This window comes from Subtercola boreus, assembly GCF_003399625.1.
Taxonomy (GTDB): Bacteria; Actinomycetota; Actinomycetes; order Actinomycetales; family Microbacteriaceae; genus Subtercola; species Subtercola boreus_C.
On sequence record NZ_NBXA01000001.1, the window covers coordinates 171014 to 228684 of the forward strand.

Here is a 57671-nt window from a genome sequence, read left to right on the forward strand (position 1 = left end):
AAACAGAATCGATCGCCCTCATGTGCCTGGCGATGGTCGGCGCGATCGCGGTCGCCCTGGTGGGCATTCCGTGGATGGTGCGTTCGGAGCGGGAGCAGCGCAAGCGCACCCCGACCGCGGGCATGATCGGCATCGCCGACGAGATCTTCCACCCGGGGGCGCACCAAGCCGACCTCATCTGGGTCGCCCAGACGGAGATGCCTGCGCCGGCCCCTCTCGCCGGGGATCCCTTCCCCGACGGCAGAGTCACCCTCGAACTCGGGGAAGGGCGTTAGCCCCACCCCGCGTGCTCGCATCGGCCAACCCCGGCCGGGCAGGGTCGCGGATAGGCTGGCGACGTCGAAGTGAAAGGTGCCACCCGTGGGTCGTGTGTTCGTTGTCGGTTCGTTGAATGTCGATTCGGTCGTGCGGGTCGAACGGCATCCCGCGCCGGGCGAGACCCTGATGGGCGGTGACCTCACCACCTACTGGGGTGGCAAGGGAGCGAATCAGGCGGTTGCTGCAGCCGAGGCCGGTGCCGATGTGGTCTTCGTCGGGCGGGTGGGCGACGATGCGAAGGGCGCCGAGTACCGCACGCGCCTCGCGTCGCGATCCATCGACGTGCGACCGCTCCGGGTCACGCGCGGCGCAAGCACCGGCCACGCGATGATCGCCGTCTCAGCCAGCGGGGAGAACACGATCATCGTCTCGCCGGGAGCGAACGCGCGAGTGACGGTCGCCGACCTCGACGTTCTCCGCGGCGGTGCCGACAGCGGTGGCCTCGAGACCACCGACACCGTCTACGACTCCGAACCGTCGGGTATCACGGGCAGCGATGTGCTCCTGGTGTCGCTCGAGCTCGATTTCGATGTGGTCGCCGAAGCGGTACGTATCGCGTCCGGTGCAGGAGCGCGCGTCGTGCTGAACCTGGCCCCGTTCGCCGAGCTCTCACCCGGGGTGCTTGCGCTCGCCGACCCTGTCATCGTGAACGAACACGAGGCCGAGCAGCTCCGGGCATCCGGTGCGACTCCCGGCTCGCTACTCGTGACCCTGGGTTCGGAGGGCTCGCGCTGGGGAGCTGTCGACGTCGCGGCCACCCGAGTGGCGCATGTCGTCGACACGACAGGGGCGGGCGACTCCTACTGCGGCACGCTCGCAGCGCGTCTCGCTCGAGGAGACGACCACGCCTCCGCGATGGCGGCAGCCAGCGCTGCCGCGGCCCGCTCGGTCGGCTGGCTCGGAGCGCAGCCCGCCTGAGGCAGCCCCTCCCCATGCGCCCCCTTCCCCCGCGCCCTCCCCGCGGCTTCCCCCTGCGGCTCAGCCCGCGGGTTCGTACCGCACGGGTGGGAACGACGCCGCAACGAGCGCCCGCAGCGCCGCGAGGTCGCCCGACACGAGCCCGACGGCCCGCGCCTGCGTCAGCACGTTGCCGATCGCGGTCGCCTCGACCGGCCCCGCGAGCACGGGAAGGCCCGTTCGATCCGCTGTCAGCTGGCAGAGCAGCGCATTCTGCGACCCGCCACCGACGATGTGGATGGTGCGGATGATCTTTCCCGACAGTTCCGCCGCCGTAGCGAGCGAAGAGGAGTATGCCTCGGCGAGACTTTCGAGGATGCTCCGAACGACCTCCGCCCGAGATGTGGGCACGGGTTGATCGTGGTCTCTGCACCACGCCGCGATACGTGCCGGCATGTCGCCGGGCGCGACGAAGCGGGCATCCCCGACCTCGAACACGGCGACCGGCGCGGCGACGGCCGCAGCATCCGCCAGAAGAGAGGGCAGGTCGATGACCTCGCCGGACCGCTCCCACGTGCGAACGGACTCGGACAGCAGCCACAGCCCGGAGACGTTCTGCAGAAACCTGACCCGGCCATCCACCCCGCCCTCGTTGGTGAAGTTCGCGGCGCGGCTCTCCTCGCTGACCACCGGATGCTCGAGCTCGACACCCACGAGGGACCAGGTTCCGCTCGAGATGTACGCGAAGTCGTCGTCCACGGCGGGCACCGCCATCACGGCGGAGGCCGTGTCGTGCGAACCGATCGCCGTGACGGGCAGCGGCCTGGTGAGGTGCGCCGCGCCGATCTCCTCGGCGACCGCGGGCAGCAGCTGCCCTACGGTCTCGCCCGGCTCGATCAGGGCGGGGAAGAGCGCTCGCGGCAGTCCGAGCGCGGCGACGAGGGTGTCATCCCATTCGCGCGTCTGCACGTTGAGGAGGCCCGTCGTCGATGCATTCGTGCGTTCGGCGCGGCGTTCACCTGTCAGCCAGTAGCCGATGAGGTCGGGGATGAGCAGCAGCGCATCCGCCTGGTCCAGGATGTCCCGGGGCTCGGCCCCGAGCTGGTAGACGGTGTTGATCGTGAGGAACTGCAACCCGCTCGCTCGATACAGCTCCGCGAACGGCACGGCGTGGTGGATGGCGTCGACGCCACGCGCGGTGCGGTCGTCGCGATAGTGGAACGGGTTGCCGAGCATCCGGTCGCCTCGAAGAAGTGCATAGTCGACGGCCCAGGAGTCGACAGCGATGCTCGCGAGGGTCGGTTCGCGGCGCACCGCTTCGGCGAGGCCGGTGAGCACGTTCCGGTAGAGCTCGAGGATGTTCCAGTGCAGGCCGTCGATCGTGCGCACGGGGGTGTTCGGGAAGCGGGCGACCGGTTCGAGGCGAATCCCATCGGGGCCGACGTAGCCGAGCATGACTCGCCCGCTCGTGGCGCCGAGGTCGATGGCGGCGACGACGCCGCCTGTGAGTGCCGCGCCCCCGCCGGGTGCCGCACCGCCTGCGGCTGCGCCACCGCCTCCGCCTCCGGGTGCCGTACCGCCTCCGGGTGGGCCCGCAACCTCAGCGCTCATCGCAGGAACGCCGCGGCCACGCCCGCGTCCACCGGGATGTGCAGCCCCGTCGTGTGCGACAGGTCGTCGCCGGTCAGCACCGCGACCGCGTTGGCGACGTTCTCGGGCAGCACCTCCCGCTTCAGCAGCGTTCGCTTTGCGTAGTACGCGCCAAGGTCCTCTTCCGGCACCCCGTACACGGCCGCGCGCTTGGCGCCCCAGCCGCCGGCGAAGATGCCCGATCCGCGCACGACCCCGTCGGGGTTGATCCCGTTCACCCGTACGCCGTACTCGCCGAGCTCTGCCGCGAGCAGCCGCACCTGGTGCGCCTGGTCGGCCTTGGTCGCTGAATAGGCGATGTTGTTGGGCCCGGCGAAGACGGAGTTCTTCGACGAGATGTAGACGATGTCCCCGCCGAGTCCCTGATCGATGAGCACCCGGGCCGCGGCGCGGGAGACCATGAACGAGCCCTTCGCCATCACGTTGTGCTGCAGATCCCAGTCCGCGTCGGTCGTGTCGAGGAGCGACTTCGACAGCGAGAGTCCGGCGTTGTTCACGATGAGGTCGAGTCCTCCGAAGGCGAGCAGCGCGGCATCCACCGCCGCCTGGATCTCGACGGCGCTCGTCACGTTCGCCTGCACGCCGATGGCGACATCTGTCGACCCCAGCTCGGCCGCGGCGGCGACGGCCTTGTCGAGGTCGAGGTCGGCTATGACAACGCATGCTCCCTCGGCGGCCAGCCGGGTCGCGATGGCCTTGCCGATCCCGGATGCTGCACCGGTCACCAATGCGATGCGGGTGGCATGCGAGGCGGGCTTCGGCAGACGCTGCAGTTTCGCCTCTTCGAGGGCCCAGTATTCGATGCGGAACTTCTCGGACTCGTCGATCGGAGCATACGTCGAGAGCGCCTCGGCCCCCCGCATGACGTTGATCGCGTTGATGTAGAACTCGCCGGCGACGCGGGCGGTCTGGGCCGTGGCGCCGTACGAGAACATGCCGACGCCGGGGATCAGCACGATCGCCGGGTCTGCGCCGCGCATGCTAGGGCTGTCGGGCGTCGCGTGGCGGTCGTAGTAGGCCGCATAGTCGCTGCGGTACTGCTCGTGCAGCTCCTTCAGGCGGGCGATCTGCTCCTCCACCGTGGCCGTGGCCGGCAGGTCCAGGATGAGCGGCTTCACCTTCGTGCGGAGAAAGTGGTCGGGGCAGCTGGTGCCGAGAGCCCCGAGTCGCGGATGTTCGGCGGAAGCCAGGAAGTCGAGCACCACATCGGCATCGGTGAACGACCCGACCTGGGCGCGGTCGGTCGAAGCGAGGCCCCGGATGCTCGGGGCGAGCGCTGCCGCTCTGGCTCGTCGCTCGGCGGGCGGGAGCGACGCGTAGCCCTCGAGGGCAGGCCCGAACGGTTCGGCCGTGCCGTGCTCGTCGATGTACGCGGCGGCGGTCTCGATGATCCAGAGCGAGTTCGCCTCCGCTTCGCTGCTGGTGTCGCCCCAGGCGGTGATGCCGTGGCCGCCGAGGATCACGCCGATCGTGAGCGGATTCGCCTCCTTGATCGCGGCGATGTCGAGGCCGAGCTGGAAGCCGGGGCGACGCCAGTCGACCCACGCGACGCGGCCACCGAAGATCGTCGCGGTGAGCGCTGCGCCGTCGGCTGCCGTCGCGATGGAGATGCCGGAATCGGGGTGCAGGTGGTCGACGTGGGCCGCATCCACCAGCCCGTGCATGGCGGTGTCGATCGACGGTGTCGCCCCGCCCTTGCCGAACAAGGTGTGGTCGAAGGCGGCGACCATCTCGTCTTCGTGTTCGATTCCGCGGTAGACGCCTTTCAGCGCGCGGAGGCGGTCGAGCCGCAGCACGGCCAGACCCTGCTCCTTCAGCGTGCCGAGGTCGCCGCCCGAGCCCTTGACCCAGAGCAGTTCGACATCCTCACCGGTCACGGGGTCGCGTTCGAGTCCCTTCGCCGACGTGTTGCCGCCCGCGTAGTTCGTGTTCTTCGGGTCTGAACCGAGCCGGTTCGACCGCTCGATCAGCTCGCGGGCTGCGGGATTCGTCATGGTGCTCTTCCTGGTTCGGGGGTGCGTGGGGCGGGTGGTCAATCGAGTGGGCAGTTCCGGCCCTGGGGTGGAGTGTTTCGGGGCCCGAACTGCCCACTCGATTTGGGGAAGGGGGTGATGGGGGGGGATGGGGAGGGAGGGAGGGAGGGAGGGAGAGGGGGGTCAGGCGCCCCAGCCGGCCTGGGTGCCGCCGGCGCGGGCCGCGGCGATGGTGGCCTGGTAGCCGGAGGCGGCGTAGGCCGCCATGGGGTCGGCGGGGAGGCCGCGTGATTCGCGCCAGGCCGCGAGGTCGGAGCGCACGTCGGTGTAGAAGGCGTCCATCAGGATGCCGTTGGCCCCGAGCACGTCGCCGGCGGACTGGGCCGCATCGAGGGCGTCGCGGTCGACGAGCAGCGCACGGGCCGTCATCTCCTGCACGTTCAGCACCGAACGGATCTGCCCGGGGATCTTGTCTTCGACGTTGTGGCACTGGTCGAGCATGAACGCGACCGGCGAGGAGGGGCCGTAGCCGCCCCCGCGCACGACCTCCACGAGGATCCGGAACAGTTGGAACGGGTCGGCCGCCCCCACGATCAGGTCGTCGTCGGCGTAGAAGCGCGAGTTGAAGTCGAACGAGCCGAGCTTGCCGAGGCGGAGGAGCTGCATCACGATGAACTCGATGTTCGTGCCCGGTGCGTGGTGCCCGGTGTCGAGGCAGACCATCGCGCGATCGCCGAGCGCCGCAACCTGGGTGTACGAGGTTCCCCAGTCCGGAACATCCGTGTGATAGAAAGCCGGCTCGAAGAACTTGTATTCGAGCACGAGGCGCTGGTTCTCGCCGATGCGGTCGTAGATGGCGGCGAGGGATGTCGCGAGCCGATCCTGCCGGCCGCGAATGTCGCCCTGGCCGGGGTAGTTGGTGCCGTCGGCGAGCCAGACCTTCAGGTCCTGTGACCCGATCTCGCTCATGATGTCGATGCACTCGAAGTGGTGGTCGATGGCCTTCTGGCGGATGACCGGATCGATGTGCGTCAGGCTGCCGAACTTGTAGTCGTCGTCCTGGAAGGTGTTCGAGTTGACAGTTCCGAGCGACACTCCGAGGTCGTTCGCGTAGCGGCCGAGGGCGCCGAAGTCGTCGACCTTGTCCCACGGGATGTGGATCGCGACCTTCGGCGACAGCCCGGTGTGCGTGTTCACCTGCGCGGCGTCGGCGATCTTCTCCTCGGGCGTGCGGGGAGTGCCGGGCGTGCCGAACACCTTGAAGCGGGTCCCTGAGTTGCCGAACGCCCAAGAGGGGAGCTCAATGGCCTGGGCCTCGAGGTCTGCGGCGATGTCGCTGAACTGCACCATGGGAATTCTCCGTAATCTTGCGGGTGGAACGTGGGTTGAAACGATTCAATCACTATATCTGGCGGCGGTGGGGTCGGACGGGTCGAGCTGGTCGAGCTGGTCGTCGAGGTTGAAGATCTCGGTGAGCTGGAGGAAGCCCTGGTCGGGGCTTCCCGAGAGCCCCTCGAAGAACCCGGCCATCTCGCTCTGCCAGCGCTCGTTCACTGCCGTCTCAGCCATGTCCGCCTGGGCCGCCGCGAGGTCGGGCGTCTCGAAGTACCCGATCAGCAGTCCGTCGTCGCGGAGGAACAGCGAGTAGTTCTGCCAGCCCGTGCGCCGAAGCTCCAGCAGGAACTCGGGCCAGACGGCCGCGTGCCTTCGCCGGTACTCGTCGAGTCGCGCGGGATTCACCTGCAATTGGAAGCAGACTCGCTGCAGTCCGGCCATCAGGCCACCGCCCGCGCACCGAGACGTTCACCGAGAGTCTCGGTGAACACCGCGTACCGGTCTTCGAGCGCCGGAACCTGCGCCGGATCGGGGTCGACGAAGCGCCCGGGGGAGGCGAGCCTGTCGATCACGCCCTGGTAGGTCTCACCCGGCAGTCCTGCGGCGGCGAGCATCGCGGCGCCGAACGCGCTCGACCGGTTGCCCGGCACCACGACGGGTCGTCCGAGTACCGACGCGCGGATGGTGTTCCACACCGCGCTGCCCGAGGCGCCGCCGCCGACATGGTGGTGGCCAGTCGCGGCTGCTGCACCGCCCGCACCCGCGCCGGCCAGCGCCGACAGCCGCTCGATTCCCAGCCGCTCCACGAAGGCCACACCCTCGAGCACAGCGCGAAAGCGCACAAGAGCAGGATCTGCCCAGGCGGCAGCATCGCTGTACACAGAGGGCGCCCCGACCAGGGTGACGTCGAAACCACCGAACGCGGCATTCACCACCGGAAACCGCTCGCCGAGCCCCACCAGCGGATACGCCACCACCGGCGACACTCCCAGCGCCACCGCGGCACGGTCGGCCTCCCGCACATCGAGCCCGGCCGTGAGCCCGTGCCGCAAGACGCCCGCCCCAGTGTTCGAGGCGCCGCCGGCCCAGAAGGTTCCGTCGGGGGCGACGTGCGAGTAGATTCCGGATGCCCCGTCGGTGAGCATCGTGCGCGACGCCGCCTTGAGCACCAGCGTCGTGCCGAGCACTCCCACCGTGTCGCCGGGGCGCACGGCTCCCGTTGCGAGTTGCGCGGTGCTGCCGTCGGTCATTCCGGAGACGATGAGCACGTCGCGCGGCAGGCCGAGCGACGACGCGACCGAGCCGGAGACGACGCCGATGGCACGGGCGGGCCGGGCGAGGGTCGGGAGCGACGCGGCGGGAAGGCCCAACACGTCAAGGGCCGCCGCATCCCACGAGGCGTCGACGGCGTCGATTCCGCTCTTGAGCGCGTGTGAGGTATCGCTGGCCAGCACCGTGCCCGCGAGGGCCGCGGCGACCACGTCGGGCGTGGAGAGGTAGAGGGGCGAGGGGGTGTGGGCGTGCATCCAGGCCGCGCGTGCCAGCGCACCCGACGGCCGGACGCCGAGGCCAGCCGTGGCAAGGAGGGCAAGCTCGTCGGAGCCGCGCGGGTCGTTGTAGAGCAGCGCGTTGCCGACCGGGCGGCCCTGCAGGTCGGTCGGTACGACCGTGCCCGAGGTGCCGGTGGTCGAGAGGGCGGCGATGTCGGATGCCCGTGCTCCGAGTGCGGCGGTGACAGCCGCGATCAGCGCGAAGACGGCCTCGGCGTAGACCGCCGGCTGCTCACGGGTTCCGGCGGTGCTCACCGTCGGCAGCGCGGTCGACCGCTCGGCGAGGTGTTCCCCCGTCTCGGCGTCGACTGCCAGCACGCGGGCGTCGCCGGTGGCGAGGTCGATGCCGAGCACGACGCTCACGAGGCCACCGCCGCAGCGGGCCGGGCGGCCGGCAGCTCCGTGAAGATGCGCTCGGCGAGGCCGTCGAGCGTCCAGACCGCGATGTCCGGCTCTGCGAGCTGGGCCGCGGTCGGCGCCGAGGGCGCCTCACCGCGCAGCACCCACACCGTCGACAGCCCGAGGGCCGCCGCCGGGCGCACGTCGGTGTCGAGCCGGTTGCCGATGTGCACGGCCTCCGACGCAGCAACGTCGGCCGCCGCCAGCGCCCACGTGAAGAATTCGGGCGACGGCTTCTCGAAGCCCACTACCGCAGACACCCCCCACACGTCGATGTAGGGCGCGAGGCCGTCGCGTTCGAGCGAGCGGATCACCGTCTCCTCCTGGTTCGCCAGGATCCCGATCTTCACCCGTCCGGCAAGCGAGGCGAAGAACGGCAGCACGTCGGAGTACAGCGTGCCGACCGGATGCGACCAGTACTCCCGCGTCAGCTCGTGCAGCTCGCGCTTCCGCGACTCCGATCCGAGGAACTCCCGCGCGATGGACGCCCGGAGCGACACCCCGCCCTGCTCGGCACGCACCCTGTCGTAGATCGACCGGAACCGCCCGCGGTCGAGGGCACCGAGCCCGTCGGCTGCACGCAGTTCATCGGCGGCGCGCAGCACAGCGGCGACGAAGTTCTCGTCATCGTAGATCGGCCCGCCGACGTCGCAGAAGACGGCCCGAATGGAAGGAGCTTCAGCCATCAGTTGGTTCCGGCCAGCGCCTTCCGGCGCTCAGCCATGTCTTCGCGTTCGAAGTAGTGCGACACCGTGTCGCCGCCGAGTCCGCGCACCCCGCCGACCGACAGCGCTTCGAGCCGCACGCGCGCACCCTTGACGGCCATCAGTGTGATGGCCTCGGCTGCCTCCGCACTGCCGCCGATCGCGACCATGCCGTGGTTGCCGAGCAGCACCAGCGAGGGCAGCTCCCCATGGAGGGCGAAGTACTCGCGGAGCTTCGTCAGGTACAGCCGTCCGAGCTGGATGCCCGGTTCGGCGTAGGGCACGAAGAGAGGTTTGCCGATCACGACGGCCTCGTCCGAGTAGACCCACTCGTCGAACGCGGTCGCCGCGTGCACCGACGCGAGCAGCGAGACGATCGCCGTCGGGTGGGTGTGCGCCACGAAGGCGGTGGGCTGGATCGACTGCACCGCCGCGTGCACCAGGGTCTCGATCGAGCCGCGGCGACGGATGCCGTCGTGCACACCCGCATCCAGCATCGCGGTGAGCTCCGCCTGGGTGGTCGATTCGGCCATCATCAGCTCGACGAGGGGTGCGACATCCACGACCACGAATTGCGAGGCATCCGAGCGGGCCATGTAGGAGCCCGACGTCTTGATCGCGATGCGGCCGTCGGCCAGACGCTGGGAGACGTTGCCCTCCGCGAGGATCACCAGGTCTTTGGCCGGTTCGCCGAGCGAGCGGGTCAGCGCGACCAATTCGTCGCTGACGAGTTCGGGCAGCCAGTTCGTGGCCATTAGATTCCTCCGTATTTGCGTTTGGTGAGTCCGTTGAGCAGCGACGCGAAGACCAGCACGAGGCCGAGCGCGAGCAGCTGGAACTGCGATCCGTCGTTACCGGGCAGGGCGAGGAGGATGCCCGCATTCAGCCAGACGATGAGCAGCGTGGCGAGCACGATTCCGCTGACCCGGCCGATGCCGCCGGTGATGGCGACACCACCGAGCACGGCGATCGTGATGGCGGGCAGCGCCATGCCGTTGCCCGAGGTTCCGGCATCGGGCCGGGCCGAGGCGAACTGCGCGACCGTGACGACCGACACGAGGCCGGCGATCACACCCGAGATGGCGTAGACGGCCATCCGGTTCGGCCGCACGTTGATGCCCGACCACTCGGCCGCGACATCGTTGGTGCCGATGGCGTAGAGGCGCCGGCCGAAGGTCGTCTTGTTGAGCACGACCCAGACCACGATGACGGTCGGGATGAGGAACGTGAAGATGCCGAGCGGGATCAGGGGGATCGTGGCACCGATCACCGGGATCTCGACCGACTGCGCCGCTGAGTAGAAGTTCTGGATCGACTCCGACGAGACGGGCTTCTGGTTCGAGATCACCAGGGCGAGCGAACGGTAGGCGTAGTAGGTCGCGAGCGTCGCGATCAGCGGCGGGAAGCCGATGTACGCGATGAGCACGCCGTTGATCGCGCCGAACACGCCACCGGCGACCACGGCCAGGATCAGCGCAGGAACGAAGTCCCAACCGCCCGGGCCATAGGCGAGGCCGAACAGGATGCCCGTGAGTGAGACGATCGAGCCGACCGAGAGGTCGATGCCGCCCTTGCCCGACAGGATCACCAGCAGCTGCGCCATGCCGAGCATCGCCAGCGGAACAGCGCTGATCAGCGAGGAGGCGAGGTAGTCGGCGTTGTACGCACCGCTCAGCTGGCCGGCCGAGTCGAGGATCGTCATCACGACGAGCACGACGACGATCAGCACAGCGAGCAGCACGACGCGGTTCGTCAGCAGGGCTTCGAGGCCCCTGGAGGGCAGCGACCGACCGCCCGGCTTCTTCGGATTCTTCGGCACCTGGATGTGCGTGGTCTCGTTGACGAGTGTCATGCTTTTCTCCTTGCACGCTCACGCAGCAGGTCAGTGCCGACAGCAATGATGATGAAGATGCCCACGAACAGGTTCGCGAGCTGACTGGGCCAGCCGAGCTGCGTGACGCCGGAGGTCACGGTCTGCACCAGGATGGCGCCGAGCACGGTGCCGATGACCGAGCCGCGGCCGCCGAGGATGGATGTTCCACCGATCACCACCGCGGCGATGACCTGCAGCTCCTTGCCGGAGCCGACCGACTGGTCGAGCGTCGCGGTTCCCGAGGCGAGGATGAAGCACGCACCGAGCCCGACGAGGGCGCCGGTGAGGGCGTAGGCGACCAGCAACCGCGGCTGCACCTTGATGCCCACGAGGCGGGCGGCGTTCGCGTTGCCGCCGATCGCGAACAGGTGGCGGCCGCCCGAAGCGTGCCGGAGGTACCACCAGGCGACCGCCGCGATCACGATCATGATCGCGAAGCTGTTCGGTACACCGAGCGTGCGGCCGGCCTCGCCGCGACCGAACACTTCGAGGGTCGAGGGGATGCCGTTGACCGTCGAGGATCCGAAGACGCGGAGCGCGAGGAACTGGAAGATGTTCGCCGTACCGAACGTGATGATGATCGCGGCGACCCGGCCGTAGGCGATCAGCACGCCGTTGACCACGCCGAGCACGAGCCCGACGACGATCGCCAGCGCGACCGCACCGATCAGCGGGATGTCGACGCTGACCATGGTCTTTGCGACGATCACCGCGCAGAGCATGATCGCCCCGCCGACGGAGACGTCGATGCCGGCCGTGATGATGATGAACGTCATGCCGACGCCGATCAGGGCGATCGGGGCGACGGAGACCAACAGGGGCTGGATCGAGTTGGGCGTGAGGAACGCCGGCGTGAAGATGCCGAGCAGGATCCACAGCACGATCAGCACGCCGATCAGCACGAACTCCTGGCCGGTGACCGGTAGCGGCAGGATGCGCTTCGCCGTCGCGGTGGAGGAGCCGGCCGGCCGGCCGGACTGGGGCGCAGGCTTGGTGCGCTCGTCGAGGGTCATGAGAGTTCTTCCGTTGTCTGGTCTCCGGCCGCTGCGGCGAGGATCTCGACCTGCGTGGCTTGAGGGGTGAATTCGGCGGCGACTTCGCCGGCCCGGATGACAAGGATGCGGTCGGAGATGCGCAGCACCTCACCCAGGTCGCTCGTCACCACGAGCACGGCGGATCCGTCGTCTGCGAGGTTCGAGATGATGCGGTGGATCTCCTCCTTGGCACCCACGTCGACGCCCTGGGTGGGCTCGGCGAGCACCAGCAGCTTCGGCGTCTGCACGAGTTGCCGGGCGAGCACGACCTTCTGCGCGTTGCCGCCCGACATGGCGCTGATCGGCTGCTTCTCCGACGGGGTCTTCACGGCGAGGCGTTTGACGAAGTCGCGGGCGATGTCCCGCTGCACGCGGCCGCTCACCCAGCCCGGTACCCGGCTGAGCTTGCCGAGTTCGCCGATCACGATGTTCAGCGAGATGCTCTGGAAGCTGAAGGAGCCCTGCGCCGAACGGTTCGCCGGGAGCAACCGGATGCCGATTCTCTTGGCCTGCGAGGGCCGTTTCACGACGACCTCGCTGCCGGAGAGGCGCATCGTGCCCGAGGTGGCCTTGTCCATGCCGTAGATGACGCCCGCGATGTCGCCGGCACCCGAGCCGACGAGCCCGTAGAGCCCGACGATCTCGCCGGAGCGCACTGTGAGGCTGACGTTCTCGAATTTTCCCGTGCGCGACAGGTTCAACAGCTCGAGCACCGTCTCGCCCGAGGTGCCCGATCCCTTCGGCCGAGCCTCGGCGAGAACGCCGCCGACCATGAGTTCGGCGATCTCGCGAACCGAGAGCTCGCCGATCGGCCGAGTGGTGATGGTCTCGCCGTCGCGCATGACCGTGACCTCGTCGGCGATGACGAACAGTTCATCGAGCCGGTGCGAGATGTAGATGACGGAGACGCCGGTGGCGGTGAGGCGACGGATGACCGTGAAGAGCACCTCGATCTCGGAGTCCGTCAGGATGGCCGACGGTTCGTCGAGGATGAGCACCGACGCCTGTCCGGCCAGCGCCTTCGCGATGGAGACCTGCTGCTGCTCGGCGATCGAGAGGGTCCCGACGGGCACGGTCGCGATGCGGGCGGGCAGACCGACGGTGTCGAGGAGGCCCTGGATCTGGTCGGCCTCGGCCTTCCAGTCGACCCGGCCGCCCTTCTTCAGTTCGCGGCCGACGAAGACGTTCTCGGCGACGCTCAGCTCGGGGAACAGCTGCGGCTCCTGGTAGACCGTCTGCACGCCGAGGGCGATCGAGTCGGAGGTGGAGGAGATCGTCTTGGCGCTGCCGTCGAACGCGATCGTGCCGGCGTCGGGGATCTCGGCGCCCGCGATGATCTTGATCAGCGTCGACTTGCCGGCGCCGTTCTCGCCCACCAGCGCGTGCACGGTTCCGGGCTTCAGGGCGAAGTCGGCATGACGGATGGCGCGCACGCCCCCGTAGCTCTTGACGATGTCCTGCAACTCGAGGCGGTACGTCGCGGTGGCGACCGGAGTGTCTGCGCTCATGGGCAGCGATTTCCTTCGGGAGGTAGTGAAAGAGGGGAGGGAGGCGGTACGGGACGCCCGGTGAGGAGCATCCCGTACCGCCAGGTGGTGCCTAGTAGCTGAACGTGTCGACGTTGTCCTTGGTGATGACCAGCGGGTCACCCAAAAGGAGCACCTTCGAGGAGGAGTCGTAGGCGATACCCTTCAGGTCGGCGTTGACGTCGTTCGTCGCGGCAAGGGTCTTGCCGGTGGCGAGCTGGTCGCCGGCCCACGCTGCGAGGTAGCCGAGGTTCTGCACGTCCCAGAGGATCGAGGCGCTGGAGGAGCCGTCCTTCAGGTACGGAGCCATCGACTGCGGGGTGCCGAGGCCGTCGGTGAAGACGGTTCCGGTCTTGCCGGCATCCTTCACTGCCTGTGCCACGCCGGGAGCCGACGAGGTGCACTCGCCGACGAGACCGGTGAGGTCGGGGTTGGCGTTCATCAGGTCGGTTGCCATCGAGGTCGCAGCAGCCTGGTCTTCACCGGCGTAGACGACGTTCACGAGGGTGGCGTCCGGGTACTTCGAAGCCGTGTAGGCCTTCTGCACAGCGATCCATGCGTTCAGGTTTGCCGCGGTCTCTCCACAGGAGACGATCGCGTACTTGCCCTTGCCGCCCATGGCGGTCATCAGCTGGTCGGTCAGGGCCTCGCCGATACCTTCGACGGAGGCCTGGTTCACGAACACTTCGCGCACCGAGTCGGGTGCGTCGGTGTCAGCGGTCAGAACCTTGATGCCCTTGTCAGCGGCTTCCTTCAGGAGGGGAGCCATCGAGTCGGGGTCGTTCGGGGCCACGATGAGTGCCGAGACGTTCTGCTGGATGTACGAGCGCACGATGTCGGCCTGTGCTGCTGCATCGGCGGTGGTCGGACCCTGGTAGAGCCAGGTGATGCCGAGCTCTTCTGCCGCCTTCTTGCCACCGGCGTTCATCGCTTCGAAGTAGGGGATGCCCTGCAGCTTCGGAACGAAGGCGACGGTGATCTTCGCATCGCCGGCGCCGGCGGCGGCGGTGCTGCCGCCCGAGGATGAATCGGTGCGGCTGGTGCAGCCCGAGACGGTGAGAACGGCGGCGAGTGCGATCGCACCGACGGCGATGACTTTCTTCTTGCTGATCACTGTGTTGCCTCTCTTGTTGTGCGGGCAGACGCGACTGTGCGACCTGCCTCGTGGTGGAGTGTGAGTTCCTGGTAGGAATCCCCGAGCCCCCGACGCGCTGACTCCGCGCGTTCGAGGTTCCGAAGTCTGTGGGCCGCGTCATCCCAGCGGCTGTCGGGCTGTGGCTGGAACGAGCGCGTCTGGGTGCTCGCTGCCGCCACCTCCCAGATCTGTTCGACCGAGTCGAGTTCGCCGAGCGACCGCAGCTGCGCCGCCGCGTTGCCGAGGGCGGTGGCCTCCTTCGCCCAGCAGACGACAGGGCGGCCGGTCGCCGAGGCGGTGGCCTGCTGCAGCAGGGCGTTCAGGCCGCCCCCGCCGACGACGGCCACGGAGCTGATCGGCACGCCGGTCAGCTGCTCGATGTCCTCCAGCACGAGGCGGTAGCTGAGCGCGAGCGAGTCGAAGATGGCCCGCGCTATCTCGCCCATTCCGGCCGGCACGACGAGCGCGCGGCTGGCGCAGTACCCACGGATGCGCGCCGGCATGTCGCCTGGGGCGAGGAACTCGGTCGCGTTGAGGTCGATGACGCTCACGAGGGGGGTCGCGGCATCCGCCAGCTCGACGAGTCGCTCGTAGCTCACGTCGATGCCTTCGCGCTGCCACTGGCGGCGGCACTCCTGCAGCACCCAGAGGCCCATGACGTTTCTGAGGAACCGCACGCTGCCGTCGTAGCCGCCCTCGTTCGTGAGGTTCAGCAGCCGTGACTCGCGAGTGACGATCGGCTCGTCGAGAACGACGCCGACGAGCGACCAGGTTCCTGAGGAGATGAAGAGCGTGTCGGCTCCGGCGTTCGGGATCGAGAGCACGGCGCTCGACGTGTCGTGGGCGGAGGGGAGGATGACGCGGGTCGTCGAGAGCCCGCCCCGGGCCAGCTCGCCAACGATGCCGCCGACGTCCGTTCCGGCCGGAACGACGGTGGGGAGCACCTGCGCGGGCAGTCCGAGGTCGGCGAAGAGCCCGAGTGCCCAGCCGCCCGAGGCGAGGTCGTAGAGGCCGGTCGTCGAGGCGACGGAGAACTCGGTGACGCGGCTGCCGCTCAACTGATTGTGGAAGATGTCGGGCATCATCAGCATCAGGTCGGCCGCCTCGAGCACCTCGGGCCGCTCATGCGCGTCGGCGAGCATCCCGAACAGGGCTGTGATCTCGATGAGTTGGATGCCCGTGGCGCTGTACAGCCGGTCGCTGCCGAACTCGGCGAGCGCGCGTTCGAAAGCTTCGATGCGGTGTGAGTCGCGATAGGTGACGGGGTCGTCGAGCAGAGCGCCGCCCCGGTAGAGCCCGTAGTCGATTCCCCAGGTATCGACACCCACCGACGCGACGCTCTCGCGGTCGCCGAGCGTGCTGAGGCCCTGAGCGATGTCGTTCCAGAGGGCATCCACGTTCCAGCGCAGCCAGCCACCGGTCTCCCGGGGGGTGTTCGCGAAACGGTGCACGATCTCGAGGTCGATGCGGCTGCCGTCGAAACGGGCTGCGGCGACCCGCCCGCTCTCGGCACCGAGGTCGACGGCGGCCACGGTGAGGCCGCTCATTCGTCGACCGCCCGGAGGGTGCGGGAGGTGACGGCATCGATGGAGCGCTCGCCGTTGTCGAGCGAGGCGCCCGTGCCGGCGACGCGGGTGACCGGCGAGCCGGCCGCGGTCCAGGCGTCGACGAAGCTGTCGTCGGCGCGCTCGTCGGTGTAGAGGCGCGTGATCTCGCCCGGTGTGCCCCAGGAGTGCAGCCCGAAACCGTTGACCTTCGACGAGGGCATGGTGACGAAGATCTTGTCGCACGAGGCCATCAGGGTTCGCTTGGAGGTGGCTTCCTCGGCCACCAGCTCGAGCATGCCGAGTTCGGTCGAGGCGGCGGCGAGGCCGAAGAAGCCCTTGTCGATGCGTCCGCGGCCCTTCAGCACGTCGGAGAAGGCCCCGACGAGGGATCCGGATGCCCGCCGCAGCACGCCGCCCGGAACCACCACGGTCGCGTTCGAGTGGTCCATCAGCAGCATCGTGACGCGGAGGCCGTAGGTGATGACGATCAGGTCGCGGTGCTCGAGGAGTTCCTGCGCGAGGTAGTAGGAGGTGGTCGAGGAGTCGATGGCGATGACGTCCCCGTCGTCGACGAGTTTCGCGACCTCCTTCGCCAAGAGGCTCTTCACCGTCGAGTCGCGGCGCATCCGCTCACTGAACGCGCCCTCTTCGCCGGTCGAGGGAGCGACGGCGCCGCCGCGCACGCGTCGCAGCAGGGAGCGCTTCTCGAGGGAGTCGAGGTCTTTTCGCACCGTGACCGTCGAGACGCCGAGCGTGCGGGCGAGGTCGTTGACCATGACGCGGCCCGTCAGCGTGAGCTCGTGGAGGATGACCTCTTCACGCACGAAGTCGTAGCTTTCAGACATCGGTGCTCCGTTCGGCTGCAGTGGCGAAGAGTGGTGACGGGTCGAAAGCAGTTGGCTTTCGTCGTTGTGGTGAACCTATCCGAAAGTAAACATTGCGTCAAGATTTGAAAAGTTACGAAAGAGAAACGACTTTCGAAAGGAAGCATTGTGCTTGACAGAGGGTACTGCTGCTCATAGATTGGCCCCGGCCCCCACCCCCCCACACCCTCCACTGTCGAAGGACTGCTGTCATGACACCCACCCCGAAATCCGACCTCATCGCCAGGTCGAATCGGCTCGGCTCTGATCCGCGGGTCACCAACTATGCGGGCGGAAACACCTCGGCGAAGGGCACGGAGATCGAACCGGCGTCGGGTAAGCCGGTCGAACTCCTCTGGGTGAAGGGTTCGGGTGGAGACCTCGGCACCCTGACCGAGGACGGCCTGTCGGTGCTCCGCCTCGACCGCTTCCGCGACCTGGTGGATGTCTACCCCGGCGTCGAGCGCGAAGACGAGATGATCGAGGCGTTCCCGTACGTGCTGTTCGGCACGGGCGGAGCGGCCCCCTCGATCGACACGTCGATGCACGCGCTGGTGGATGCGGCGCACGTCGACCACCTGCACCCCGACTCCGGCATCGCCATCGCGACCTCGGCCGACGGTGAGGCCCTTACCGCGACGATCTTCGGCGACCGCGTGGCGTGGGTGAACTGGCGTCGCCCCGGCTTCCAGCTCGGCCTCGACATGGCCCGCATCAAGGCGGAGAACCCCGGCACGATCGGTGCGATCCTCGGCGGGCACGGCATCACCGCGTGGGGTGACACCAGCGACGAGGCCGAGGCGAACAGCCTCTGGATCGTCGACACGGCAGAGGCCTACATCACGTCTCACGGCAGGGCGGATCCCTTCGGCCCGGTGCTCGCGGGCTACGAAGCCCTCCCCGAAGACGAGCGGCGCACGAAGGCGGCGCTGCTGGCGCCGCACATCCGCGCCCTCGTGTCGACCGACAGGGTGCAGGTCGGCCACTTCACCGACAGCGCCGAGGTGCTCGACTTCCTCAGCTCGGCCGAGCATCCGCGGCTCGCCGACCTCGGCACCAGCTGCCCCGACCACTTTCTGCGTACGAAGATCAAGCCGCTCGTGCTCGACCTGCCGGCCTCCGCCAGCGTCGAGGAGTCGGTCGCCCGCCTCGCCGAGCTCAGCGAGCAGTACCGCGTCGACTACCAGGCGTATTACGACCGCAATGCGACGCCCGACTCGCCCGCCATCCGCGGAGCCGACCCGGCGATCGTGATGATTCCGGGTGTCGGCATGTTCAGCTGGGGCGCGAACAAGCAGACCGCCCGGGTGGCCGGTGAGTACTTCGTCAACGCGATCAACGCGATGCGCGGCGCCGAGGCTCTGTCGACGTACGCTCCGATCTCCGAGGCCGAGAAGTTCCGCATCGAGTACTGGGCGCTGGAGGAGGCGAAGCTCGCGCGGATGCCGAAGCCGAAGCCGCTCGCCACCCGCATCGCCCTCGTGACCGGTGCCGCATCCGGGATCGGCAGGGCCATCGCCCACCGGCTCGCCGCCGAGGGGGCCTGCGTCGTGATCGCCGACCTCGATCTCGCGAAGGCGCAGGCCGCCGCGGCCGAGATCGGCAACACCGATGTCGCGATCGGCGTCAAGGCCGACGTCACCAGCGAGGCCGAGGTCATCGCCTCGGTGCACGCCGCCGTGCTGGCCTTCGGCGGGCTCGACCTCGTCGTGAACAACGCCGGCCTCGTGCTGGCGCGATCGCTCCTCGAGACCAGCGAGGCGGACTGGGACATCCAGCACGACGTCATGTCGAAGGGATCGTTCTTCGTCTCGAAGGCCGCGGCGCGCGTGCTCATCGACCAGAAGCTCGGCGGCGACATCGTCTACATCTCTTCGAAGAACTCGATCTTCGCCGGCCCCGACAACATCGGCTACTCCTCCACGAAGGCCGACCAGTCCCACCAGGTGCGCCTGCTGGCCGCGGAACTCGGCGGCTACGGCGTCAAGGTCAACGGCATCAACCCCGACGGCGTCGTGCGCGGCTCGGGCATCTTCTCGGGCGGCTGGGGTGCCAAACGCGCGGCGACGTACGGTGTTCCCGAGGAGGAGCTCGGCCTCTACTACGCACAGCGCACGCTGCTGAAGCGTGAAGTGCTGCCCGAGAACGTGGCCAACGCCGTGTTCGTGCTCTGCAGCGCAGACCTCAGCCACACGACGGGCCTGCACATCCCGGTCGACGCCGGGGTCGCGGCCGCGTTCCTCCGGTAGCCGGCCCCGCCCGTTCAGCGGTCTGCGGTTCGGGTCAGGAACTGACGTAGGTGAGGTGCAGAATCGCGCCCTTGCAGGCGTCCTGGTTCGTGCCCTTCTCGCTGAAGCCGATGGATGCCCCGCTGAACCCGGCCGTCTCTTCGGGCTCGAGCGTGCGGCCGACCGGCATCGCGGCATCCCGCAGCACGTAGTCGCTCGCGTCGCACGCGCCCTCGGTCGCCCCGCTCGCCTTCGTGACGCGTTCGATCGACACCGTCACCACGCTGATGCGGGCGCTCGCCGTGCCGTGGTTCGTGATGGTGCCGACCAGTGTTGTCGGCGCGCCGCCCGGTGCGATCCCGCTGTTCACCGAGGTCTGGATGATCGTGAGGGTGTTGTCCGCGCCGCTGCCGCCGCCGCCCCTACCGCCCCCGCCGCCGCTGCCGTCGGGGCAGTCGTCGCTCGCCGGAGCGGTCGCGCCCGCAGCCGATACCACGACAGTGACCGCGGCCGCCTGCGCGGACGGCGCTCCACCGACGACTCCGAGCACGCCGCCGACGAGCAGCAGCAGCACCAGCGCTCCACCCGTGCGTGCGCGACGGTTCCGCGCACCGAGAACCACGAACACGGCAGCCCCGGCGAGCAGGCACACCAACCCCACGACGACGAACGCGGCCACGGGCAGTCCGGTGTTCGACAGCTCGCACGCAGCGGCGGGGATCATCCGGCCCGCGTTCGCTGCGGCAGCCCGCAACTGATCCCGGTCATCACAGGATCCCTGTCACGGTGAAGTCGGCGCTGGTCACCGTCAGCGCGCTGGGCGTCGCGGGAACGGTCGCGATGAAGTTGTAGGTGCCGCTCGTTCCGACACCGATGAGCGATGTGGTGATGGTGATCCCGGTGAAAGTGGCCGATCCCGTGGCATCCGTCGTGACGGCGACAGGGCTTGTCTGGGTGCCGTTCAGGAACAGCCGACCGCCGAGGGAGGTGTTCTTGCCGATCACCAGACTGACGGTGCTCGTGGCGACGACCGGGTTGAGGTAGACATCGCGCACGGTCACCTTCACGGTGGGGGAGAAGGGCTGGCCGGCAGTGATGGCCGTGGGCGGCGCCGAGAAGACGAGGTTGTTGGCGGCGCCCGGTGTGATCGTCTCTGCCTGCGTGGCCGAGGTGAGTCCGGAGAACGACACGGTGATCGTCGGCGTGCCCGCCTTCGTGTCGCCGGCGAAGAAGGTGGCGGTGCTCGCATTCGCCGCAATCGTGACCGAAATCGTCCCCGTACCCGAGGCGTTCGCCAGGGCGAAGATCGCCGTGCCCGTGGAGTTCGACGCGAGCGTCAGGGCCGTGGCCGTCGCGGCGATCACCGGGTTGCCGAACGCATCCTGGCGCTGCACGGTGATCGCGCCGCTGTTGGTCGTCGCCGAGGCCACCGCCGAGAAGGCGGCGGAGGTGAACGCGAGCTTGGCGGCGGCCGCGGGAGTGATGGTCTCCCCCTGCGTAGCGGCCGTGAGCGTTCCCTGGGTGGCGGTGATCGTCGGCGTGCCGGCCCTGTTGTCGCCGTAGTAGAACGTCGCAGTGCTCGAGGTCGCGGCGAACGCGACGGCAGAACCTCCGGCGGCGCTCGTGGGGGCGAAGATCGCCGTGCCGGTGGAGCTCGAGGCCAGGTTCAGCGTCGTGGTCGACGGCACCGGTGCCGGATTGCCGAACTGGTCCTGGCGCTGCACCGTGATCGCCGGGCTGTTCGTGGTGGCCGATGCGATGGCCGAGAAGGCCGCCGTGAGGAAGATGAGCCTGGTCGCGGAGGCGGCCGTGATGGTCTCGGTCTGAGTGGCCGCGGTGAGACCGGTGGCAGCGGCGGTGATGATCGGCGTGCCGGACTTCGCGTCGGCGTAGAAGAACGTGGCGGTGTCGGCGAGGGCCGGTATCGTCACGGTCGCCGTGGCGGTGGCCCCGGAGGTCGGAGCGAAGTACGTCGTGCCGCTGGAGTTCGACGTGAGGGTCAGCGATGTCGCGGTGCCCGAGGCCACGGCGTTGCCGAAGGTGTCCTGGCGCTGCACAGTGATCGCGCCGCTGTTCGTGCTCGCCGAAGCGCTGGCGGTGAACGGGGCCGAGGTGAAGCCGAGCCTCGACGCCGCGAGGGCAGCGATCGTCTCGGTCTGCGTGGCCGAGCTGAGCCCCGCAAGGCTGGCCGTGATGGTCGGTGTGCCGGCGCGGGTGTCGCCGTAGTAGAAGGTCGCCGTGCTCGATCCGGTGGCGAAGGCGACGGCAGATCCGGCTGCCCCGCTCGTGGGGGCGAAGATCGCGGTACCGGTGGAGCTCGAGGCGAGCGTCAGTGTCGTGGTCGAGGCGACGGCCGCCGGGTTGCCGAAGGTGTCCTGGCGCTGCACGGTGATCGCGCTGCCGGTCGTGGTGGCGGAGGCCGCCTGGCTGCTGGCCGTCGAGGTGAAGACGAGCTTCGAGGCCGCTGCAGCTGTGACGGTCTGCACCTGGCTCGCCGAGGTCAGCCCCGAGAGCGTCGCGGTGACGGTGGGCGTGCCGGCTCGCGTGTCGCCGTAGTAGAAGGTCGCGGTGCTCGCCCCGGCGGCGAAGCTGACGGGGGTGGATGCTGCACCGCTGGTCGGCGCGAACACCGCAGTGCCGGTCGAGCCCGACGCCAGACCGAGGGTGGTGACGGAGGCGACGGCGGAGGCGTTGCCGAACGCATCCTGCCGCTGCACGGTGATCGCGCTGCCGGTCGTGGTGGCCGAGGCCGTCTGGCTTCCGGCGGTCGTGGTGAAGACGAGCTTGGTCGCGGGCGCGGCCGTGATGGTCTCGATCTGCGTTGCTGAGGCGAGCCCGGCCACGGCGGCCGTGATGGTGGGAGTGCCCGCCCGGGTGTCGCCGTAGTAGAAGGTCACTGTGCTCGATCCGGCGGCGAAGCTGACGGCCGTGGATGCCGCACCACTCGTCGGTGCGAAGACGGCGGTGCCGGTCGAGGTCGAGGCCAGCCCGAGCGTGGTGACCGAGCCGAAGGGCGCCGGGTTGCCGAACGCATCCTGCCGCTGCACGGTGATCGCGCTGCCGTTCGTGCTCGCCGAGGCGATCTGGCTGCTCGGAGCGGAGGTGATGACCAGAGCGGACGCCGCCGCCGCCGTGACGGTCTCGGCCTGGGTTGCGGCGGTGAGCCCGGTGATCGTGGCCGTCAGGGTGGGATTGCCCGCTCGGGTGTCACCGTAGTAGAGGGTCGTCGTGCTCGCGCCGGCGGCGAAGGTGACCGGTGCTCCCGCGCTGCCGAAGGTCGGCGCGAAGATCGCGGTGCCGGTCGAGGTCGAGGCCAGCCCGAGTGTGGTGGCTGAGGTGAATGGCACCGGGTTGCCGAACGCATCCTGGCGCTGCACTGTGATGGCGGAGCCATTGGTCGTCGCCGATGCGGCTGACGTGAGTGGGGCCGAGGTGAACACCAGCTTCGTGGCGACCGCCGCGGTGATCGTCTCGATCTGGGTCGCCGAGGTGAGCCCGGCGAGTGCGGCGGTGATCGTCGGAGAGCCGGCGACGGTGTCGCCGTAGTAGAAGGTGGCGGAGCTGGAGCCGGCGGCGAACGTGACGGTTCCGGATGCCGAACCGCTCGTCGGGGCGAACACCGCTGTGCCCGTCGTGCTGGAAGTGAGCCCGAGAACCGTGGCGGAGGCGAATGCCACCGGGTTGCCGAAGGCATCCTGCTGCTGCACGGTGATCGCGCTGCTGTTCGTGGTCGCCGACGCGACGGCGCTGCTGCCGGCCGAGGTGAAGACGAGTTTCGACGCAGCGGCCGGGGTGACGGTCTCGCCCTGCGTCGCCGAGGTGAGCCCGGCGAGCGCGGCGGTGATCGTCGGTGTGCCCACCCGGGTGTCGCCGTAGTAGAAGGTGGCGCTGCTCGATCCGGCGGCGAGGCTGACGGTCGTGGATGCCGCACCGCTCGTCGGCGCGAACACTGCGGTGCCCGCCGAATTCGAGGACAGGGTCAGGGTGGTCGCGCCGGCCACGGGCGCCGGGTTGCCGAGGGCGTCCTGGCGTTGCACGGTGACGGCGCCGCCGTTCGTCGTGGCCGAGGCGACGGCGGAGCGGGTCGCCGAAGTGAAGACGAGTCTCGTGGCCGCGGCCGGTGTGATGGTGAAGGCTGAGCTCGTCGCTGCTGTCAGGCCGGTGCTCGACGAGACGAGGGTGTAGCCGACGCCGGACCTGTCGATCGACAGCGTCGAGAAGGTCGCCACACCGCTGGCATTCGTGGTCGCGGTGAGTGTTCCCGAGAGCGTGCCGCTCGACGGGTTCGTACCGATCGCGATCGTCACCGGCACACCGGCGGTCGGCACAGCCGTGCCCGAGATGCTCTGCAGGGCGACGGTCACGGCGGGGGCGATGGTCGTTCCGGCCACCGTGGTGCCCGGTTGGATGCCGTAGGCCAGCTTCGTCGCAACGAGGATCGTGACCGGGCCGCTCGCGGCGCCAGGCGCGCTCCAGGTTCGGAAGACCGCCGTGACGGTGTACGTGTAGCTCCCGTCGGGAACGCCCGGGTCGGTGCAGGATGTCGCGGAGAGCAGGCTCGTGGCCGAACTGCCGCACGCCGCCGTCGTCGTTCCGCCGGAGGTGCGGGTGACGTAGTACCCCGTCGGCACGGTTGCGCCCGTCGAAGCGCTCCAGCCCACACTCACGGTTGCGGTACCGGCGGTGGACGACGCGGTGACGGCGGTCGGCGGGTTCAGTGTTCCCGTCGTCGCCGACCCGTTCCCTGTACCGGTCGCCCGCCAGAACGCCTCAGCGGTGACGCCCGCCACGAGGCCGCCGACGACCAGCAGGAGCAGCACGAGCATCCCGCTCAGCCACGACTGCGGCCGTGCATGCATGCCGAACGGCAGGCGCACCCACGATGATCTGTGGGTGCGCCTGCCGTGTCGGGATGTTGCGGCGCTCATGGTTCAGCTGGCCGTTCGACCTGTTTCGAGAAGGGCGGGACACCCGGTTCTGCGGCCCGGGTATCGCGCGTCGGTCGGCTAGCTGGCGACGTAGTGCAGTGGCACGACCGCGAGCTTGCAGGAGTCCTGGTTGGTGCCGAGGTTGTTCATGCTGACCACCACGGTGCCGGTGACGGCTGCGCCGGGGGCGATGTCGCCGGTCGGCACCGTGATGGTCCCGATCGTGTAGTCGGCGGCGGTGCAGGCGGGGTTCCCGCCGGTCGTCACCGAGAACGCGGTGGCGTCGGTGTTGGCGATGGTGACCGCCACGGCGTTCAGGCGCTGGTTGCCTGTTCCGGGGTTGGTGACGGTGAAGGAGACCGTCTCCGGTGCTCCCCCCGGCGTGATGGGGCCACCGGCGGTCGTGGTCTGCGCAACGGCGAACGCGACGCTCGTGCCGGTCGTGGTGGTCCCGTTCCCGACACCGGTGGAGGTCCAGTAGGCGAAGGCGGCGCTGCCCCCACCGAGCACCAGCACTGCGGCGGTGACGATCGCGACGATGCGCTTCTTCTTGTTGACGTGCTTGGACATGGGTTCCCCAACCGATCGATGTCGACAAAACACCGACAGCCGATGTTCCGGAGTATCAAACCATTCGAGGGGGTATCGATTTGGCCTTCCTCACCCCAATGGTGTATTGGGCCTGCGGGCTGCTCTCCCGGAAACACACCGGCAACAACGCCGGGTTAGGCTCTCAGCATGGTTGACCTGTTCGCCGGTTATGGCGCCACACTCCTGCCCCGCAAGCCGATCAAGGGTGCGCACGCCTACGACGAGATGTTCCCGGAGCCCGACTCGTCGTCACCGGTTCAGGCCCGCGCGGCCTACAAGGACATCTACACGGCGCTCGCCCGGATGACCCAGGAGGAGTTGCGGGGCCGTACCGATGCGCTCGCGAGTTCGTACCTCGCCCAGGGTGTGACGTTCGACTTCGCCGGCGAGGAGCGCCCGTTCCCGCTCGATGCGGTTCCGCGCGTCATAGAGCAAAAGGAATGGATCGGCGTCGAGGCCGGCATCAAGCAGCGCGTCCGTGCGCTCGAAGCCTTTCTCGCCGACATCTACGGCGCCCAGAACGCTGTGCGCGACGGCGTCATCCCGGCGGGGCTGGTGAGCTCATCGAGCCATTTCCACCGCGAGGCCGCGGGTATTGTGAGCGCGAACGGTGTGCGCATCCAGGTCTCGGGCATCGACCTGATCCGCGACGAGAAGGGTGCCTGGCGCGTTCTCGAAGACAACGTGCGCGTGCCGTCCGGTGTGAGCTACGTCATCTCGAACCGCCGGGTGATGGCCCAGACCCTGCCGGAACTGTTCGTCTCGATGCGGGTGCGACCTGTCGGCGACTACCCCAACAAGCTGCTCCAGGCCCTCCGGGCATCCGCTCCCGAAGGCGTCGAAGACCCGAACGTGGTCGTTCTCACACCGGGTGTCTACAACTCGGCGTACTTCGAGCACACCCTGCTCGCCCGTCTGATGGGCATCGAGCTCGTCGAGGGCCGTGACCTGTTCTGCTCCGGCGGACGGGTCTGGATGCGCACGACGGCAGGGCCGACGCGCGTCGACGTGATCTACCGGCGCGTCGACGACGAGTTCCTCGACCCGTTGCAGTTCCGCGCGGACTCGATGCTGGGCTCCCCGGGCATCCTGCTCGCCGCCCGGCTCGGCAACGTCACCATCGCGAATGCAGTCGGAAACGGCGTGGCCGACGACAAGCTCGTCTACACCTACCTGCCCGACCTGATCAGGTACTACCTCTCGGAGGACCCCCTGCTGCCGAACGTCGACACCTGGCGGCTCGAAGACCCGGGAGCGCTCGAAGAGGTGCTCGACAGGCTCGACGAGCTCGTCGTGAAGCCCGTCGATGGCTCGGGTGGCAAGGGGCTGGTCGTCGGGCCCGCGGCTTCGAAGAAGGAGCTCGACGCTCTTCGGAGACGCCTGATCAAGGATCCGCGCGGATGGATCGCGCAGCCGGTCATCCAGCTCTCGACGATTCCGACGCTGGTCGAAGACGGCATGCGTCCGCGGCACGCCGATCTCCGCCCGTTCGCTGTCAACGACGGGAAGGACGTCTGGGTGCTGCCCGGCGGCCTCACCCGCGTAGCGCTGCCCGAGGGCGAGCTCGTGGTGAACTCGTCGCAGGGCGGCGGATCGAAGGACACCTGGGTGGTCGGCTTCGCGGGCGGATTCTCGCCGATCGACGGCACTGCACCGGTCGCGCAGAACATCCAGGGGCTGGTGGCCGACCAGGCCGCCAACACCCAGGCCATCCCGATCGTGAAACACACCCCCGACCATTCGCCCTACGACAAGCCGCGCTCGCATCACGACCAGCAGGAGCAGCAGCAGCAGGTGCGCCTCGGCGCCCCCCTCCGCCTGCCTCTCCCGGGGGTCGATCAGGCTCAGGATGCCCGTACCGAGCGTGAGGGTGATCGCTGATGCTGAGCCGCATTGCTGAGAGCCTGTTCTGGATCGGGCGCTACATCGAACGAAGCGACGGCACCGCGCGCATCCTGGATGTGCACCTGCAGTTGCTGCTCGAAGACCCGTGGATCGAGGAGAACCTCGCCTGCCGGTCGCTTTTGGCCGTGATGGGTGCCGACATCCCGCCGGACGACCACGAGCTGACCCGCGCCGACGTGCTGGACATCCTCGCCGTCGACCGCACCCAGCCCGCATCGATCGCCTACTCGCTCGGTGCCGCCCGCGAGAACGCCCGCCGCGCCCGCGAGATCGTCTCGACCGAACTCTGGGAGTGTCTCAACACGACGCGCGCGCGCATGCCGCGCCGCATCGCCGTCGAGAAGACGCACGAGTTCTTCGCGTGGGTCAGGGAGCGCTCGGCGCTGGCCGTCGGCATCCAGGAGTCCGCGGCATCCAGAGACGAGGCGTGGCACTTCTTCACGCTCGGCCGCTCGCTCGAACGCGCCGACATGACGGCCAGGCTGCTCGCGACCCGGTCGCTGACCGAGGCGTCGGGGCCGTCATGGACGACGATCCTCCGCTCGTGCGGAGCATACGAGTCGTACCTCCGCACGTACCGCGGGGTGCCGTCGGCGCGGAACGCCGCCGAGTTCCTGCTGCTCGACCGGCTCTTCCCGCGCTCGATCCTCTACTCGGTGTCACGCGCCGAGCAGAGCCTTCGCGACATCGAACCGCGGAACACCCGCCTCGCGGTCACCGACCAGGCGCAGCGCCTGCTCGGCCAGATCCGCAGCCAACTGGAGTACCGACCGATCATGGACATCCTGCACGACCTCCCGCACCAGATGGACCTCGTGCAGGAGGCGACCAGCGAGGCATCCGAGGCCATCCGCCAGCGGTACTTCCCAACGAACGCCGCACCGAGCTGGGTGGGAGAGAACGTATGAACCGCCTCCGGATCAAGCACGTCACCGGCTACCGCTACGAAGGCGAGGTGGGTGCGTCGTACAACGAGGCGCGGATGCTTCCGGTGTCGTCCGATGGACAGTTCGTGCTGTTCTCCCAGCTCGACATCTCGCCGCTGTCGTCGAATCACACCTACCTCGACTACTGGGGTACCCGGGTGTCGTCGTTCGAGGTGCTGACGCCGCACAAGGAGCTCTCCCTCACGGCGAACTCGCTGATCGAGGTGCGGCCCCGCGTGCATCCACCGCACCAGCTCAGCTGGGAGGCGTTGCATGAGGCCGCGGCGCGGGTGACATCGACCATCGAACAGGTGAAGCAGACCAAGCTCACCGACCCGCCGGCAGAGGTCGCTGCGCTGGCCCGCACCATTGCCGCATCGCATGACAACGTCTGCGACGCAGCTCTTGCCATCTGTGCCGAGATCGGCAATCAGGTCGAATACATGACCGGAGTGACGGGCGTGCATACGAACGCGCGGGAGGCCTGGGTCGAGAAGAAGGGTGTCTGCCAGGACATCACGCACATCGCCCTCGGGGCGCTCCGATCGGTGGGGATCCCGGCGCGGTACGTCTCCGGGTACCTGCACCCTCGTCCCTCTGCGGGGGTCGGGGAGACGGTGACGGGGGAGTCGCACGCCTGGGTCGAATGGTTCTGCGGCGACTGGCGGGGCTTCGACCCGACGAACTTGATCGACATCGGCGACCGGCACGTGACCGTCGGGCGCGGGCGCGACTACAACGACGTGGCGCCGCTTCGCGGGGTGTACGCCGGCCCGTTCGGCTCGCGCCTCTTCGTGAAGGTGGAGATCACGCGCGAGGCCTGAGCCGGGTTCACGCGCGAGGCCTGAGCCGGGTGGGCCCCTCCCCTCCCTCCCCCCGCGGCCCCTCGCCCCCTCCCCCCTCGCCCCCCTCCCTCTCCCCCTGCGCCCCCGCCCCTGCGGCCCGCGTAAAAGAGGATGGCGCGGGCAGACACGTTCCTGGGTGCGCCACCGCGGCTCCCATCCTCTTTTGCGCGGGGCGCAGGGCGCCGGGCGCCGGGCGCGGGCGCCGGAACCCGGGGGACCCGCCGGACGGCGGAGCCCGCGGGCGGGCGAGGAGCGGGCACAATGGGACTGTGCCCCACTTCACCGACGAACACGGCGTTCGCATCACCTACTACCGCTGGCTGGTCGAGAACCCGCGGGGTGTGGTGCAGATCTCGCACGGGCTCGGTGAGTATGCCGGCCGGTACGTCGAGCTCGCGGGCGAGCTGAATGCGGCGGGCTATTCCGTCTACGCGAACGACCACCGCGGTCACGGCCAGACCGGCCTCGACCAGCATCACGGCGACCGCACCCAGTTCGGGCGCCTCGGCCCCGGCGGGCTGCGGGCGACGATTGCCGGAGTCCGCCAGTTCACCGCCCTCATCGCGGGCAAGAACCCGGGGCTGCCGCTGTTCCTCCTCGCCCAGAGCTGGGGCTCGCTGATGGCACAGATCATCGTCAACGGTTCGTCGCGCCCCTACGCCGGTGTCGTGCTGGTCGGGTCGGCGTACCGGATGCCCGGATCCATGGATGGCGGAGACCTCAGCCGCCGCCACCGCCCGCCCGGCGGCGGAGGCCACGGGTACGAATGGCTCAGTCGCGATGAGGCCGTGCAGACGGCAGCGTCCGACGACGAGTTCATGTTCGAAGCGAAAGTTCTGAAGCTGTTCGGCCTGGCAGACGGCCTGCGTCTCTTCGGTCGCCCCGCGCGCCACTTCGACAGCGACCTGCCGGTGCTCATCCTGTCGGGAACCGACGACATCCTCGGCGGGGAGAAGAGCGCCCAGAAGCTCGCGTCGGCGTACCGGCGCGGTGGTCTCACCGACGTGACGGTGCACCTGTACCCGGATGCCCGCCACGAGGTGCTGCGCGAGACCAATCGCGCCGAGGTCGTCGCCGACCTCTCCGCCTGGCTCGCCGCCCACGCCCCCCTCCCGGCCTGACCCCCGCCCGCCCCCGCCACCCCCCCCGACCCCGCCACCCCCCGACCGGCGCAATCGACTCACCGGAAACTGTCGCTCAGACACCCGCATACCGACAGTTTTCGGTGTCTCGGCGAGAGCTGGTCGGCGAGGGCTGGCGGGCGGGAGTGCGAGGTTTACGATGAAGCTATGCATGGTGAATACAAGGTTCCGGGCGGCAAGCTGGTCGTGGTCGACCTCGAGGTTCGGGACGGGGTGTTCGCCGACTTTCGGCTGGCGGGCGACTTCTTCCTCGAGCCCGACAGTGCGCTCGACGACATCAACCGCGCTGTGAACGGTCTCTCCGCCGACAGCGAGGCCTCTGCCATCGCCGCCGCGATCAAGGCAGCCCTCTCGAAGGACGTGACGATGCTCGGTTTCAGCGCCGAGGGCGTCGCCGTGGCGATCCGCCGTTCACTTGCGAAGGCGACGAGCTGGCGCGATTACGACTGGCAGGTGATCCACTCGAAGGCCGTGCCGCCCGTGATGCAGATGGCGCTCGATGAGGTGTTGGCCGTCGAGGTGGGCGAGGGGCGCCGGGCGCCGACGCTGCGCATCTGGGAGTGGGATTCGCCCGCCGTCGTGATCGGCAGCTTCCAGTCTCTGAAGAACGAGGTCGACCCCGAGAACGCTGCGAAGTTCGGCTTCGACGTGGTGCGCCGGGTCAGTGGCGGCGGGGCGATGTTCATGGAGGCCGGCTCGGTCGTCACCTATTCGATCTACGCCCCGGCCGATCTCGTGCAGGGCCTCAGTTTCGCGGATTCCTACGCGTTTCTCGACGAATGGGTGCTGATTGCGCTCAAATCACTCGGAATCGACGCCAGCTACGTTCCCCTCAATGACATCTCGAGCCCCAGCGGCAAGATCGGCGGAGCCGCCCAGAAGCGCCTCGGCAACGGTGCGGTGTTGCATCACGTCACGATGAGCTACGACATCGACGGCGAGAAGATGGTGCAGGTTCTGCGCATCGGTCGCGAGAAGATGAGCGACAAGGGCACGAAGTCCGCGGCGAAGCGCGTCGACCCTCTCCGCAGCCAGACGGGGCTCTCCCGCGAGGAGATCATCGACCGGATGATCGACACCTTCACGTCGCTGTACGGCGCCACCACCGGTGACGTCACCGAAGACGAATACGCCCAGGCAGCCACCCTGGTGGAGACGAAGTTCGGCACCCGCGAGTGGATCGAGCGCGTTCCCTGATCGACGGGTGCTGGAGGGTTGGTCAACGGGTGACAGGCGGGTGATCGTGCGGTGAGCGGCCCGGGCCGCGAGCTCAGCCGCGCTCGACCAGTTCGTGGTACTCCGGATGCCCGTCGATCCAGCCCGCGACGAACGGGCATTCGGGAACGACTTTCAGCCCGGTGTTGATGCGCACATCATCCAGCGCACCCTTCACGAGGTTGCTACCGAGTCCGCTCTTCCGGCGGGACGGATCCACCTCTGTGTGGGTGAAGACGATGGCGTCACCCACCGTGCGGTAGTCGGCGAGCCCGGCTTCCCGGTCGTCGACGACGAGAACGTAGCGATGGTGGTCAGCTTCGTGACGGATCAAGGTGCTCATTGACCTCGACAGTACGCCGGGCATCCGGCGACTGCGAGTTGCCGCTCCGGGGGTGGCGCGCGGACTGCCACAATGAGAGCATGCCCACCCCGCCCCGCGTGAATCCGATGCCGGCGGGCGCGAACGGCCGTGTCGTCCGGGCCGACAACCTCGACGTGCTCCCCACCCTCGAGAGCGGATCCGTCACTCTGATCTACCTCGATCCGCCGTTCAACACCGGTCGCGTCCAGCGCCGGCAGGGTACGACCGCCGTACGCTCGGAGGCCGGAACCGGATCCATCACCGGCTTCAAGGGCAACAGCTACGATCGCATCAAGGGCGATCTGCTGCGCTACGACGACGCCTTCGAGAACTACTGGGAGTTCCTCGAACCCCGCCTCCTGGAAGCCTGGCGCCTGCTCGCCGACGACGGAACGCTCTACCTGCACCTCGACTATCGCGAGGCGCACTACGCGAAGGTGCTGCTGGATGCGCTCTTCGGGCGGGAGAGCTTTCTGAACGAGATCATCTGGGCCTACGACTACGGCGCGAAGGCGAAGACACGCTGGCCGACGAAGCACGACACGATCCTGGTCTACGTGAAGAACCCGCAGGGCTACTACTTCGACTCTGAGACGGTCGACCGCGAACCGTACATGGCGCCCGGGCTGGTGACTCCGGAGCGCGCGGCGCGCGGCAAGCTCCCGACCGATGTCTGGTGGCACACGATCGTGTCGCCGACCGGCCGCGAGAAGACCGGCTATCCCACCCAGAAGCCCGAGGGGGTGCTCCGGCGCATCGTGCAGGCGTCGTCGCGGGAGGGGGATCTCGTGCTCGACTTCTTCGCGGGCAGCGGAACGACGGGCGCGGTGGCGTCAGCGCTCGGGCGCCGATTCCTTCTGATCGACCAGAACCCCGAGGCGATCGCGGTCATGCAGAAGCGCCTGCCTGCCGCGACCTTCGAGTAGGTCGCGGCAGGCAGGCGCCTGGGGGGTGGTGCGGGGGGAGTGACGCGGGCGCGTCAGGCCCCGTGCCTCGGCTGGTGCGCGGCTCCGGATGCCGGTTCCACCGGTCCCCGGTCGCCTTCGCCCGTCGTGCCGGGCTCGACCATCGCGCCCGTCGTGTTGGCGGCAGAGAGCGCCTCGGCGGCCAAGGCGCCTTCCGCGGCATCCAGATCGCTAGCCTCCTGCATGGCCGACTTCTGCCGGAGCGGGGGAGCCTTCAGGAACAGGGCCAGCACGAACGCCACGGTGACGACGGCCATGGTGATCCAGAACACGGAGGCGATCGCGAACGAGAACCCGCTGAGGAACGGGAAGGCCAGGCGCGGGTCGATCACGTTCAGGAACGACGTGTCGCCGTTCAGGGCGTTGCTGATCGCCGTGAAGTCCTGCGTCTGGATCCAGCCGAGGATCTGCGTATTGGCGGGGTTGCCGGTGACGGCCGGATCCTGGGCGGCGGCTGCGATCCCCGCCTGCGTCGACGGCTGGGCGAACGCGTCTGTCACGGTCTGCGGCAGGCGCGTGAAGATGAACGAGAACACGACAGCGGTGCCGAGCGTTCCACCGATCTGGCGGAAGAACGTCGAGGCGCTCGTCGCCACGCCGATGTCGCGCGGCCCGACCGAGTTCTGCGAGGCGATGGTGAGCGTCTGCATCATCTGGCCGAGCCCCAGGCCGATGATGAACATGCCGACCATCACGTACCAGATCTGGGTGTCGACCCGGAGGAAGGTCATGATGAAGAACCCGATGGCCATCAGCGCGGTGCCGATCACGGGGAACTTCTTGTACCGTCCGGTGCGAGCGATGAGCTGGCCGCTGACGATGGATGCCGTCATCAGGCCGAGGATCATCGGCAGCATCAGGAAGCCCGACTCCGTGGGCGTCGCGCCCTTCACCAGCTGCAGGTAGAGCGGCAGCGTGAGGAGGGCCCCGAACATCCCGAACCCCACCAGCACACCCAGAACGGTGGCCACCGAGAACGTGGAGGAGCGGAACAGTTTCAAGGGGATCAGCGCGTCATCACCCATTCTGCGCTCGACGAACAGGAAGGCGGCGATGCCGGCGGCCGACAGGATGTAGCAGAGCCACGCCCCACCCGATCCCCAGCCCCATTCGCGGCCCTGTTCGGCGATCAGCAGCAACGGAACGAGCGCGAGGATGACCGTGGCAGCGCCCCACCAGTCGATGCGCACGCCCGGGCGCTTCGTGAACGGCAGGTGGAGGAACCGCAGGACGACGCCGAGAGCGACGATGCCGATCGGGATGTTGATCAGGAACACCCAGCGCCAGCCGGTGATGAAGACGATCTCGGGAGCGCCGGAGAGCAGGCCACCGAGAAGCGGTCCGATGACGCTGGCGATACCGAAGGTGGCCAGGAAGTAGCCCTGGTACTTGGCGCGCTCGCGGGGAGCGAGCATGTCGCCCATGATCGCGAGCGGGAGAGCCATCAGGCCACCGGCGCCGAGGCCCTGGATGCCGCGGAAGATCGCCAGTTCGTACATCGAGGTCGAGAGGCCGGAGAGGAGAGATCCGACCAGGAAGATGCTGATCGCGATGATGAACAGCGGACGGCGACCGAAGATGTCGCTCAGCTTGCCGTAGATCGGCGTGCTGATCGTCGACAGGATGAGGTAGGCGGTGGTCACCCACGCCTGCAGGGCGAGCCCGTCGAGGTCGTCGGCGATCGTGCGCATGGAGGTGCCGACGATCGTCTGGTCGAGGGCCGACAGGAACATCCCTGCCATCAGCGCGAAGATGATCACCAGGATCTGACGGTGGGTCATCACGCCGCCGGCGTCCTTGATCGACTGGGCCCGGGCCTGGCCTGAAGTGGTTGTGCGTGACATGGAGGTCCTGATCTGAAAAAGTTTGCGGAGACTGCAAAGTTACACCCGACGAAACTTCCTTGCAAGATGGCAAGCTTCTACCTCCGTAGGGCTTGCAATTGCAACCCAGAGGTTCCTCATAGATATGTATGTTGTGGTTGAAGAGTGACAGTTACTACGCGACGCTCTTTTATTACTCTGATGGCCGGATCCGGACTCCTCGCCCTCGCGGGCTGCGCCGACAGCAACGCTTTCGGTGAATCGGCCCCCACTGCCTCCGCAGCCGCCGCGCCGACTGTCACCGGGGTGAGCGTCGCGTCCGGGTCCCTGACGGGTGGCACGGCTGTGAGCCTCACCGGGTCGGGACTCGCCGACGTCGTCGGAGTGACCGTGGGAGGCGCTGCCGCGACATCCCTCGCCGTCGACGGAACTGGTGCGGTCTCGTTCCTGACGCCCGCTGCGGTGGACTACCAGCCGGCGGCCGCCGCGATCGCGCTGGCGTTCAGAGACGGAACCAGCCTCGATGCCGGCACGCCCTTCGCCTATCAGGCTGTCACGGCTGTCGATCGACAGCTCCAGTACGCCTTCACCTACTGGCAGGACTACAACCTGGCCCAGTGGAGCCGGTTCAGCGACAACGATTGCGGCAACTTCGTCAATCAGACCCTGCTCGCGCGCGGCTGGCAGCAGAACAGCGACTGGTACAGCGACTACGCCACGACTGGCGACTACAGCCTGAGCTGGATCCGCGGCAACGAGATGGACGACTACCTCAATTCCCGTGACGACACCACGCGGCTGGAACTCTCTGAGCGTGCGTCCGTTAAGGTGGGCGATGTCGTGATGTTCGACTGGGACCCTGAGAACGACAACGGGGTGGATCACACAATGCTCGTCTCCCGGGTGGACCTGAACCCCGACGGCACCAACGCAATCAAGCTCGTCGGGCACACCCTCGATGCGCAGTACCGCGACCTCGACGGGGCGATCACGATTGAGAACCCGGGCGGGACCGCCCACTTCTACAGCATCGCCTGAGGCGGCTTGCAGCCTGGCACCCCTATTTAGATAGGTTTGCGAGTACGTTCTTTACGTTTGACAGGATTTCGGCCCTTACACTGGGCGGGTGTCCGATGCCGTCCCACCCGATCGCCGACCTCGCAGTGCCGAAGGTCGTGCGGGGTCCCCGCTCTCCCGCGAGACACCGCAGGCTCCGGATGACCGGCGGCGGCAACTGCGGCGGCGCCGAATTCTCGCGGCGGTGCTGATCGTCGTCGTGATCGCGGCATTCGTCGGCGGGACGGTGATCGCGCTGAACGCGGTCGCGCACCAGTTCCAGGCGGGCGCGGCAGCGGCGGCCCTCCCCGCGCCGACGGAATCCCCGTCGGCGCCCTCCTCCACGCCCTCGGTTCCGCCCTCGCCGAGCGACACAGCGGTTCCGGCGGCGCCGACTGCGCCGCCCGTACCGCCCGCGTTCGACAAGACGGCCCACTCGATCGACGACCCGAACAGCATCTGGGTGGTCGTGAACAAGCAGCGCCCTCTCGCCGACGGCGCGAACTTCGTCCCCCCGAACCTCGTCGATCTGCCCAGAGACATGCCCGATCCGCTCGGGTACATGCTGCGTTCCGACGCGGCTGATGCCCTGCACTCGATGTTCGCCGCGGACAAAGCCGAGGTGGGAACCCAGCTGATCGCCCAGAGCGGCTATCGCGACTACAGCGTGCAGGTGCGGGCGTATCAGCACTACAAGGACGCCCTCGGAGTCGCCGGCGCTGACAAGACCAGTGCGCGTCCCGGTTTCAGCGAGCATCAGACCGGACTTGCCATGGACATCATGGACACCTCGAGTGGCTGCGACCTCGAGACCCCCTGCTTCGGGAGTGCGCCGTCAGGCGTGTGGCTCGCCGCCAACGCCTACCGGTTCGGATTCATCCTGCGCTACCCGGCCGACAAGACCGCCGTGACGGGCTACGAGTACGAGCCGTGGCACTTCCGTTTCGTGGGGGTCGACCTGGCCACCGAGATGCACAACACCGGCGTCGAAACCCTCGAGGAGTTCTTCGGCCTGCCGGCAGCCCCCGACTACGCAGGCTGACCTCCCGCCACCCGTCTCGCCCACCCGTCGCCAGAGGAGGCCGCTTCGCGCCCCTCTCCGCCGGTCTGGGGGCGCTCAGGCGCCGAGGGCGCCGTCGACGATGACTTTTGCTTCGGCCTGCACCTCCTTCAGGTGCTCGGCGCCGAGGAACGACTCGGCATAGATCTTGTAGACGTCTTCGGTGCCCGATGGGCGCGCGGCGAACCAGGCGTTCTCGGTGACGACCTTCACGCCGCCGACGGGGGCGTCGTTGCCGGGTGCCCGGCTCAGCTTCGCGATGATCGGCTCGCCGGCGAGGGTCGAGGCGGGGATGTCGTCGCCATCGAGTTTTGCCAGCTGCGCCTTCTGGGCCTTGGAGGCCGCGGCGTCGATGCGCTCGTACACCGGGTCGCCGAACTTCTCGACGAGGTCGGCGTAGTGCTGCGACGGCGTCTTGCCCGTGACCGCCAGGATCTCCGAGGCGAGCAGCGCGAGGATGATGCCGTCTTTGTCGGTGGTCCAGACGGTTCCGTCGAAGCGGAGGAACGACGCTCCCGCCGACTCCTCCCCGCCGAACGCCACACTTCCGTCGATGAGACCGGGCACGAACCACTTGAACCCCACGGGGACCTCCCAGAGGCGACGCCCGAGCGACGACGCGACCCGGTCGATCATCGTGGAGGAGACGAGGGTCTTGCCGATGGCGGCATCCGGTCGCCACGACGTGCGGTTGCCGTAGAGGTACTGGATCGCAACGGCGAGGTAGTGGTTCGGGTTCATGATGCCCGCGTCGGGCGTGACGACACCGTGCCGGTCGGCATCCGCATCGTTGCCCGTCGAGATGTCGTAGTCGTGTCGACGCTCGACCAACGATGCCATCGCGTAGGGGGAGGAGCAGTCCATGCGGATCTTGCCGTCCCAGTCGAGCGTCATGAATGCCCATTGCGGGTCGACCGTGGTGTTGACGACCTCGAGGTTCAGCCCGAAGCGCTCGCCGATGAGCTCCCAGTACTCGACGCTGGCGCCACCGAGTGGGTCCGCGCCGATGTGGATGCCCGACTTCGCGATCTTGTCGAGGTCGATGACGCTCGGCAGGTCGGCCACGTAGTGCTCGCGGAAGTCGTAGGTGTCGCTCGGAGTCGCTTCCCCGCGCAGCACCTCCACGAGACCGGCTTCGATCAACTCGTTGGCGCGTGCCGCGATCCATCCCGTCGCATCGGAGTCGGCCGGCCCACCGTGCGGGGGGTTGTACTTGAAGCCCCCGTCTCGGGGCGGGTTGTGGCTCGGCGTGATCACGATGCCATCGGCCTGGTCGGAGTGCCCTGAGGCGGCATTGTTGTAGCGCAGGATGGCGTGCGACACCGCGGGCGTCGGAGTGAAGCTGTCACGCGAATCCGTCCACACCGTCACGTGGTTGGCGTTCAGCACCTCGAGGGCGGTGTCTTCGGCGGGCTTCGAGAGACCGTGGGTGTCGCGCCCGATGAAGAGGGGACCGGTGATGCCCTGCAGCGCGCGGTACTCGACGATCGCCTGCGTGATGGCCAGGATGTGGTTCTCGTTGAACGCGGTGTCGAGGGACGAACCGCGGTGCCCGCTCGTGCCGAAGATCACCTTCTGCTCCGGGTTCGTCACATCGGGCTTCAACTCGTAGTACGCCGACACCAGGGCATCGATGTCGACCAGGTCTTCGGGAAGGGCCTGCAGCCCGGCGCGCTCGTTCATGCCTTCATCTTGGCACCGGTGCAGGCCGCCCCGCGAGCATTTGCCGCATCTGTGGAGAAGTGGTCAGGCCCCCTATCCTGTGGAGGAGAGGCGGCCTGACCGCGGCATGCGAGGCCGCTATCCGACCACGTGGATCGTCACCGTTGCGGGATCGGTTCCCTGCCCGGGTGCACCCAGCTTGTACTCGAAGGTGAGGTCGCCGGTGAAGTGCCGACCCGGTTCGACGGTGAGTTCACCGTGCTCGCCGATGTGAATGGCGCCATCAGCCTCGATGCCGTTGCTCACAACGCTCCACCCGTCGGCGCCGCCGGGGAACGTGTCGTTCGCCATCAGTCCGTGCGCTGCATCCACCGTCAGTCGCGTCTCCATCTTCACGGTGTACTCGTCGTTCACGGGTGCGGCCCTGTCGACCACGTTCACGTGAACAGCGGTCGGGAGGCTTGCGACCCCGATCTCGTTCGAGGTGTAGACGTAGATCGTGTCGCTTCCGCGGAAGTCGGGAGAAGCCGGGACGTACCGGATGCTGCCACCGTCGACCGTGAACGTTCCAGCACCGCGGTCGGTGCCCTTCCAGGCGGTGAGCGTCGTGCCGGGCTGCACCGAACAGAGGACTCCGACGAGGATCGTGGGCTGCGTTCCGGCGACGGCGATGGCTCCCGATGCGGACGCGGAGCCTGCGGCATCCGGACTGGTGCAGAGTGGAGCCGCCGGGCGGATGTCGACGGTGGAACTGGCGGTCGCTCCGTTCGTGTCGACCGAGACGAAGGCCTGCCGGAGGGAGGTGACGGTGAAGTGAAGGGAGGCAGTGGCGACTTCGCCGGCGCTCAGATGCGGCACGAGATAGGTGACGTACTCCTTCGACAGCGAGCTGACCCGAATCCACGAGGCGGGAACCACGTCTTCGATACCCGCTGTGAGCCCGCTCACGTGCAAGACCACGACGGCAGATCCTGCAGTCGAACTGCGGACGGTGACGGTGTAGTCGGCCCGGTCTCCGGGGGCTGTCATCTGGCCGGGAGTGAGGGTCGAGGAGGTGGTCACGGCCCCGGCGGGTTCGGACAGTGTATCCGCGGCACTACCTGACTTCAGGTAGCCCGTGGTGACTCCCAGGACGGTGCCGGCGTGCGCGGGGCCCTTCCCGTCGTACTTGTGCCACTCGACGTAGGGCACCGTCGGCAGGCCCGCCCCGTCGTAGCACTGGATCGCAGACGACCAGTACCGGGGTTGGCCCGAACTCCCCTTGCCGTAGTAGATGGTCTCGGGGGTGCACATGTTCGACCCCCTCGCGGCAGTGTTCTCGTCCCTGTCCAGGATCGCCTGCACCACGCTCCCCCGGCAGGCGAACGAGCGGGGATCGCTCACCTGGTCGAGCGTGCACCCATCGCGGCCCGCGGTCGCCGTAGAGGGAACCCAGCGCTGGCAGCGGAGCGTGCCATCGTTCTCGAGGTTGCAGTTGAGTCCGCCGTCGGAGAGAGGAAACTTCGTCGGGTCCGCGATGGGAACGTAGGGACTGATGTCGTTGTAGTACCTGTAGAGGCTCGCGTCCCAACTGACGACGGGCGCCCCGGTACGGGGATCGATCTGGGGGCAGAGCCCGGTCGTGTCGATCGCTCCGAGACCGCCGTTCGCCATCTTGCAGACAACGGGTGCATGGCCGGGAGACCGGCCACCTGCCGAGGCCGCCTGGCCGCCACCGGCGACCAGGCCCACCCCGAGCAACACGGCCACGGCCGCCCCCGCCAACACTTTTGCCAACTTCATCGAGTCATTCCTTTCTTTCCGACGCCCGAATCGAGCGGGAACCTACTGGTCGTGATCCGGGTTCCTATGAGGAGAGAGTGGATGCGCCCCATTCCCTTACGCCGATTCACCGGACTTTCAGGGAAAACTCCGGGCAGTAGGCTCAACCCATGCCCGAGACCGCTCCCACGCGCACCTACAGCTACCTCGGCCCCACCGGCACCTTCACCGAGGCGGCACTCGCCCAGGTTCCCGAGGCCGCGGGCCAGATCTGGAAGAGCGTCAACAACGTCGGCGAGGCGTTCGACGACGTCACCAGCGGACGCAGCGTCGCCGCGATGATCGCGATCGAGAACTCCGTCGAGGGTGGCGTGAGCGCCACGCAGGATGCGCTGGCGAGCATCCCGAACCTCCGCATCGTCGGCGAATACCTGGTCAGGGTGCAGTTCGCGCTCGTCGCCCGGCCCGGCATCGAGCTGAAGGACGTGAACGTCGTCAACGCGCATCCGGTCGCCTACGCGCAGTGCCGCGGCTGGCTGGAGGCAAACCTGCCGACGCACGGGCACATTCCGTCGACGTCGAACGTCGCCAGCGCGCTCGCCCTCTTCGAGAACGACCTCGCGGATGCCGCAATCGCTCCGCCCCGCATCGTCGACCACCACGAGCTGAACGTGCTGGCCGAGAACATCGGCGACAACCAGAACGCGGTGACGCGGTTCGTGCTCGTCAGCCGCACCACCGAGCTGCCCGAGCCGACGGGTGCCGACAAGACGAGCATCATCGCCGAGCTGCCAGCCGACCGTTCGGGCGCCCTGCTCGAGTTGCTCGAACAGTTCTCGACGCGGGGGGTCAACCTGAGCCTGCTGCAGTCGCGGCCCATCGGCGACGCGCTGGGGCGGTACCGGTTCATCATCGACGCCGACGGGCACATCCTCGACGAGCGGGTGGCGGATGCCCTGCTGGGCGTTCGCCGATTCAGCCCGCGCGTGATCTTCCTCGGCTCGTATCCGCGGGCCGACCTGGCGCAGGTCGAGTATGTCGACCGTTACGACGACGGGGTCTTCATCGAGGCGCGCGACTGGCTGCGCTCGCTGGTGAGCGGCGAGCCCGGCGCCTGAGCCTGGCAGTAACCGGGGAGCCGGGGCCTAGACCCGCACCCGCAACGCGCCCGGGTCCACCCAGATGTGGAGCTCGGACGCCTCGCCGAACTCGTCCCCGTCGAGCTGGATCTGCTGCGGCGACTCGAGCTTCAGCCGCAGGTCGGTGCCCTGCGCGTAGACCACATCTTTGACGTCGGGGGAGATCTCGATGAGTCGCCGGCCGGCCGCGGACTTCGCCAGCACGCCGTTCTCGATCGTCACCTTGTTCCACGCGCGGATCCAGCCGAACGGTCCCTGCGGCCGCAGCGCCATGAAGTCGAGCACGCCGTCGTCGGGTTTCGCATCGGGCATCAGCAGGATGCCCCCCGGCAGGAGCCCGCAGTTGCCCGCCATCACCGAGTGCGACGACACGTCGCGCCATGGCTCCTCGCCGTCGATCGACACCGCCATTTTGATGGAGTGCAGTTCGGGAAGCGCCCGGATGCCGCCGTCGACGTAGGCGAGCCATCCGACAGCCTTCTTGAGCTTCGTGTTGGTGTTCGCAATCATCTTCGCGTCGATGCCGAGCCCTGCGATCACCAGGAACACGTGAGTGGATGTCGCGGCGGCACCCGCTGGCCCGAACTCGATGAGCCCCAGGTCGATGTCCCGGTCGTAGCCGGTGAACATCAGGCCGATGCCCTCGTCGAAGTCCATCGTCAGGTCGAGGTTGCGGGCGAGCAGGTTGCCCGTGCCCGACGGCAGCAGCGCGAGGGGCACGCCGCTTCCACGCAGGGCTTCGGCCACGGCGCGCACCGTGCCGTCACCGCCCGCGGCCATGACGACGTCGGCCCCGTCGGAGATCGCGCTGGCGGTGACGAGTTGTCCGGCATCCTCGACCGTTGTCTCGTACCAGAGTGTTTCGCCCCAACCGGCCGCAGAAGCGTGGCGTTCGACAGCTTCGCGGAGCTTCGAGGCGTCCACCTTGATCGGATTCAGCACGACGGCGGCGCGTCTGGGCCCGCGCTCTTCTGCGGGATGCTCTGCGACGGCCACAAGTCATAGGGTAGGGCATCGCTAAGATTGTGCAGGTGATCGATCCTGTACTCCTGCGCGAGAATCCCGACCTCATCCGGCAGTCCCAGGCGGCCCGCGGCGACTCGGTCGAACTGGTCGACCGTGCTCTGGCGGCGGATTCTGAGCGCCGCACCGCCATCGGCGAGTACGACAACCTGCGCGCCTCGCAGAACGTCTTCGGCAAGCGGGTCGCAGCGGCTCCGAAAGACGAGAAGAAGGCACTCGTCGCCGAGGCCCAGTCGCTTGCCGCGAGCGTCAAGGAGGCCAACCAGCGGGTGCAGGATGCCGAACTCAGCTTCACCGAGCTCGCCGGCGCCATCGCCAACCCTGTGCTCGCGGGCGTACCCTCCGGCGGCGAGGAGAACTTCATCACGCTGCGCGAGGTCGGCGAACGCCCCACGTTCGACTTCGAGCCGCGCGACCACGTCGAGATCGGCGAGCTGGTGGGGGCGTTCGACCTCGCCCGCGGCGCGAAGGTCAGCGGTGCGCGCTTCTACTTCCTCACCGGAATCGGCGCGCGCCTCGAGCTAGCGCTGATGAACTACGCCCTGCAGAAGGCCCTTGACGCCGGCTTCACGCCGATGATCACGCCGACGCTGGTGCGCCCCGAGATCATGCGCGGAACCGGTTTTCTCGGCGAGCACGCCGACGAGATCTACTACCTCCCCGCCGACGACCTCTACCTGACGGGCACGAGCGAGGTGGCGCTCGCGGGGTTCCACTCCGACGAGATCCTCGACCTCACCGACGGGCCGTATCGCTACGCCGGCTGGTCCACCTGCTACCGCCGTGAGGCCGGCTCGGGCGGAAAGGACACCCGCGGCATCCTGCGCGTGCACCAGTTCAACAAGCTCGAGATGTTCTCCTACGTACTGCCGGAGGAGGCAGAGGCCGAACACCTGCGCCTGCTCGGGTACCAGGAGGAGCTGCTCACCTCGCTCGGCCTCAACTACCGCGTGATCGACGTCGCGGCCGGCGACCTCGGCTCGTCTGCCGCGCGCAAGTACGACATCGAGGCGTGGGTTCCGACGCAGGGCACGTTCCGCGAGCTGACCTCGACCTCCAACTGCACCACGTACCAGGCGCGGCGTCTGGATGCCCGGTACCGCACCGAATCGGGCAAGACCGCCCCCGTGGCGACGCTGAACGGCACCCTCGCGACGACCCGCTGGATCGTCGCTCTGCTCGAGACGCACCAGCAGGCCGACGGGTCGGTGCGTGTGCCCGAGGTGCTGCGGCCCTATCTGGGCGGCCTCGAGGTCATCGAGCCGCTGAACGGGCGGCGCCCGTGAGCGCCCAGTCGCCGGCGGACCTGCCCTACGGTGATGCAGAGGAGGCGGCGGCGGAGGCCCGGCGCGGCGGTGCCGACGACGTGCCGATGGTCGACGAGGCCGATCCGCGTGCGGCCGGCACCGCGCACCCCGATTTCGCCGCGCGGCCGGGGCAGCTCGACGTGCCGCGCGAGGCCGTCGACGACGCGCCGGGGTCTGCCGGGCATCCGGAGACCAACCCTTCCCGCGCCGACCGGTGGCTCGTCGCCCTCGATATCGACGGCACGGTTCTCCACGAAGACGGGTCCATCTCCGACGGCGTGATCGACCAGGTCGCGCGCCTCACTGGCCTCGGCCACGAGGTCATGCTCGCGACCGGCCGTTCGGTTGCCGCGACGCTCCCGATCCTCGACCTGCTCGGCATCACCCCCACCTATGTCGTCTGCTCGAACGGTGCCATCACGTTGCAGCGCGACCCGGATGCCCCCCTCGGCTACCGGCGGGAGATCGTCGAGACGTTCAATCCCGGCGCTGTGCTGACGCAGATCCGCTCGCACCTCGAGAACGGGCACTATGCGGTCGAGGATGCGGACGGGTACTTCCGGTACACGGGGGAGTTCCCGAACGCTCCCGCGAACATCGGGGGCGAGGCCGTGACATTCGACGAACTCCTCGACGTGGAAGCCACCCGAGTGGTCGTGATCTCGCCCGGACACGATATGGACGACTTCCTCGCCATCGTCGAGACCATGGGCCTCCACCGGGTCTCATACTCGGTCGGCTGGACGGCGTGGCTCGACATCGCGCCCGACGGTGTGAACAAATCCACCGCGCTCGAGCGCGTTCGACAGCTTCTCGGCATCCACTCGTCTCAGGTGCTTGTCGCTGGCGACGGGCGGAACGACATCGAGATGCTGACCTGGGCTGCGGTGGAGGGTCGTGCTGTGGCCATGGGCCAGGCGCCCGACGACGTGAAGGCCGTGGCCTCGGAGGTGACGTCGCCGCTGGATGACGACGGGCTGGCGGAGGCGCTCGCGACGCTGAGGTGACGTCGATGCAACCTCTGTTCTGAAGAAGTTGCGGGATGCTCACTTAATGAGCTAATCTCACCTGCATGAAACTTCTCACGCGGATCGCCGCTCCTGTTCTCTGTGTCGGCCTCCTCGCGGTGGGGGGCGGTGCCTTCGCTGTGCCTGTTGTGTCCGATCCGCTCGTCACCCTGTCGTCGGGTGCCGCGCCCATCGCGGTCGTGGCCGGAACCAACGGTGAGTTCTACTCGCTCAACAGCGGGCCCGACAGCGTCACCCACTACAACGCTACGGGTGCGCAGATCGGAGCAAGTGCAGCTCTCCTGCCCAGCGGGTCGCTCTCCAGCGCGATGGTGAATGACCAGTACGGGTCGCTCTACGTTGCAAACCCGGGCACGCATTCCGTCTCCAAGGTGAAGACGAGTGACAATACGATCAAGCCGTTCGTTCTCCCAGCAGCTGACGTGCCACAATTCCTCGCACTCGATTCGACACGCAACCTGTATGTGACGAAGAAGAACGACGAGATCGCGCGCATCACGCCGGCCGATGTGGTGACGTTGTCTTTCGCCAAGCTGCCGACGGGATCGGGTCCAGAGGGTGTCGTGGCCGATGCCAAGGGCAACATCTACACGGCGAACTACGGCAACGACACGGTCTCCAAGGTGACGCCGGCGGGTGTTGTCTCCACTTATTCGGTGTTCGGCACGGGTGTGGGACCGTATGCGGTTGCCATCAATTCGAAGGGAATGCTGTTCGTCGCGAACTACAAGTCGGCGAATGTAGTCGAATTGGACACGTCACTCCCTGACGGGACGGCACCCGTCACGGTCTTCCCGCTTCCGACAGGTTCCGGCCCGACGGCGCTGACGGTCGACGAGTTCGACAACGTGTTCGTGGCCCTTCGGGGCACCAAGGCCGTTAGTGTGATCGTTCCGGGGGAGTCGACGCCGCGCACCGTGACGACGTTCGCTTCGACCAAACCGGCGTCACTGGCGATCTCGTCTGACGGGAAGTTGCTGGTCTCCAGCCAAACGACCGACACCATCTCCTCGATCAATCTGGAGACACGTGTGACGACGTCGACGCTCGGGCCGTTCACGGCCGGCGTGCCCATCTCGGCCAGCATTTCGACCACGGGGGTCGACAGCATGAGCTTCTCCTCAGGACTGCTTCCGGCATGGCTCAAGCTCGATCCGGCCACCGGAAAGCTCACCGGCACGCCGCCGGCCGCCGGCTCGTTCTCCTTCACAGTGCAGGCGTTGTCTGTCATCGGTCGAAGTGCCGCAGCCACGATCTCGTTCGATGTGGCCGCTGCTCCCTCGACGGCAACGCCCACTCCCACCCCGACTCCGACCGGTGGGACAGGGACGGGCGGCGGCACCGGAACGGGTGCGGGAACTGGTGCGGGCTCTGGTTCGGGTTCGGGTGGTAATGGCTCTTCGACGGGCACGTTGGCACACACCGGGGTCGACGGATCCGCAACCCTCGGCCTCGCCGGTGGAGCCGCGTTTCTCGCGCTACTCGGTTCGGGAGCGATGCTGCTGCGCCGCCGCCGATCCGCTTGAACATCCGGTGATCCGTCCGCGGTCGCCGTTCCGAGCGTCATCGGGACGCGCGGGCGCGGTCGGATACACTGAAGCTGTCGCTGGGCTGATGTGCCCAGACGACAGGGAGGGCTGTCCGAGCGGCCGATGGAGCCAGTCTTGAAAACTGGTGGGCAGAAATGTCTCGCGAGTTCGAATCTCGCGCCCTCCGCAGAAGAAGCGCCCTGTGGCTGTGCGACCGGGCCCGGGGCTGTGCGACCGGGCCCGGGGCTGTGCGACCGGGCCCGGGGCTGGGAGACCGGGCCAGGGCGAGGTAGTCGGGGGTCAGGCTCGGTGAGACCTGTCGTCGAGCAGCGTTCTGAACAGCTCGTCCAGCGGGCCGGCCAGCTCCGATGCTCCCGCCGAGGCGACCGGCTCCACGGCAGTCGAGGTGCGGAGCATCACCACGCCGAGCATCGTCGCGATCGCGAGTTGCGCTCGCAACAGCACCGGTGCGGTAGCGGGGTCGTCGGGGTTCCAGCCCGCCGCCGCCGCGAGCCGCCGTGTGAAGTGCTCGAGGGTGCGGCGACGGATCCTGTCGGCATTCTCGTCGCCTGAGGAGCGCAGCAGCAGGAGCAGCTGGAGCGGGTCGTCGCCGTTCGGCGCGTTCACGGCGTGCTCCACGAGTCGGGCTACGACCCCGTCGATATCGGCGGTCCGGGCTGGATTCTGCGTGTCGAGTTCGTCTGAGGTGCGGAGCATGCACGCTTCGAAGAGGCCCTCCTTCGAGACGAAGTAGCGATTGATCAGAGCGACGTTGACTCCCGCGTCCCCTGCGATCTGCCGAACCGTCGTTGCACGGTATCCGTCGGTGGCGAATCGCCGCCGCGCAGCTCGCACCAGGGCGCGACGCGTGGCAGACGCATCCCGACCGGAGCGGATCAGCTCATCATCCGCGACCCCGACAGCCTTCACCTCCGCGACCCCGACAGCGACCGCGACCGAATCCGCGACCACGACCGCCTGCGCTTGGACGTCGAGCAGTCCACGCGACTCCGATGTCTCGTCCTCTGTGCTCATCTCTCACTTCCCGACACCCATGCTACTGCTTCGGTCAAGCAGGTAAGCATTTGTTGACATAGCGCAACAACTCGGCAATACTCGTCAAGTCAGCAACTGCTTACATTGCGAGGAGAAGAATGTCCGTCACAACCCAGGGTCCGGCCACGGGCTCACATCCGGCACGGGCGAGCAAGCCCGGCCAGATCACGGATGCGCCGCGGAAGCGCGGCACCGCGATCATCCTGTTCCTCTCGCTCGGCGGACTCTCCTTCGCCGTGCTTCAGTCCCTGGTCGCCCCGGCCCTCGGCACGATCGGGAAAGACCTGGGTGTCTCGACCACCGACGCCAGCTGGGTGCTGACCGCCTACCTCCTCTCCGCGAGCGTGCTGACCCCGATCCTCGGCCGCCTCGGCGACATGGTCGGCAAGCGCAAGGTGATCATTGTCGTCCTCGCGCTGCTGCTCGTCGGAACGGTTCTCGCGGCGCTCGCCCCGAGCCTCGGCGTGCTGATCCTGGCACGCGTGCTGCAGGGGGCTGCCGGCGCGGTGATGCCGCTCTCCATCGGGATTGTGCGCGACGAACTGCCGAGGGAGCGCGTCAGCGTCACCATCGGCCTGCTCTCCGCGATCTTCGGTATCGGCGCGGGCGTCGGCATCGTTGCAGCGGGCCCCATCGTCGAGGCCCTGTCGTGGCACTGGCTGTTCTGGCTCCCGGCGGTTCTCGTCGCCATCGCCCTCCTCGGTGCGATCTTCGGCATCCCCGAGTCGCCGGTGCGCACCCCCGGCCGGCTCGATCTGGTCGGCACGTTCATTCTCTCCGTGGGCCTCGTCTCCCTGCTGCTCGCCATCGGGGAGGGCCAGAAGTGGGGTTGGGGCGACGTCAAGACCGTCGGCCTGCTCATCCTGGGAGCCGTCGCGCTCGTGATCTTCGTGATCGTGGAGCTGCGCGTCAAGGAGCCGCTGATCGACATGCGCCTGTTCAAGCACCGCGGTGTCTGGACGGCGCACGTCGTCGCCCTGGCGTTCGGGTTCGCGATGTTCGGCACGTTCATCCTGGTGCCGACTCTGCTTCAGCTTCCGACAGTGCTCGGCTACGGGTTCGGAAAGTCGGTCAGCGAAGCCGGCCTCTATCTGCTGCCGACTGTCGTCGCGATGGTGGTCTCCGGCGTGGCCGCCGGCATCCTGATCCGCAGGATCGGGCCGAAGATCCCGATGATCGTCGGGGGAATCGCCGTGACCGTGGCCTTTCTCATCCCGGCTCTCGGGCACGCGGAGACGTGGCAGATCCTGGTCTCGGGCATCCTCACGGGCATCGGGATCGGGATGGCGCTCGCCGCGACATCCAACGCCATCGTCGAGAGCGTGCCCGCTGCCCAGACGGGCGAGGCGATCAGCGCCAACACCGTCATCCGTACCGTCGGCAGCAGCATCGGCACGGCTGTGATCGCCGCGCTCATCTCGTCGAACGTCACCGCGCAGGGCGCGCCCACCGATGCAGCGTTCACGATCGGCTTCTGGGCTTCGGCCGGGGTCGGGGTTCTGGCGATCATCGCCGCAATCGTGGCGCCATCGGTGCGCGCCCGCCGCCGCGAGGCTGCAGCCGCCGGAGTGGACGACCTCGAGCAGCTCGGAGTGCCGACGAAGTAGCCTCGCGGCCCCTTTCCGGGCTGCGCTGGGCGGTGAGTCGTAGACTTGCCCTCTGGTGTCAGCGCAGACCGGGCGGAAGGATCGAGCGATGGGCGTGGTCGAGCATTTCACCACGCGCGATGTCCGCTCGGCCAGCCGGGTCGCCCTCTGGGAGCAGCACAATGCCCGTGCCCTGCTCAGCCTCCAGTGCCGGACGCTGGATGACGAACCCCTCGACGCCAGCGAGGCGAACGTCGATCTCGGCTCCCTCAGCTGCGCTCGGGTGACAGCGACACCGCACGTCATCGAACGCACCGCCCGTGAGATCAGCGCGACCGAAACCGAAGGTCTGGCCCTCTACTTCACGCTCCGGGGCGAGTCGTTCTTCTATCAGCGCGACGGTGTGCACGTTCTGCGGCCGGGAACCCTCCTCATCTGCGATGTGAACCAGCCCTTCAGGAGGGGTTTCGCCGGGGGGCTCGAAGAATTGGTGCTGAGGGTGCCTCGTCGTCTCGTCGACCATATCGGGGGCGACAGCCCTCTCGGGCGCGGGCCGGTCACGATGGACTTCTCGTCCCGGCCGACAGCCCGAACCGCCGCTCGCACGCTTGCCGCCCTCGTCTCGGCCGCGATGGAGCTTCCGTCACTGGATGTCGCGGACCAAAGATCCCCGCACGCGCTCGGCACCGCCGCCGACGTCGAGCCCCGTGTCGTCGACCTCCTCCGCTCGATCCTCTCGAACGACGACCTGCGAGGTCTGGCTGCCGTGCGGAGTGCCGCCCATTCCGCTCTCGGCCGGCGCCTTCGCGACCCCGGGCTGTCGGTACGGCACATCGCCGACGAGATCGGCGTCAGCGAGCGGCAGCTGTCCCGGGCTTTCGCCGAGAGTGGGACGGGACCCGCCCGGGTCCTCCTCGACCTGCGCCTGGAGCTCGCCGATCGGACCCTGCGCGACCCTGCGTCGACACTGGCGAGTGTCGGAGAGGTGGCGGCGGCGTGCGGGTTCTCATCGCACTCGCACTTCACGCGCGTCTACCGCGACCGGTTCGGAGTCACTCCCGCCCGTGTTCGCGCGACCCGCGCGAACGAACGCTGACACCGATCGAGTGGGCAGTTCGGGCCCCGAAACTCGTTTCGAGGGGCCCGAACTGCCCACCGGATCACCGCCGCGGGACCGGCGCCCGCCGATGACGGCCGGCGGCTTGCCGATTCCGGCCAACCGCTTGCCGATTCCGGCCAGACGCTCCGCGACGCGGCCGGCCTGTGGCCATACTGGCGTGACGCCAACGACGACGTGGCGCCGACGAAGGAAGACACCCCGATGGCGACTTTTCACGACGGCATAGCCGATACGACACTGCCGGATGCCGGAATGGTCGAGACCGATGTGCTCATTGTCGGCTCGGGGCCGGCTGGGGCATCCGCAGCTCTCGCCCTGTCGACGCTCGGCGTGCCGAACATGATGATCACGAAGTACCGCTGGACGGCGAACACCCCGCGGGCGCACATCACCAACCAGCGCGCCATGGAGTTCTTCCGCGACATGGGCATCGAAGAGCAGGTGAAGGCCGAGTCGACCCCGCACGAGCTGATCGGCGACACAGTGTTCTGCACCTCGATCGCCGGCGAGGAGATCGGTCGCATCCTCACCTGGGGCACGCATCCGGCGCGGCACGCGGACTACGTGCAGGCCTCGCCGACCCTGAACTGCGACATCCCGCAGAACTATCTCGAACCGATTCTCGTCAAGAATGCCACCGCGCGCGGAACCCAGACCCGCTTCTCGAGCGAGTACCTCTCGCACACGCAGGATGCCGACGGGGTCACCGTCCAGGTGCTCGACCGGGTCACGGGGCGCCCGTACACGGTTCGCGCGAAGTACCTGATCGGCACCGACGGTGCCCGTTCGGCGGTCGCGGCGCACATCGACCTGCCGATGGAGGGTGCGATGGACATCGCCGGGTCGATGAACATCACCTTCACGGCCGACCTCGAACAGCTGGTCGGGCATCGCCCGTCGGTTCTCTACTGGGTGGTGCAGCCCGGGTCGAACATCGGCGGAATCGGCGCCGGGCTGGTGCGCATGGTGCGGCCGTGGAAGGAGTGGCTGATCGTCTGGGGATACGACATCACCCAGCCGGCCCCCGTGGTCGACACCGCCGCCGCGACGCAGATCGTGCGGAACCTCCTCGGCATGCCGGAGCTCGAGGTCACGATCACGGGCACCTCGATCTGGGGCAACAACGAGATGTTCGCGACGCGGCTGCAGAAGGGCCGGGTCTTCTGTGCGGGGGATGCGATCCACCGTCATCCGCCGAGCAACGGTCTCGGCTCGAACACCTCGATCCAGGATGCCTACAACCTCGCCTGGAAGCTGGCGGCGGTCATCCGCGGCCAGGCCGGTGAGCAGCTCCTCGAGACCTACACGAGCGAGCGGGCGCCGGTCGCCCGGCAGATCGTGACCCGCGCGAACACGTCAGGGCGTGAGTTCGGGGCGCTCTTCGAGGCGCTCGGGATCACCACGGCGAAGACGGCGGAGGAGATGATCGAGCGCATCGACGAACGGAAGGCCGACACCCCGGCGGGAGCTCGCAAACGGGAGGCGATCCAGACCGCCATGGAGCTGAAGAACTACGAATTCAACGCGCACGGCGTGGAGATGGGGCAGTTCTACACCTCGAGCGCGGTGCTCTCCGACGGGTCGGTGAAGCCAGCGCCGGCACGGGATGCCGAACTGTACTACGAGGCGTCGACGGTTCCCGGCTCGCCCCTCCCGCACGTCTGGGTGGGCGACTCGCACGAGAAGGTGTCGACCCTCGACCTGGCCCCGAGCACGCAGTTCACCCTCTTCACGGGGATCACCGGCGGGGCGTGGGCGGATGTCGCGGCGAGCGTCGGCGCACGGCTCGGAATCGCCCTCGGAGCGGTCGTGATCGGTCCCGGCCAGCGCTACGACGACCTCTACTTCGACTGGGCCCGGGTGCGTGAGGTCGCGGAAGACGGAGTGATCCTGGTACGGCCCGACAAGATCGTCGCGTGGCGCTCCCACCACCTCGTCGACGATCCCGGCGAGCAGCTCCACCGCGCTCTGGCCTCGATCCTCAGCCGGGCGGAGTGATCGTGCCACTCGCCTTCAGCCATGACACCCTGGCCCAGCGCGTGCTGTTCGGTGCGGGCCACGCCGGTCGCCACCTCAGCGACGAGGCCCTCCGGCTGGGTGCCCGACGGGTGATGCTGGTCTGCACGGCCGGGCAGGTCGAGCGCGCGGGTACCGCCCTCGACGGGCTCGACGTCGCCCTGCGCTGGCAGGAAGCCCCGCAGCACGTACCGGTCGAACGCGCCGAGGCGGCTCGGGCCGCCGCGGCTGCCCACGACATCGATCTCATCGTGGCGCTGGGCGGCGGTTCGACGATCGGCATGGCCAAAGCGGTCGCGCTCACCACGGGCATCCCGATCGTCGCCGTGCCGACCACCTTCGCGGGCTCGGAGGCGACTCCCGTGTGGGGCCTCACCGAGCACTCCCGCAAGCGCACGGGGGTGGATGCCCGGGTGCTGCCGGTCTCGGTGATCTACGACGCGACGCTGACCGAGGGCCTGCCGCGGGCTTTGGCCGTGGCATCCGGACTCAACGGCATCGCACACTGCATCGACTCGCTGTGGGCACCCGGGGCCGACCCGATCAACGCCACGCTGGCGGCGGAGGGCATCGCCTCTCTCGCCCGGGGGCTCCGCCTGATCGTCGGCCCCTCCCATTCGGAACCAAGGGACGGCGAGCCGGATGATCGCACCGGCCTGGCCGGCCGCGAGGCGGCCCAGTACGGCGCCTACCTCTCGGCGGTCGCCTTCGCGTCGGCGGGTTCTGGTCTCCACCACAAGATCTGCCACGTGCTCGGCGGCACCTACGGCCTGCCGCATGCCGAGACGCATTCCGTGGTGCTGCCCTACGTGACAGCGTTCAACGTGCCGGCCGCGCCGGAGGCCGGTCGCCGGATCGCGCGGGCGTTCGAATCAGAGGATGCGCTCAGCGGTCTGAACCAGTTGCGGGCCGACCTGGACGCACCCCGCTCGCTCGCCGACCTCGGTTTCGACCGGTCGCAGATCGAGGAGGCTGCGGCGATCATCTTGCCGGCTGTGCCCGAGTCGAACCCGAGGCCGGTCAGCTTCGCCGACCTGGTCACCCTGCTCCGGGCCGCCTGGGCCGGAACGCCACCCGAGGATGTCCGTTGGGAGAACGTCGCATGACAGAGAACAGTTCGGCCGAACAGGCCCAGCGCGAGGCCGACCTCGTCGAGACGGTCGTGGCCTCGTTCGCGAGCACCCCCGACCCGCGCCTCCGGCTCGTGATGGAGTCGTTGACCCGGCACCTGCACGCCTTCGTGCGCGATGTGCGACTCACCGAGAGCGAGTGGAACGAGGCCATCGCCTTCCTCACGGCCGCCGGAGCCATCACCGACGAGCGGCGGCAGGAGTTCATCCTGCTCTCCGACGTGCTCGGCCTCTCGATGCAGACCGTGGCCGTCAACAACGAGGCCTACGGGAACGCCACGGAGGCGACGGTGTTCGGGCCGTTCTTCACCAAGGATGCTCCGCTGATCGAAGACGGCGGCGACCTCTCCGGAGGGGCGCCCGGCCAGCCGTGCTGGGTGGAGGGGAGCGTCAGCGACACGTCGGGCGCGCCGATCGCCGGTGCCCGGATAGAGGTGTGGGAGGCCGACGAAGACGGGTTCTACGACGTGCAGTACGACGACGGACGCGTCGCGGCCCGGGCCCACCTCTTCTCGCGGGACGACGGGAGTTTCCGGTTCTGGGGGCTCACGCCGACTCCGTATCCGATCCCGGATGACGGCCCCGTCGGGCGCCTCCTGGCGGCCACCGGCCGGTCACCGTACCGGGCGTCGCACCTGCACTTCATGGTCACGGCGCCCGGCTGGCGCACACTCGTCACGCACATCTTCGTCAGTGGTGACGAACTCCTGGCGCGGGACTCGGTCTTCGGGGTGAAGGAGTCCCTGGTGGTCGACTTCGCCGAGCAGGGCGCAGGCATCCCCACGCCCGACGGCCGCGAGTTGCACGAACCGTGGACGCGGACGCGATTCGACATCGTGCTCGCGCCGGAGGCCTGACCGGCCGGGACCGCCCCGGCTGCCCGGTCAGGCGCTCCGGAGCGCCAGGTACCTCTCGATGAGCGCCTTGGTCGACGAGTCCTGCTCCCCGAGCGCGGCCGCGTCGCCGCCGACGGCCGGCGTGACCTGCAGCGCGAGCTGCTTGCCGAGCTCCACGCCCCACTGGTCGAACGAGTCGATTCCCCAGATCGTGCCTTCGGTGAACACGATGTGCTCGTAGAGGGCGATGAGCTGGCCCAGCACGCCGGGTGTGAGAGCGGGAGCGAGGATCGACGTGGTGGGCTTGTTGCCGGCGAAGACGCGCGCGGGCACGACTGCCTCTGCCGTGCCTTCCGCACGCACCTCCTCGGCCGTCTTGCCGAAGGCGAGCGCCTTGGTCTGGGCGAAGAAATTGGCCATGAACAGGTCGTGCACGTCTTGTCCGGGTGCCACGCCGCCGCCGTCCCCGGTCTGGTCCTTCAGCGGGTGGGCCGGGTTCGCCACCGCGATGAAGTCAGCCGGGATCAGCCGGGTGCCCTGGTGGATCAGCTGGTAGAACGCGTGCTGGCCGTTGGTGCCGGGCTCGCCCCAGAAGATCTCGCCGGTGTCGGTGGTCACGGGCGAGCCGTCCCAGCGCACGCTCTTGCCGTTCGACTCCATCGTGAGCTGCTGCAGGTAGGCCGGGAAGCGGTGCAGGTACTGCGCATAGGGCAGCACCGCGTGGCTCTGCGCCCCCAGGAAGTTCGTGTACCAGACGTTCAACAGGCCCATCAGCACGGGCACGTTCTGTTCGAGAGGCGCGGTGCGCATGTGCTCGTCGACGGCGTGGAAACCGGCGAGGAAGTCCTGCCAGTTCGACGGCCCGATGGCGATCACGACCGAGGTTCCGATGGCCGAGTCGACCGAGTACCGGCCACCGACCCAGTCCCAGAATCCGAACGCGTTCTCGGGGTCGATGCCGAACGCCTCGACCTTGTCGAGAGCGGTCGAGACGGCGACGAAGTGCTTGGCGACGGCGCCGGTCCGGTCGTCGTCGCTGTCGCCGATGGCTCCGGATGCCGTGAGCCGTTCCCAGAGCCACTGCCGGGCCAGACGGGCGTTCGTGAGGGTCTCGAGGGTGCCGAAGGTCTTCGACGCCACGATGAACAACGTGGTCTCCGGGTCGAGATCCTTCGTCTTCTCGTACACGTCGCTCGGGTCGATGTTTGACACGAAGCGCGCCTCGAGGCCGGCCTGGGCATAGGGCTTCAGGGCCTCGTAGACCATCACCGGGCCGAGATCCGACCCGCCGATGCCGATGTTCACCACGGTCTGGATGCGCTTGCCGGTGACACCCGTCCACTCGCCCGAGCGCACCTTCTCTGCGAAGGCGTACACCTTCTCGAGCGTGGCGTGCACGTCGGCGTCGACGTCCTGCCCGTCGACCACGAAGCCGGCGGGCGGCACCAGGTCTGTTCCGCTCTTCGGGCGCCGGAGGGCGGTGTGCAGCACGGCACGGTTCTCGGTGACGTTGATGTGCTCGCCCTCGATCATGGCGCGGTAGCGACCGGCGACGCCGGCATCCTCCGCGAGCTGCAGCAGTGCGGCGAGGATCTCGTCGGTGAGGAACGACTTCGACAGGTCGACCGTGAGGTCTGCGGCCTGGAAGGTGAGGCGCGAGGCGCGCGACGGATCGGCCGCGAACCAGGCGCGGAGGTCGGGCGTGAAGCCCTCGGCGATGCCCGCGAGCGTCTGCCATGCGGCTGACTGGGTGGAATCGACGGGAACGGATTCGGTCACTGTGCACTCCTGAACGCCGGAACGGTGGATGGCCGGGGTCTCCTGCGTCGCCGCAGAACGGGCCTCTCCAACACTATTCCTTCCGGCTGCAGACGGCGCGCGCCGAACGCGACGGGCTCACTGGCTCTCTGGCCGGCCAGCGGTCATTCGCGCTCGGCGAGAATCTCCTCAGCGAGGCGCCGGCCGACCCGGATCGCGCCGTCGACGTGCTGGTACCCCTCGGCGGCGACATCGCTCGAGCCGAAACGGATCGGCCCGACCGGCTCGAGCTGCAGGGCGCCGTACCGGGTGAGGCCGCCGAGGTCGAAACTGGCGGCGTAGGCGCCCTGCGTCCACTCCTCAGCGGCCCAGTCGCTCTCGTAGTACACCACCGGCTCGAGAGCGGCCGGGCCGTAGTAGGCCGCGAGCGATTCGAGGATCGCTCGTTGGCGTTCCGCGGGCGGCAGGGCGAGCATCCGGTCGGCCTTCTCGTCGGAGACGAAACCGACCAGGGTTCCGCGCGTCTCGCCGAAGTTGGTGTTGTCGTAGGCCTCATGCACCAGCTGGTAGGGGCTGAAAGCGGTGCCCGAGAGGCCGTCGGCCCGCCAGAACGGGGTCTCGTAGGTGGCGTGCACCTTGATGACGAGCCCCAAAGACTGGTGCTGCCAGAGCTGCTGGCGAAGGCGCGGCAACGGGGGAGCGAAGTCGATGCGCGACTGCAGGTTCGGCGGCACCGCGACGATCACGTGGCGGGCTTCGACCTCCAGCTCGGCGGTGCTCACCGTCGCGCCGGTGCTGCCCGTCGACCCGCCGGCGTCGCCCAGCGCTCCGACACTGCCCACCGCGCCGGCGTCGCCCCAGGCGATCGAGCGCACCGGATGCCCGAGCCGGAGATCAGCGTCGTCGAGGCGCTCGGCGAGCCGCAGCGGCACCTGCTGGAGGCCGCCCGTGACACGCTTGTCGAGGATGAAGTCGGCGTCGACGAGGTTGCTGAAGCTGCCGGCACTCGCAGCCATCAGGAGCGCCTGCAGCAGGGAGAACGCGTGCGCAGGCTTGGTGAGCATCGCGTCGGCGATGAAGAGGGAGATGTTCTCCCGCGCCTCCGCATCGCCCGACTGCTGCTCGAGCCAGCTGCGGAAGGAGATGCGGTCGAACTCGGCGGCGCGTTCCTGGGCCCAGGGGGCTGCCGGATCCGTGGCCGCCACCAGATCGTCGAGCAGGGCGATCAGCCGCTCGAGCTCGGCCTGCGTGTGCTCGCCGGCCGGGAAGATGTCGCCCGTGAAGCGCGCGGGTGCGCCGCCCGGCCCGATGTAGACGCTCTCGCCCTCGCGGTACCGGGAGTAGGTACCGAGCCCGAGCTCGTCGAGGGTCTCGATCAGCGCGGTCTGGTCGGGGGAGACCCACTGGCCGCCGAGCTCGAACAGCTGGCCGTCGATGTGGTCGGTCCAGAGGCGGCCGCCGACCCGTTCGCGGGCCTCCAGCACGATGACGGTGAGGCCGGCCGCTCGGAGGCTGTCGGCCGCTGTGAGGCCGGTGACACCCGCGCCGATGATGGCGACGTCTCGTTGAACGTGTTCCACAATTGCTCTTCTCGTCACATCGGTCGGCCAGGCCGACCGGTCGGCCTGGGTGCGGGATGACTCCCTCTCCCCAGCGTAGATCAGGCCTCTGACATGTCGCCGGTCGCGGGCACCCTGCCTGTCGAGCCGTACCGCAGCAGCACCACGCCGTTCTCCGAGGCGGGCTCTGCCGAGAGGAGCTGGAGCGCGAGGGGCGGCCCGCTGTCGGGGAACAGCCGTTTTCCGTGGCCGACGACGACCGGGTACACCCAGATGTTCAGCTGGTCGAACAGGCCCTCGGCAACGAGCGTGCGCGCGAAGTCGATGCTGCCGACCACGTGGATCTGCTCGTAGCGGCTGCGGAGGGTGGCGATCTCCGCCGTGAGGTCGGGGCCGAGCAACTGGGAGCCGCTCCAGCTGAGGTCGGGCGCGCCGCGGGAGGCCACGAATTTCGGTATGGCGTTGAACGTGCGTGCGACAAGGGAGTCCGGGCCGGGCCCTTCCGTCTGGCGCGGCCAGTAGGCGGCGAAGATGTCATAGGTGCGCCGACCGAGCAGCAGGGCATCCGTCGCCTCGATGCCGGCGAAGATCTGCGTACCGCTCGTCTCGTCACCCAGTGGTACCTGCCAGCCGCCGAAGGCGAACCCGCCCGAGGGGTCTTCGTCAGGGCCGCCGGGTGCCTGGGCGACGCCGTCGAGGGTGGTGAAGTGGTCGATGTGGATACTGCCGGTCATGCGCTGCCCCTCTCTGTTGCGACGCAATGATCCTGTTGGGACACAATGATCCTCAGGCAGGTGCAGGGGCGCAAGGAGGCAGATCATGGGTGTGACGGGAATCGGCGGCATCTTCTTTCGGAGCAGCGATCCGGATGCCCGGGCCGCCTGGTACCGGGAACACCTCGGCATCCCGGCCGGCGCCGAGAGCGTGTGGGAGCAGGAGTCGGGGATGACCGTCTTCGCGCCCTTCCCCGCCGACTCCGCGTACTTCGATGCGGCCCAGCCCTTCATGCTGAACCTCCGGGTGACGGGGCTCGACGAGCTCGCCGGGCGGCTGGAGGCGGCAGGCATCCCCGTCGAGCGGCGGGCCGAGTGGGAGAGCGAGTACGGACGGTTCGTGCGGATCCATGATCCCGAGGGGCTGCCGATCGAGCTGTGGGAGCTGCCCGGCTGAGCGGGGCTCGTGGGTGTCAGCGGTCGTGAGCGCATGGCGCGGGTGTCAGGCCGCGGGGTCTTCCGCGCGGAGGGACGACACCGCACGCGACAGCAGGTCGCCGAGCCCGGCGCGTTCGGCGTCGCTGAATGACGCGGTC

47 protein-coding genes and 1 tRNA gene (2 of these 48 running past the window's edge) are annotated in these 57671 nt (G+C 68.4%); 22 read left to right on the plus strand and 26 right to left on the minus strand.

Annotation, left to right across the window (positions count from 1 at the left end; all coding sequences use genetic code 11):
• Both B7R21_RS00785 and B7R21_RS00790 read left to right on the plus strand, forming a co-directional pair.
• Positions 1 to 275, plus strand: partial view of a hypothetical protein gene (locus B7R21_RS00785; RefSeq protein WP_116281343.1) — the 3' portion only. 7 nt of this gene lie to the left of the window's left edge; only the last 275 of its 282 coding nucleotides appear in the window; its start codon lies beyond the left edge, outside the window; its stop codon occupies positions 273 to 275.
• Between the two features lie 85 nt (positions 276 to 360).
• On the plus strand, positions 361 to 1236 hold the full coding sequence (locus B7R21_RS00790; RefSeq protein ID WP_116281344.1) for a ribokinase: 876 nt from the start codon (positions 361 to 363) through the stop codon (positions 1234 to 1236).
• A gap of 60 nt (positions 1237 to 1296) precedes the next feature.
• On the opposite strand, the gene B7R21_RS00795 is transcribed toward B7R21_RS00790, so the two are convergent.
• From B7R21_RS00795 to B7R21_RS00855, 13 genes are all read right to left on the minus strand, one after another.
• Entirely contained in the window at positions 1297 to 2826 is a 1530-nt protein-coding gene (locus tag B7R21_RS00795) for a rhamnulokinase (RefSeq protein ID WP_116281345.1), read from the minus strand.
• On the minus strand, positions 2823 to 4859 hold the full coding sequence (locus B7R21_RS00800) for a bifunctional aldolase/short-chain dehydrogenase (RefSeq protein WP_116281346.1): 2037 nt from the start codon (positions 4857 to 4859) through the stop codon (positions 2823 to 2825). Before B7R21_RS00800 ends, B7R21_RS00795 begins: the two co-directional genes overlap by 4 nt.
• A 162-nt stretch (positions 4860 to 5021) precedes the next feature.
• The gene (rhaI, locus tag B7R21_RS00805) at positions 5022 to 6188 is read right to left on the minus strand and encodes an L-rhamnose isomerase (protein ID WP_116281347.1); all 1167 of its coding nucleotides are present in this window, start codon (positions 6186 to 6188) and stop codon (positions 5022 to 5024) included.
• A 45-nt stretch (positions 6189 to 6233) separates the two neighbouring features.
• A complete protein-coding gene (locus tag B7R21_RS00810; protein ID WP_216364060.1) occupies positions 6234 to 6614 on the minus strand; it encodes an L-rhamnose mutarotase in 381 nt (126 codons plus the stop codon).
• On the minus strand, positions 6614 to 8086 hold the full coding sequence (locus tag B7R21_RS00815; protein ID WP_116281348.1) for a xylulokinase: 1473 nt from the start codon (positions 8084 to 8086) through the stop codon (positions 6614 to 6616). Before B7R21_RS00815 ends, B7R21_RS00810 begins: the two co-directional genes overlap by 1 nt.
• Positions 8083 to 8808 (minus strand): HAD family hydrolase, encoded by a 726-nt coding sequence (locus tag B7R21_RS00820; RefSeq protein WP_116281349.1) that lies wholly within the window; start codon positions 8806 to 8808, stop codon positions 8083 to 8085. The genes B7R21_RS00815 and B7R21_RS00820 overlap by 4 nt, the downstream gene beginning before the upstream one ends.
• On the minus strand, positions 8808 to 9581 hold the full coding sequence (locus tag B7R21_RS00825) for a class II aldolase/adducin family protein (protein WP_116281350.1): 774 nt from the start codon (positions 9579 to 9581) through the stop codon (positions 8808 to 8810). Before B7R21_RS00825 ends, B7R21_RS00820 begins: the two co-directional genes overlap by 1 nt.
• Entirely contained in the window at positions 9581 to 10678 is a 1098-nt protein-coding gene (locus B7R21_RS00830) for an ABC transporter permease (RefSeq protein WP_116281351.1), read from the minus strand. The genes B7R21_RS00825 and B7R21_RS00830 overlap by 1 nt, the downstream gene beginning before the upstream one ends.
• Positions 10675 to 11712, minus strand: a complete 1038-nt coding sequence (locus tag B7R21_RS00835; protein ID WP_116281352.1) for an ABC transporter permease — start codon at positions 11710 to 11712, stop codon at positions 10675 to 10677. The genes B7R21_RS00830 and B7R21_RS00835 overlap by 4 nt, the downstream gene beginning before the upstream one ends.
• The gene (locus B7R21_RS00840) at positions 11709 to 13241 is read right to left on the minus strand and encodes a sugar ABC transporter ATP-binding protein (protein ID WP_116281353.1); all 1533 of its coding nucleotides are present in this window, start codon (positions 13239 to 13241) and stop codon (positions 11709 to 11711) included. The genes B7R21_RS00835 and B7R21_RS00840 overlap by 4 nt, the downstream gene beginning before the upstream one ends.
• Positions 13242 to 13332: 91 nt before the next feature.
• Positions 13333 to 14373, minus strand: a complete 1041-nt coding sequence (locus B7R21_RS00845) for an autoinducer 2 ABC transporter substrate-binding protein (RefSeq protein ID WP_216364061.1) — start codon at positions 14371 to 14373, stop codon at positions 13333 to 13335.
• Positions 14370 to 15941 (minus strand): rhamnulokinase, encoded by a 1572-nt coding sequence (locus B7R21_RS00850; protein ID WP_116281354.1) that lies wholly within the window; start codon positions 15939 to 15941, stop codon positions 14370 to 14372. The genes B7R21_RS00845 and B7R21_RS00850 overlap by 4 nt, the downstream gene beginning before the upstream one ends.
• Entirely contained in the window at positions 15938 to 16786 is an 849-nt protein-coding gene (locus tag B7R21_RS00855) for a DeoR/GlpR family DNA-binding transcription regulator (RefSeq protein WP_116281355.1), read from the minus strand. The genes B7R21_RS00850 and B7R21_RS00855 overlap by 4 nt, the downstream gene beginning before the upstream one ends.
• Before the next feature lie 230 nt (positions 16787 to 17016).
• Here B7R21_RS00855 and B7R21_RS00860 point away from each other — a divergent pair, with 230 nt between their 5' ends.
• Positions 17017 to 19053: a bifunctional aldolase/short-chain dehydrogenase gene (locus B7R21_RS00860; protein ID WP_116281356.1), complete on the plus strand. Its 2037-nt coding sequence runs from the start codon at positions 17017 to 17019 to the stop codon at positions 19051 to 19053.
• 34 nt (positions 19054 to 19087) lie between these two features.
• Here the strand turns inward: B7R21_RS00860 and B7R21_RS00865 are convergent, their stop codons facing one another.
• The 3 genes from B7R21_RS00865 to B7R21_RS00875 form a co-directional block, all read right to left on the minus strand.
• Entirely contained in the window at positions 19088 to 19756 is a 669-nt protein-coding gene (locus tag B7R21_RS00865; protein ID WP_116281357.1) for a hypothetical protein, read from the minus strand.
• Between the two features lie 43 nt (positions 19757 to 19799).
• Positions 19800 to 23960, minus strand: coding sequence for a beta strand repeat-containing protein (locus B7R21_RS00870; protein ID WP_147305761.1), 4161 nt, complete (start codon positions 23958 to 23960; stop codon positions 19800 to 19802).
• A 78-nt stretch (positions 23961 to 24038) separates the two neighbouring features.
• Positions 24039 to 24530 (minus strand): hypothetical protein, encoded by a 492-nt coding sequence (locus B7R21_RS00875; protein WP_116281359.1) that lies wholly within the window; start codon positions 24528 to 24530, stop codon positions 24039 to 24041.
• Positions 24531 to 24698: 168 nt separating this feature from the next.
• On the opposite strand from B7R21_RS00875, the gene B7R21_RS00880 reads away from it, so the two are divergent.
• The 5 genes from B7R21_RS00880 to B7R21_RS00910 all read left to right on the plus strand — a co-directional run bounded on the left by B7R21_RS00880 (position 24699) and on the right by B7R21_RS00910 (position 30566).
• Positions 24699 to 26432 (plus strand): circularly permuted type 2 ATP-grasp protein, encoded by a 1734-nt coding sequence (locus B7R21_RS00880; RefSeq protein ID WP_116281360.1) that lies wholly within the window; start codon positions 24699 to 24701, stop codon positions 26430 to 26432.
• The gene (locus B7R21_RS00885) at positions 26432 to 27364 is read left to right on the plus strand and encodes an alpha-E domain-containing protein (protein WP_116281361.1); all 933 of its coding nucleotides are present in this window, start codon (positions 26432 to 26434) and stop codon (positions 27362 to 27364) included. Before B7R21_RS00880 ends, B7R21_RS00885 begins: the two co-directional genes overlap by 1 nt.
• Positions 27361 to 28206 carry a transglutaminase family protein gene (locus B7R21_RS00890; RefSeq protein WP_116281362.1) on the plus strand — a complete coding sequence of 282 codons (846 nt, stop codon included), beginning with the start codon at positions 27361 to 27363 and terminating at the stop codon, positions 28204 to 28206. The genes B7R21_RS00885 and B7R21_RS00890 overlap by 4 nt, the downstream gene beginning before the upstream one ends.
• A 290-nt stretch (positions 28207 to 28496) precedes the next feature.
• Positions 28497 to 29348, plus strand: coding sequence for an alpha/beta hydrolase (locus B7R21_RS00900; RefSeq protein WP_116281364.1), 852 nt, complete (start codon positions 28497 to 28499; stop codon positions 29346 to 29348).
• 168 nt (positions 29349 to 29516) lie between these two features.
• Positions 29517 to 30566, plus strand: a complete 1050-nt coding sequence (locus B7R21_RS00910; RefSeq protein WP_116281365.1) for a lipoate--protein ligase family protein — start codon at positions 29517 to 29519, stop codon at positions 30564 to 30566.
• Between the two features lie 73 nt (positions 30567 to 30639).
• On the opposite strand, the gene B7R21_RS00915 is transcribed toward B7R21_RS00910, so the two are convergent.
• Positions 30640 to 30927, minus strand: a complete 288-nt coding sequence (locus tag B7R21_RS00915; RefSeq protein WP_116281366.1) for a GNAT family N-acetyltransferase — start codon at positions 30925 to 30927, stop codon at positions 30640 to 30642.
• Between the two features lie 80 nt (positions 30928 to 31007).
• On the opposite strand from B7R21_RS00915, the gene B7R21_RS00920 reads away from it, so the two are divergent.
• Complete coding sequence (locus B7R21_RS00920) at positions 31008 to 31874, plus strand: DNA-methyltransferase (protein ID WP_116281367.1); 867 nt, start codon at positions 31008 to 31010, stop codon at positions 31872 to 31874.
• Between the two features lie 53 nt (positions 31875 to 31927).
• On the opposite strand, the gene B7R21_RS00925 is transcribed toward B7R21_RS00920, so the two are convergent.
• Positions 31928 to 33757, minus strand: coding sequence for an MDR family MFS transporter (locus B7R21_RS00925; protein ID WP_437184166.1), 1830 nt, complete (start codon positions 33755 to 33757; stop codon positions 31928 to 31930).
• A 180-nt stretch (positions 33758 to 33937) separates the two neighbouring features.
• Here B7R21_RS00925 and B7R21_RS00930 point away from each other — a divergent pair, with 180 nt between their 5' ends.
• Both B7R21_RS00930 and B7R21_RS00935 read left to right on the plus strand, forming a co-directional pair.
• The gene (locus tag B7R21_RS00930) at positions 33938 to 34774 is read left to right on the plus strand and encodes an amidase domain-containing protein (RefSeq protein ID WP_116281368.1); all 837 of its coding nucleotides are present in this window, start codon (positions 33938 to 33940) and stop codon (positions 34772 to 34774) included.
• 88 nt (positions 34775 to 34862) lie between these two features.
• Positions 34863 to 35834, plus strand: coding sequence for a M15 family metallopeptidase (locus tag B7R21_RS00935; protein ID WP_253259561.1), 972 nt, complete (start codon positions 34863 to 34865; stop codon positions 35832 to 35834).
• 75 nt (positions 35835 to 35909) lie between these two features.
• On the opposite strand, the gene pgm is transcribed toward B7R21_RS00935, so the two are convergent.
• Both pgm and B7R21_RS00945 read right to left on the minus strand, forming a co-directional pair.
• The gene (gene pgm / locus B7R21_RS00940) at positions 35910 to 37535 is read right to left on the minus strand and encodes a phosphoglucomutase (alpha-D-glucose-1,6-bisphosphate-dependent) (RefSeq protein WP_116281369.1); all 1626 of its coding nucleotides are present in this window, start codon (positions 37533 to 37535) and stop codon (positions 35910 to 35912) included.
• A 117-nt stretch (positions 37536 to 37652) separates the two neighbouring features.
• Entirely contained in the window at positions 37653 to 39296 is a 1644-nt protein-coding gene (locus B7R21_RS00945; protein ID WP_116281370.1) for an Ig-like domain-containing protein, read from the minus strand.
• Between the two features lie 149 nt (positions 39297 to 39445).
• Here B7R21_RS00945 and pheA point away from each other — a divergent pair, with 149 nt between their 5' ends.
• The gene (pheA, locus tag B7R21_RS00950; RefSeq protein WP_116281371.1) at positions 39446 to 40393 is read left to right on the plus strand and encodes a prephenate dehydratase; all 948 of its coding nucleotides are present in this window, start codon (positions 39446 to 39448) and stop codon (positions 40391 to 40393) included.
• A gap of 27 nt (positions 40394 to 40420) precedes the next feature.
• Here pheA and B7R21_RS00955 read toward each other — a convergent pair whose 3' ends face one another.
• Positions 40421 to 41410, minus strand: a complete 990-nt coding sequence (locus B7R21_RS00955; protein WP_253259562.1) for a diacylglycerol/lipid kinase family protein — start codon at positions 41408 to 41410, stop codon at positions 40421 to 40423.
• Between the two features lie 35 nt (positions 41411 to 41445).
• Between B7R21_RS00955 and serS the strand changes: the two genes are divergently transcribed.
• The 4 genes from serS (at position 41446) to B7R21_RS00975 (ending at position 45488) form a co-directional block, all read left to right on the plus strand.
• Positions 41446 to 42723 (plus strand): serine--tRNA ligase, encoded by a 1278-nt coding sequence (gene serS / locus B7R21_RS00960; RefSeq protein WP_116281410.1) that lies wholly within the window; start codon positions 41446 to 41448, stop codon positions 42721 to 42723.
• Positions 42720 to 43751, plus strand: coding sequence for an HAD family hydrolase (locus B7R21_RS00965; RefSeq protein WP_367379377.1), 1032 nt, complete (start codon positions 42720 to 42722; stop codon positions 43749 to 43751). The genes serS and B7R21_RS00965 overlap by 4 nt, the downstream gene beginning before the upstream one ends.
• 65 nt (positions 43752 to 43816) lie before the next feature.
• Positions 43817 to 45298: a virginiamycin B lyase family protein gene (locus B7R21_RS00970; RefSeq protein WP_116281372.1), complete on the plus strand. Its 1482-nt coding sequence runs from the start codon at positions 43817 to 43819 to the stop codon at positions 45296 to 45298.
• Between the two features lie 105 nt (positions 45299 to 45403).
• Positions 45404 to 45488, plus strand: a tRNA-Ser gene (locus B7R21_RS00975).
• A gap of 113 nt (positions 45489 to 45601) precedes the next feature.
• Here the strand turns inward: B7R21_RS00975 and B7R21_RS00980 are convergent.
• Complete coding sequence (locus B7R21_RS00980) at positions 45602 to 46336, minus strand: TetR/AcrR family transcriptional regulator (protein ID WP_116281373.1); 735 nt, start codon at positions 46334 to 46336, stop codon at positions 45602 to 45604.
• Positions 46337 to 46455: 119 nt separating this feature from the next.
• On the opposite strand from B7R21_RS00980, the gene B7R21_RS00985 reads away from it, so the two are divergent.
• The 5 genes from B7R21_RS00985 (at position 46456) to B7R21_RS01005 (ending at position 53066) form a co-directional block, all read left to right on the plus strand.
• Positions 46456 to 47964: an MFS transporter gene (locus B7R21_RS00985; protein ID WP_116281374.1), complete on the plus strand. Its 1509-nt coding sequence runs from the start codon at positions 46456 to 46458 to the stop codon at positions 47962 to 47964.
• A gap of 55 nt (positions 47965 to 48019) precedes the next feature.
• Positions 48020 to 49039 carry an AraC family transcriptional regulator gene (locus B7R21_RS00990; protein ID WP_147305763.1) on the plus strand — a complete coding sequence of 340 codons (1020 nt, stop codon included), beginning with the start codon at positions 48020 to 48022 and terminating at the stop codon, positions 49037 to 49039.
• 225 nt (positions 49040 to 49264) lie between these two features.
• Positions 49265 to 51061, plus strand: a complete 1797-nt coding sequence (locus B7R21_RS00995; protein ID WP_116281376.1) for an FAD-dependent oxidoreductase — start codon at positions 49265 to 49267, stop codon at positions 51059 to 51061.
• 2 nt (positions 51062 to 51063) lie between these two features.
• Positions 51064 to 52185 carry a maleylacetate reductase gene (locus tag B7R21_RS01000; protein WP_116281377.1) on the plus strand — a complete coding sequence of 374 codons (1122 nt, stop codon included), beginning with the start codon at positions 51064 to 51066 and terminating at the stop codon, positions 52183 to 52185.
• Positions 52182 to 53066, plus strand: a complete 885-nt coding sequence (locus B7R21_RS01005) for a dioxygenase (RefSeq protein ID WP_116281378.1) — start codon at positions 52182 to 52184, stop codon at positions 53064 to 53066. The genes B7R21_RS01000 and B7R21_RS01005 overlap by 4 nt, the downstream gene beginning before the upstream one ends.
• Positions 53067 to 53093: 27 nt before the next feature.
• Here the strand turns inward: B7R21_RS01005 and pgi are convergent, their stop codons facing one another.
• The 3 genes from pgi to B7R21_RS01020 form a co-directional block, all read right to left on the minus strand.
• Complete coding sequence (gene pgi / locus B7R21_RS01010) at positions 53094 to 54824, minus strand: glucose-6-phosphate isomerase (RefSeq protein ID WP_116281379.1); 1731 nt, start codon at positions 54822 to 54824, stop codon at positions 53094 to 53096.
• A gap of 143 nt (positions 54825 to 54967) precedes the next feature.
• Entirely contained in the window at positions 54968 to 56383 is a 1416-nt protein-coding gene (locus tag B7R21_RS01015) for a flavin monoamine oxidase family protein (protein WP_116281380.1), read from the minus strand.
• Between the two features lie 80 nt (positions 56384 to 56463).
• Positions 56464 to 57096, minus strand: coding sequence for a dihydrofolate reductase family protein (locus B7R21_RS01020; protein WP_116281381.1), 633 nt, complete (start codon positions 57094 to 57096; stop codon positions 56464 to 56466).
• An 85-nt stretch (positions 57097 to 57181) separates the two neighbouring features.
• Between B7R21_RS01020 and B7R21_RS01025 the strand changes: the two genes are divergently transcribed.
• Positions 57182 to 57532, plus strand: coding sequence for a VOC family protein (locus tag B7R21_RS01025; protein ID WP_116281382.1), 351 nt, complete (start codon positions 57182 to 57184; stop codon positions 57530 to 57532).
• Positions 57533 to 57577: 45 nt separating this feature from the next.
• Here the strand turns inward: B7R21_RS01025 and B7R21_RS01030 are convergent, their stop codons facing one another.
• A protein-coding gene (locus B7R21_RS01030) for a MarR family winged helix-turn-helix transcriptional regulator (protein WP_116281383.1) crosses the window boundary here: on the minus strand, positions 57578 to 57671 show its 3' portion. It continues 383 nt past the right edge of the window; only the last 94 of its 477 coding nucleotides appear in the window; its start codon lies off the right edge, out of view — the gene reads right to left on this strand; its stop codon occupies positions 57578 to 57580.

Bases quoted from the DNA above. Each gene is read 5' to 3' on its own strand.
- B7R21_RS00985 (WP_116281374.1), top strand. From the start codon at position 46,456: ATGTCCGTCACAACCCAGGGTCCGGCCACGGGCTCACATCCGGCACGG.
- B7R21_RS00875 (WP_116281359.1), bottom strand. From the start codon at position 24,530: ATGTCCAAGCACGTCAACAAGAAGAAGCGCATCGTCGCGATCGTCACC.
- B7R21_RS00930 (WP_116281368.1), top strand. From the start codon at position 33,938: ATGGCCGGATCCGGACTCCTCGCCCTCGCGGGCTGCGCCGACAGCAAC.
- B7R21_RS00865 (WP_116281357.1), bottom strand. From the start codon at position 19,756: ATGATCCCCGCCGCTGCGTGCGAGCTGTCGAACACCGGACTGCCCGTG.
- B7R21_RS00800 (WP_116281346.1), bottom strand. From the start codon at position 4,859: ATGACGAATCCCGCAGCCCGCGAGCTGATCGAGCGGTCGAACCGGCTC.
- B7R21_RS00995 (WP_116281376.1), top strand. From the start codon at position 49,265: ATGGCGACTTTTCACGACGGCATAGCCGATACGACACTGCCGGATGCC.
- B7R21_RS00870 (WP_147305761.1), bottom strand. From the start codon at position 23,960: ATGAGCGCCGCAACATCCCGACACGGCAGGCGCACCCACAGATCATCG.
- B7R21_RS00890 (WP_116281362.1), top strand. From the start codon at position 27,361: ATGAACCGCCTCCGGATCAAGCACGTCACCGGCTACCGCTACGAAGGC.
- B7R21_RS00915 (WP_116281366.1), bottom strand. From the start codon at position 30,927: ATGAGCACCTTGATCCGTCACGAAGCTGACCACCATCGCTACGTTCTC.
- B7R21_RS01025 (WP_116281382.1), top strand. From the start codon at position 57,182: ATGGGTGTGACGGGAATCGGCGGCATCTTCTTTCGGAGCAGCGATCCG.
- B7R21_RS00810 (WP_216364060.1), bottom strand. From the start codon at position 6,614: ATGGCCGGACTGCAGCGAGTCTGCTTCCAATTGCAGGTGAATCCCGCG.
- pheA (WP_116281371.1), top strand. From the start codon at position 39,446: ATGCCCGAGACCGCTCCCACGCGCACCTACAGCTACCTCGGCCCCACC.
- B7R21_RS00885 (WP_116281361.1), top strand. From the start codon at position 26,432: ATGCTGAGCCGCATTGCTGAGAGCCTGTTCTGGATCGGGCGCTACATC.
- B7R21_RS00860 (WP_116281356.1), top strand. From the start codon at position 17,017: ATGACACCCACCCCGAAATCCGACCTCATCGCCAGGTCGAATCGGCTC.
- B7R21_RS00825 (WP_116281350.1), bottom strand. From the start codon at position 9,581: ATGGCCACGAACTGGCTGCCCGAACTCGTCAGCGACGAATTGGTCGCG.
- B7R21_RS01020 (WP_116281381.1), bottom strand. From the start codon at position 57,096: ATGACCGGCAGTATCCACATCGACCACTTCACCACCCTCGACGGCGTC.
- B7R21_RS00880 (WP_116281360.1), top strand. From the start codon at position 24,699: ATGGTTGACCTGTTCGCCGGTTATGGCGCCACACTCCTGCCCCGCAAG.
- B7R21_RS00855 (WP_116281355.1), bottom strand. From the start codon at position 16,786: ATGTCTGAAAGCTACGACTTCGTGCGTGAAGAGGTCATCCTCCACGAG.
- B7R21_RS00945 (WP_116281370.1), bottom strand. From the start codon at position 39,296: ATGAAGTTGGCAAAAGTGTTGGCGGGGGCGGCCGTGGCCGTGTTGCTC.
- B7R21_RS01005 (WP_116281378.1), top strand. From the start codon at position 52,182: ATGACAGAGAACAGTTCGGCCGAACAGGCCCAGCGCGAGGCCGACCTC.
- B7R21_RS00970 (WP_116281372.1), top strand. From the start codon at position 43,817: ATGAAACTTCTCACGCGGATCGCCGCTCCTGTTCTCTGTGTCGGCCTC.
- pgm (WP_116281369.1), bottom strand. From the start codon at position 37,535: ATGAACGAGCGCGCCGGGCTGCAGGCCCTTCCCGAAGACCTGGTCGAC.
- B7R21_RS00910 (WP_116281365.1), top strand. From the start codon at position 29,517: ATGCATGGTGAATACAAGGTTCCGGGCGGCAAGCTGGTCGTGGTCGAC.
- B7R21_RS00850 (WP_116281354.1), bottom strand. From the start codon at position 15,941: ATGAGCGGCCTCACCGTGGCCGCCGTCGACCTCGGTGCCGAGAGCGGG.
- B7R21_RS00795 (WP_116281345.1), bottom strand. From the start codon at position 2,826: ATGAGCGCTGAGGTTGCGGGCCCACCCGGAGGCGGTACGGCACCCGGA.
- B7R21_RS00980 (WP_116281373.1), bottom strand. From the start codon at position 46,336: ATGAGCACAGAGGACGAGACATCGGAGTCGCGTGGACTGCTCGACGTC.
- B7R21_RS00835 (WP_116281352.1), bottom strand. From the start codon at position 11,712: ATGACCCTCGACGAGCGCACCAAGCCTGCGCCCCAGTCCGGCCGGCCG.
- B7R21_RS00920 (WP_116281367.1), top strand. From the start codon at position 31,008: ATGCCCACCCCGCCCCGCGTGAATCCGATGCCGGCGGGCGCGAACGGC.
- B7R21_RS00820 (WP_116281349.1), bottom strand. From the start codon at position 8,808: ATGGCTGAAGCTCCTTCCATTCGGGCCGTCTTCTGCGACGTCGGCGGG.
- rhaI (WP_116281347.1), bottom strand. From the start codon at position 6,188: ATGGTGCAGTTCAGCGACATCGCCGCAGACCTCGAGGCCCAGGCCATT.
- B7R21_RS00830 (WP_116281351.1), bottom strand. From the start codon at position 10,678: ATGACACTCGTCAACGAGACCACGCACATCCAGGTGCCGAAGAATCCG.
- B7R21_RS00925 (WP_437184166.1), bottom strand. From the start codon at position 33,757: ATGTCACGCACAACCACTTCAGGCCAGGCCCGGGCCCAGTCGATCAAG.
- B7R21_RS00840 (WP_116281353.1), bottom strand. From the start codon at position 13,241: ATGAGCGCAGACACTCCGGTCGCCACCGCGACGTACCGCCTCGAGTTG.